General features: G+C 70.5%; 59 protein-coding genes and 2 pseudogenes (1 of these 61 cut by a window edge). 35 read left to right on the forward strand and 26 right to left on the reverse strand.

Annotated features, from left to right (window positions below):
• The 10 genes from ACI2L1_RS04465 to ACI2L1_RS04510 all read left to right on the forward strand — a co-directional run.
• A protein-coding gene (locus ACI2L1_RS04465) for an FAD-dependent oxidoreductase (RefSeq protein WP_404737810.1) crosses the window boundary here: on the forward strand, positions 1-416 show its 3' portion. It extends 1,249 nt beyond the left edge of the window; 416 of the gene's 1,665 nt are visible here — the last part of the coding sequence; its start codon lies beyond the left edge, outside the window; the stop codon is at positions 414-416.
• 236 nt (positions 417-652) lie between these two features.
• Positions 653-1,195 (forward strand): hypothetical protein, encoded by a 543-nt coding sequence (locus ACI2L1_RS04470; RefSeq protein WP_404737811.1) that lies wholly within the window; start codon positions 653-655, stop codon positions 1,193-1,195.
• A 122-nt stretch (positions 1,196-1,317) separates the two neighbouring features.
• Positions 1,318-2,061 carry a class F sortase gene (locus ACI2L1_RS04475; protein ID WP_404737812.1) on the forward strand — a complete coding sequence of 248 codons (744 nt, stop codon included), beginning with the start codon at positions 1,318-1,320 and terminating at the stop codon, positions 2,059-2,061.
• A gap of 202 nt (positions 2,062-2,263) precedes the next feature.
• Positions 2,264-3,340 (forward strand): SchA/CurD-like domain-containing protein, encoded by a 1,077-nt coding sequence (locus ACI2L1_RS04480; protein ID WP_404737813.1) that lies wholly within the window; start codon positions 2,264-2,266, stop codon positions 3,338-3,340.
• Positions 3,341-3,437: 97 nt separating this feature from the next.
• Positions 3,438-3,893, forward strand: coding sequence for a cupin domain-containing protein (locus tag ACI2L1_RS04485; protein WP_404737814.1), 456 nt, complete (start codon positions 3,438-3,440; stop codon positions 3,891-3,893).
• Entirely contained in the window at positions 3,890-5,158 is a 1,269-nt protein-coding gene (locus tag ACI2L1_RS04490; protein WP_404737815.1) for a beta-ketoacyl-[acyl-carrier-protein] synthase family protein, read from the forward strand. Before ACI2L1_RS04485 ends, ACI2L1_RS04490 begins: the two co-directional genes overlap by 4 nt.
• Entirely contained in the window at positions 5,155-6,405 is a 1,251-nt protein-coding gene (locus ACI2L1_RS04495; protein WP_404737816.1) for a beta-ketoacyl synthase N-terminal-like domain-containing protein, read from the forward strand. The genes ACI2L1_RS04490 and ACI2L1_RS04495 overlap by 4 nt, the downstream gene beginning before the upstream one ends.
• A gap of 45 nt (positions 6,406-6,450) precedes the next feature.
• A complete protein-coding gene (locus ACI2L1_RS04500; RefSeq protein WP_404737817.1) occupies positions 6,451-6,708 on the forward strand; it encodes an acyl carrier protein in 258 nt (85 codons plus the stop codon).
• A 1-nt stretch (position 6,709) separates the two neighbouring features.
• Positions 6,710-7,189 carry an SRPBCC family protein gene (locus tag ACI2L1_RS04505; protein ID WP_404737818.1) on the forward strand — a complete coding sequence of 160 codons (480 nt, stop codon included), beginning with the start codon at positions 6,710-6,712 and terminating at the stop codon, positions 7,187-7,189.
• A gap of 20 nt (positions 7,190-7,209) precedes the next feature.
• Complete coding sequence (locus ACI2L1_RS04510) at positions 7,210-7,542, forward strand: TcmI family type II polyketide cyclase (protein WP_404737819.1); 333 nt, start codon at positions 7,210-7,212, stop codon at positions 7,540-7,542.
• 77 nt (positions 7,543-7,619) lie between these two features.
• Here the strand turns inward: ACI2L1_RS04510 and ACI2L1_RS04515 are convergent, their stop codons facing one another.
• Positions 7,620-8,684: a methyltransferase gene (locus ACI2L1_RS04515; RefSeq protein WP_404737820.1), complete on the reverse strand. Its 1,065-nt coding sequence runs from the start codon at positions 8,682-8,684 to the stop codon at positions 7,620-7,622.
• Between the two features lie 41 nt (positions 8,685-8,725).
• The gene (locus ACI2L1_RS04520; protein WP_404737821.1) at positions 8,726-9,790 is read right to left on the reverse strand and encodes a nitrous oxide reductase family maturation protein NosD; all 1,065 of its coding nucleotides are present in this window, start codon (positions 9,788-9,790) and stop codon (positions 8,726-8,728) included.
• Between the two features lie 206 nt (positions 9,791-9,996).
• On the opposite strand from ACI2L1_RS04520, the gene ACI2L1_RS04525 reads away from it, so the two are divergent.
• On the forward strand, positions 9,997-10,770 hold the full coding sequence (locus ACI2L1_RS04525; RefSeq protein ID WP_404737822.1) for a polysaccharide deacetylase family protein: 774 nt from the start codon (positions 9,997-9,999) through the stop codon (positions 10,768-10,770).
• A 72-nt stretch (positions 10,771-10,842) separates the two neighbouring features.
• Here the strand turns inward: ACI2L1_RS04525 and ACI2L1_RS04530 are convergent, their stop codons facing one another.
• Positions 10,843-12,195, reverse strand: a complete 1,353-nt coding sequence (locus ACI2L1_RS04530; protein WP_404737823.1) for a phosphatase PAP2 family protein — start codon at positions 12,193-12,195, stop codon at positions 10,843-10,845.
• 156 nt (positions 12,196-12,351) lie between these two features.
• Between ACI2L1_RS04530 and ACI2L1_RS04535 the strand changes: the two genes are divergently transcribed.
• The 6 genes from ACI2L1_RS04535 to ACI2L1_RS04560 all read left to right on the forward strand — a co-directional run bounded on the left by ACI2L1_RS04535 (position 12,352) and on the right by ACI2L1_RS04560 (position 17,169).
• Positions 12,352-12,522: a hypothetical protein gene (locus tag ACI2L1_RS04535; RefSeq protein WP_404738131.1), complete on the forward strand. Its 171-nt coding sequence runs from the start codon at positions 12,352-12,354 to the stop codon at positions 12,520-12,522.
• Positions 12,523-12,674: 152 nt separating this feature from the next.
• A complete protein-coding gene (locus ACI2L1_RS04540; RefSeq protein WP_404737824.1) occupies positions 12,675-13,028 on the forward strand; it encodes a MerR family transcriptional regulator in 354 nt (117 codons plus the stop codon).
• A 248-nt stretch (positions 13,029-13,276) separates the two neighbouring features.
• Positions 13,277-13,480 (forward strand): cold-shock protein, encoded by a 204-nt coding sequence (locus ACI2L1_RS04545; protein ID WP_007383480.1) that lies wholly within the window; start codon positions 13,277-13,279, stop codon positions 13,478-13,480.
• 170 nt (positions 13,481-13,650) lie between these two features.
• Entirely contained in the window at positions 13,651-13,953 is a 303-nt protein-coding gene (locus ACI2L1_RS04550) for an SCO5918 family protein (RefSeq protein WP_404737825.1), read from the forward strand.
• Positions 13,954-14,092: 139 nt separating this feature from the next.
• Positions 14,093-16,534 (forward strand): SpoIIE family protein phosphatase, encoded by a 2,442-nt coding sequence (locus ACI2L1_RS04555; RefSeq protein ID WP_404737826.1) that lies wholly within the window; start codon positions 14,093-14,095, stop codon positions 16,532-16,534.
• 329 nt (positions 16,535-16,863) lie between these two features.
• On the forward strand, positions 16,864-17,169 hold the full coding sequence (locus ACI2L1_RS04560) for an NUDIX domain-containing protein (protein ID WP_404737827.1): 306 nt from the start codon (positions 16,864-16,866) through the stop codon (positions 17,167-17,169).
• Between the two features lie 31 nt (positions 17,170-17,200).
• On the opposite strand, the pseudogene ACI2L1_RS04565 reads toward ACI2L1_RS04560, so the two are convergent.
• Both ACI2L1_RS04565 and ACI2L1_RS04570 read right to left on the reverse strand, forming a co-directional pair.
• A pseudogene (locus ACI2L1_RS04565) lies at positions 17,201-17,353 on the reverse strand (alpha/beta hydrolase); the annotation flags it as partial.
• Positions 17,354-17,569: 216 nt separating this feature from the next.
• The gene (locus tag ACI2L1_RS04570) at positions 17,570-18,115 is read right to left on the reverse strand and encodes a DUF4232 domain-containing protein (protein WP_404737828.1); all 546 of its coding nucleotides are present in this window, start codon (positions 18,113-18,115) and stop codon (positions 17,570-17,572) included.
• A gap of 609 nt (positions 18,116-18,724) precedes the next feature.
• On the opposite strand from ACI2L1_RS04570, the gene ACI2L1_RS04575 reads away from it, so the two are divergent.
• Positions 18,725-19,429: a hypothetical protein gene (locus tag ACI2L1_RS04575; protein WP_404737829.1), complete on the forward strand. Its 705-nt coding sequence runs from the start codon at positions 18,725-18,727 to the stop codon at positions 19,427-19,429.
• Between the two features lie 49 nt (positions 19,430-19,478).
• Here ACI2L1_RS04575 and ACI2L1_RS04580 read toward each other — a convergent pair whose 3' ends face one another.
• From ACI2L1_RS04580 to ACI2L1_RS04590, 3 genes are all read right to left on the reverse strand, one after another.
• Entirely contained in the window at positions 19,479-20,030 is a 552-nt protein-coding gene (locus tag ACI2L1_RS04580; RefSeq protein ID WP_404737830.1) for an AAA family ATPase, read from the reverse strand.
• A 70-nt stretch (positions 20,031-20,100) separates the two neighbouring features.
• Positions 20,101-20,325 (reverse strand): hypothetical protein, encoded by a 225-nt coding sequence (locus ACI2L1_RS04585; RefSeq protein WP_404737831.1) that lies wholly within the window; start codon positions 20,323-20,325, stop codon positions 20,101-20,103.
• 149 nt (positions 20,326-20,474) lie between these two features.
• Positions 20,475-21,710: an acyltransferase family protein gene (locus ACI2L1_RS04590; RefSeq protein WP_404737832.1), complete on the reverse strand. Its 1,236-nt coding sequence runs from the start codon at positions 21,708-21,710 to the stop codon at positions 20,475-20,477.
• Positions 21,711-21,870: 160 nt separating this feature from the next.
• Here ACI2L1_RS04590 and ACI2L1_RS04595 point away from each other — a divergent pair, with 160 nt between their 5' ends.
• From ACI2L1_RS04595 to ACI2L1_RS04605, 3 genes are all read left to right on the forward strand, one after another.
• Positions 21,871-22,596 (forward strand): response regulator transcription factor, encoded by a 726-nt coding sequence (locus tag ACI2L1_RS04595; protein WP_404737833.1) that lies wholly within the window; start codon positions 21,871-21,873, stop codon positions 22,594-22,596.
• A complete protein-coding gene (locus ACI2L1_RS04600; protein WP_404737834.1) occupies positions 22,593-24,035 on the forward strand; it encodes a sensor histidine kinase in 1,443 nt (480 codons plus the stop codon). Before ACI2L1_RS04595 ends, ACI2L1_RS04600 begins: the two co-directional genes overlap by 4 nt.
• Positions 24,036-24,098: 63 nt before the next feature.
• On the forward strand, positions 24,099-24,299 hold the full coding sequence (locus ACI2L1_RS04605) for a hypothetical protein (RefSeq protein WP_404737835.1): 201 nt from the start codon (positions 24,099-24,101) through the stop codon (positions 24,297-24,299).
• Positions 24,300-24,604: 305 nt separating this feature from the next.
• Here the strand turns inward: ACI2L1_RS04605 and ACI2L1_RS04610 are convergent, their stop codons facing one another.
• Positions 24,605-24,826 (reverse strand): hypothetical protein, encoded by a 222-nt coding sequence (locus ACI2L1_RS04610; RefSeq protein ID WP_404737836.1) that lies wholly within the window; start codon positions 24,824-24,826, stop codon positions 24,605-24,607.
• A gap of 286 nt (positions 24,827-25,112) precedes the next feature.
• Here ACI2L1_RS04610 and ACI2L1_RS04615 point away from each other — a divergent pair, with 286 nt between their 5' ends.
• Positions 25,113-26,453, forward strand: coding sequence for a hypothetical protein (locus ACI2L1_RS04615; RefSeq protein ID WP_404737837.1), 1,341 nt, complete (start codon positions 25,113-25,115; stop codon positions 26,451-26,453).
• A gap of 35 nt (positions 26,454-26,488) precedes the next feature.
• On the opposite strand, the gene ACI2L1_RS04620 is transcribed toward ACI2L1_RS04615, so the two are convergent.
• From ACI2L1_RS04620 to ACI2L1_RS04635, 4 genes are all read right to left on the reverse strand, one after another.
• Positions 26,489-27,019 (reverse strand): TerD family protein, encoded by a 531-nt coding sequence (locus ACI2L1_RS04620; protein WP_404737838.1) that lies wholly within the window; start codon positions 27,017-27,019, stop codon positions 26,489-26,491.
• Between the two features lie 119 nt (positions 27,020-27,138).
• Positions 27,139-27,942, reverse strand: coding sequence for an inositol monophosphatase family protein (locus tag ACI2L1_RS04625; RefSeq protein WP_404737839.1), 804 nt, complete (start codon positions 27,940-27,942; stop codon positions 27,139-27,141).
• A 67-nt stretch (positions 27,943-28,009) separates the two neighbouring features.
• On the reverse strand, positions 28,010-29,239 hold the full coding sequence (locus ACI2L1_RS04630) for a sensor histidine kinase (protein ID WP_404737840.1): 1,230 nt from the start codon (positions 29,237-29,239) through the stop codon (positions 28,010-28,012).
• Positions 29,240-29,332: 93 nt separating this feature from the next.
• Positions 29,333-31,537, reverse strand: coding sequence for an MMPL family transporter (locus tag ACI2L1_RS04635; RefSeq protein WP_404737841.1), 2,205 nt, complete (start codon positions 31,535-31,537; stop codon positions 29,333-29,335).
• A 208-nt stretch (positions 31,538-31,745) separates the two neighbouring features.
• Between ACI2L1_RS04635 and ACI2L1_RS04640 the strand changes: the two genes are divergently transcribed.
• From ACI2L1_RS04640 to ACI2L1_RS04655, 4 genes are all read left to right on the forward strand, one after another.
• Entirely contained in the window at positions 31,746-33,392 is a 1,647-nt protein-coding gene (locus ACI2L1_RS04640) for an alpha/beta hydrolase (RefSeq protein ID WP_404737842.1), read from the forward strand.
• 356 nt (positions 33,393-33,748) lie between these two features.
• Positions 33,749-34,600, forward strand: coding sequence for a helix-turn-helix domain-containing protein (locus ACI2L1_RS04645; RefSeq protein ID WP_404737843.1), 852 nt, complete (start codon positions 33,749-33,751; stop codon positions 34,598-34,600).
• A gap of 10 nt (positions 34,601-34,610) precedes the next feature.
• Entirely contained in the window at positions 34,611-34,793 is a 183-nt protein-coding gene (locus ACI2L1_RS04650) for a DUF397 domain-containing protein (RefSeq protein WP_404737844.1), read from the forward strand.
• A 140-nt stretch (positions 34,794-34,933) separates the two neighbouring features.
• Positions 34,934-35,281, forward strand: a complete 348-nt coding sequence (locus ACI2L1_RS04655; RefSeq protein WP_404737845.1) for a hypothetical protein — start codon at positions 34,934-34,936, stop codon at positions 35,279-35,281.
• Positions 35,282-35,352: 71 nt separating this feature from the next.
• On the opposite strand, the gene ACI2L1_RS04660 is transcribed toward ACI2L1_RS04655, so the two are convergent.
• The gene (locus ACI2L1_RS04660) at positions 35,353-36,207 is read right to left on the reverse strand and encodes a helix-turn-helix domain-containing protein (protein ID WP_404737846.1); all 855 of its coding nucleotides are present in this window, start codon (positions 36,205-36,207) and stop codon (positions 35,353-35,355) included.
• Positions 36,208-36,217: 10 nt separating this feature from the next.
• Positions 36,218-36,967, reverse strand: a complete 750-nt coding sequence (locus tag ACI2L1_RS04665; protein ID WP_404737847.1) for a DUF6879 family protein — start codon at positions 36,965-36,967, stop codon at positions 36,218-36,220.
• A gap of 174 nt (positions 36,968-37,141) precedes the next feature.
• Between ACI2L1_RS04665 and ACI2L1_RS04670 the strand changes: the two genes are divergently transcribed.
• Positions 37,142-37,642, forward strand: a complete 501-nt coding sequence (locus tag ACI2L1_RS04670; RefSeq protein WP_404737848.1) for a DUF6415 family natural product biosynthesis protein — start codon at positions 37,142-37,144, stop codon at positions 37,640-37,642.
• A 241-nt stretch (positions 37,643-37,883) separates the two neighbouring features.
• Here the strand turns inward: ACI2L1_RS04670 and ACI2L1_RS04675 are convergent, their stop codons facing one another.
• Entirely contained in the window at positions 37,884-38,498 is a 615-nt protein-coding gene (locus ACI2L1_RS04675) for a phosphoribosylanthranilate isomerase (RefSeq protein WP_404737849.1), read from the reverse strand.
• A 126-nt stretch (positions 38,499-38,624) separates the two neighbouring features.
• On the opposite strand from ACI2L1_RS04675, the gene ACI2L1_RS04680 reads away from it, so the two are divergent.
• Positions 38,625-40,193 carry a carbohydrate-binding protein gene (locus ACI2L1_RS04680; protein WP_404737850.1) on the forward strand — a complete coding sequence of 523 codons (1,569 nt, stop codon included), beginning with the start codon at positions 38,625-38,627 and terminating at the stop codon, positions 40,191-40,193.
• A gap of 44 nt (positions 40,194-40,237) precedes the next feature.
• Here the strand turns inward: ACI2L1_RS04680 and ACI2L1_RS04685 are convergent, their stop codons facing one another.
• A complete protein-coding gene (locus tag ACI2L1_RS04685; protein ID WP_404737851.1) occupies positions 40,238-40,558 on the reverse strand; it encodes an antibiotic biosynthesis monooxygenase family protein in 321 nt (106 codons plus the stop codon).
• 434 nt (positions 40,559-40,992) lie between these two features.
• Between ACI2L1_RS04685 and ACI2L1_RS04690 the strand changes: the two genes are divergently transcribed.
• Positions 40,993-41,343 carry a hypothetical protein gene (locus ACI2L1_RS04690; RefSeq protein ID WP_404737852.1) on the forward strand — a complete coding sequence of 117 codons (351 nt, stop codon included), beginning with the start codon at positions 40,993-40,995 and terminating at the stop codon, positions 41,341-41,343.
• Between the two features lie 208 nt (positions 41,344-41,551).
• On the opposite strand, the gene ACI2L1_RS04695 is transcribed toward ACI2L1_RS04690, so the two are convergent.
• Together ACI2L1_RS04695 and ACI2L1_RS04700 are read right to left on the reverse strand one after the other, a co-directional pair.
• Positions 41,552-42,646 (reverse strand): sugar ABC transporter substrate-binding protein, encoded by a 1,095-nt coding sequence (locus tag ACI2L1_RS04695; protein ID WP_404737853.1) that lies wholly within the window; start codon positions 42,644-42,646, stop codon positions 41,552-41,554.
• A 98-nt stretch (positions 42,647-42,744) separates the two neighbouring features.
• The gene (locus ACI2L1_RS04700) at positions 42,745-43,416 is read right to left on the reverse strand and encodes a DUF4328 domain-containing protein (RefSeq protein WP_404737854.1); all 672 of its coding nucleotides are present in this window, start codon (positions 43,414-43,416) and stop codon (positions 42,745-42,747) included.
• A gap of 245 nt (positions 43,417-43,661) precedes the next feature.
• On the opposite strand from ACI2L1_RS04700, the gene ACI2L1_RS04705 reads away from it, so the two are divergent.
• The 3 genes from ACI2L1_RS04705 (at position 43,662) to ACI2L1_RS04715 (ending at position 45,335) form a co-directional block, all read left to right on the forward strand.
• The gene (locus ACI2L1_RS04705) at positions 43,662-44,441 is read left to right on the forward strand and encodes a class I SAM-dependent methyltransferase (protein WP_404737855.1); all 780 of its coding nucleotides are present in this window, start codon (positions 43,662-43,664) and stop codon (positions 44,439-44,441) included.
• Positions 44,442-44,557: 116 nt separating this feature from the next.
• Positions 44,558-44,956, forward strand: coding sequence for a luciferase family protein (locus ACI2L1_RS04710; protein ID WP_404737856.1), 399 nt, complete (start codon positions 44,558-44,560; stop codon positions 44,954-44,956).
• Between the two features lie 7 nt (positions 44,957-44,963).
• The gene (locus ACI2L1_RS04715) at positions 44,964-45,335 is read left to right on the forward strand and encodes a DUF6479 family protein (RefSeq protein ID WP_404737857.1); all 372 of its coding nucleotides are present in this window, start codon (positions 44,964-44,966) and stop codon (positions 45,333-45,335) included.
• Positions 45,336-45,795: 460 nt separating this feature from the next.
• On the opposite strand, the pseudogene ACI2L1_RS04720 reads toward ACI2L1_RS04715, so the two are convergent.
• Together ACI2L1_RS04720 and ACI2L1_RS04725 are read right to left on the reverse strand one after the other, a co-directional pair.
• A pseudogene (locus ACI2L1_RS04720) lies at positions 45,796-45,897 on the reverse strand (LuxR C-terminal-related transcriptional regulator); the annotation flags it as partial.
• A gap of 21 nt (positions 45,898-45,918) precedes the next feature.
• The gene (locus ACI2L1_RS04725; RefSeq protein WP_404737858.1) at positions 45,919-46,434 is read right to left on the reverse strand and encodes a hypothetical protein; all 516 of its coding nucleotides are present in this window, start codon (positions 46,432-46,434) and stop codon (positions 45,919-45,921) included.
• A 149-nt stretch (positions 46,435-46,583) separates the two neighbouring features.
• Between ACI2L1_RS04725 and ACI2L1_RS04730 the strand changes: the two genes are divergently transcribed.
• Positions 46,584-47,042 (forward strand): hypothetical protein, encoded by a 459-nt coding sequence (locus ACI2L1_RS04730; RefSeq protein ID WP_404737859.1) that lies wholly within the window; start codon positions 46,584-46,586, stop codon positions 47,040-47,042.
• Between the two features lie 16 nt (positions 47,043-47,058).
• On the opposite strand, the gene ACI2L1_RS04735 is transcribed toward ACI2L1_RS04730, so the two are convergent.
• Positions 47,059-47,739: a DUF6445 family protein gene (locus ACI2L1_RS04735; RefSeq protein ID WP_404737860.1), complete on the reverse strand. Its 681-nt coding sequence runs from the start codon at positions 47,737-47,739 to the stop codon at positions 47,059-47,061.
• A gap of 260 nt (positions 47,740-47,999) precedes the next feature.
• Between ACI2L1_RS04735 and ACI2L1_RS04740 the strand changes: the two genes are divergently transcribed.
• Positions 48,000-48,767, forward strand: a complete 768-nt coding sequence (locus ACI2L1_RS04740; RefSeq protein WP_404738115.1) for a DUF4142 domain-containing protein — start codon at positions 48,000-48,002, stop codon at positions 48,765-48,767.
• A 2-nt stretch (positions 48,768-48,769) separates the two neighbouring features.
• On the opposite strand, the gene ACI2L1_RS04745 is transcribed toward ACI2L1_RS04740, so the two are convergent.
• A complete protein-coding gene (locus ACI2L1_RS04745) occupies positions 48,770-50,398 on the reverse strand; it encodes an alpha-amylase family glycosyl hydrolase (RefSeq protein ID WP_404737861.1) in 1,629 nt (542 codons plus the stop codon).
• A gap of 282 nt (positions 50,399-50,680) precedes the next feature.
• Between ACI2L1_RS04745 and ACI2L1_RS04750 the strand changes: the two genes are divergently transcribed.
• Positions 50,681-51,619, forward strand: coding sequence for an LAETG motif-containing sortase-dependent surface protein (locus ACI2L1_RS04750; protein ID WP_404737862.1), 939 nt, complete (start codon positions 50,681-50,683; stop codon positions 51,617-51,619).
• Between the two features lie 79 nt (positions 51,620-51,698).
• On the opposite strand, the gene ACI2L1_RS04755 is transcribed toward ACI2L1_RS04750, so the two are convergent.
• The 3 genes from ACI2L1_RS04755 to ACI2L1_RS04765 form a co-directional block, all read right to left on the reverse strand.
• Positions 51,699-52,070, reverse strand: coding sequence for an iron chaperone (locus ACI2L1_RS04755; protein WP_404737863.1), 372 nt, complete (start codon positions 52,068-52,070; stop codon positions 51,699-51,701).
• A 39-nt stretch (positions 52,071-52,109) separates the two neighbouring features.
• The gene (locus tag ACI2L1_RS04760) at positions 52,110-52,685 is read right to left on the reverse strand and encodes a dihydrofolate reductase family protein (RefSeq protein ID WP_404737864.1); all 576 of its coding nucleotides are present in this window, start codon (positions 52,683-52,685) and stop codon (positions 52,110-52,112) included.
• 91 nt (positions 52,686-52,776) lie between these two features.
• A complete protein-coding gene (locus tag ACI2L1_RS04765) occupies positions 52,777-52,941 on the reverse strand; it encodes a hypothetical protein (protein ID WP_404737865.1) in 165 nt (54 codons plus the stop codon).
• Between the last annotated feature and the right edge of the window lie 100 nt (positions 52,942-53,041).

A 53,041-nucleotide genomic window follows, 5' to 3' on the forward strand; every position in this document is an offset into this window, starting at 1 on the left:
CCGACCCCACGGCCCCGGTCGTCCCCGAACGCCTCGACCTGTCCGGCGAACCGGGCAGCAGAGCGCCCCACATGGCGGTACGTCACCGAGGTGAACAGATCTCCACCCTGGACCTCTACGAGCGGTCGTTCGTCCTGCTCAGCGACGCCGACGACCCTAGTGGCTGGCACCGGGCCGCCGTCCGCCTCAGCGAGGAGACGTCCATCCCCCTGACCTCGTACCGGATGGGTGCGGGACCCGATGCCGAGCTGACTCCCGAGGGCGACACGGACTGGTCGGCCGCCCACGGTACGACGCCCGCAGGCGCCGTACTCGTCCGGCCCGACGGGTTCGTGGCCTGGCGGTCGTCGGAGCCGGTCCAGGATGCCGAGTCGACGCTGCGGCACGTCCTCACCACGCTGCTGTCACTGGGCTGACCTCCCCGTATTCGCTGACCAGACGCCACGTCGGGTACCGCACCTGACGTGGCGTCAGACGTTTGTCAGATCCGCCGAGCCGGCTTCGGGACCGACGCGAGCCCGCGCGGGTTCACCCGTGTGATCGTCTTGAGTGGTGGGGGAAGGTCATGTGGCTGACGGTGGATCACGTCGGGGGCGGGCCACATCAGCTGACGAAGCAACAGCTGCCCGGCCACCGACGGAAGGAACCTCAGATGCGCTCTGCTCGCATGATTCTGGCCACTGCGGCCGCTTCGACCGTCCTCGCTCTGGGCGCCCCCGGCGCCTGGGCGGCCGGAGACGACTGGGACCAGGCGGACTCCTCCCACAGCAAGGAGCACGGCAAGGAGCACGGCAAGGGCAGCGACCACGACTCGCCGCACGGTGGCATGCACACCGGTGGCGGCGCGCTGACCGCGGTGAACGGGAAGGAGAAGGACGACGGCTGGAGCGGCCACCACGACAAGCCCAGCGGCGGCATGCACACCGGCGGCGGCGCGCTGACCGCGGTGAACGCGGACGACTGGGGCACCGCGAAGGACCCCAAGGCCGACCCGGAGACCTACAAGGACCACAGCGGGAAGCAGAAGGACGGCGGCTGGAGCGGCCACCACGACAAGCCCAGCGGCGGCATGCACACCGGTGGCGGCGCGCTGGCCTCTCCGGGCATGACCACGGGCGGACTCGCCGTCCTGGCGGTCGCCGGAACCGGGCTGTACGCGGCGCGTCGTAAGAAGACCGCCGTAAGCGTGGCCTGACCCATGCCGGATGCGATAGCCGCTGAGGCCGCCACGCGCGTGCCGCGTGGCGGCCCCGCCGGTTCTCCCCGAGCCCCGTCTCCCGTCCGATTCGCCGCCGTGCCCCGGTGAGGTTGATTCCGTTGGCAGTTCGTCCCTCTCCCCCCGTAGACAACCCCGGCAGCCGCCGTCCCCTCAACAGCCTCGGCGGCGATGAACCGGCCCGGAACGGGCGGGGATCCAACACCAAGCCCGTACTGGCCGCCGTGGCGATCCTGGCGCTGGCCGTGAGCCTGTTCGGCGGTAACGACTCACCGCCCGACGACGCCGCCCCCCCACCGCGGGCCGCACCCGCACCCCCACCCGCCTCCGCGTCGTCCCCGGCGGCGGGGAATCCGGCGCAGCGACCGACGGCGAACGCGCCGGGCAGGCATCTGCCGCGATCGAGGCCCGTGCGCCTGCTCATTCCGAAGATCTCGGTCGACGCCCCCTTCACGGAGCTCGCGATCGGCAGCACGGGACAGCTCCAGCCCCCTCCCGCCGCCGACACGAACCTCGTCGGCTGGTACGCCAAGGGCGCCTCCCCCGGTGAGGCGGGCACGTCGATCATCGCCGGGCATGTCGACACGGCGACGTCGGCGGCCGTCTTCGCGAACCTTCGGGAACTGGAGAAGGGGGACGTCTTCCACGTCGTACGGGCCGACGGGCGGCGGGCGTCCTTCGTGGTCGACAGCGCGGAGACCTTCGAGAAGGACAACTTCCCCAGCCGGCGCGTGTACGGCGACACGGCCCAGGCCCAGGTCCGGCTCATCACCTGTGCGGGCGACTACGACCATACGGCCAAGGACTACACGGACAACCTGGTGGTGTTCGCCCACCTCACCTGAGCCGGTACCGCTCCTGAGCCAGCACCGCTCCTGAGCCGGTCCCGCTCTCCTGAGCCCGTTCCTGCTGTTCGACCGGTCGATCACCCGCACGGCGCATACGAGTCGCGCACTTCACAGGACGGGCACAGGATCGAGAGCACGCCGGCGTCACCCCCCGTGCGGCCGACGTCTGTCCGCCCCCCACCAAGGAGTTGTGCGCAGGATGACCACCACCTCCGAACGTGTCACGAAACCACTTGCCCAACAGGCGTCGCAGCGTGTCTCCCAGTCCGTGTTCGACGGCTCCAGGCTCCGTGTCGTCCTGCTGGTCGACGTCTACGACGGGGCCCAGCAGCAGTTCCTGGAGGCCTACGAGCAGCTGTGCAACCAGGTCGCCTCCGTTCCCGGGCATGTCAGCGACCAGCTGTGCCAGTCCATCGAGAACCCCTCCCAATGGCTGATCACGAGCGAGTGGGAGAGCGCCCCGCCCTTCCTGACCTGGGTGAACAGCGAGGAACACGTGCGGATGGTGGAGCCCCTGCACAGCTGTGTCCGGGACACCAGGTCGCTGCGCTTCCACATCGTCCGCGAGACCGGCGGTCCCGCGGTGGACACCAAGGCCGGAGAGCGCCGGCTCCAGGCGTCCCCCAGGATCGGTGACGGCCTGATCCGGCACGCGCTCACCTTCACCGTCAAGCCGGGCAGCGAGGAGACCGTGGCGAAGATCCTCGCCGACTACGCCTCCCCCGAGCCGCGCGTCGACGACACCACCCGGCTGTGCCGCACCTCCCTGTTCATGCACGGCAACCGGGTGGTGCGGGCCATCGAGGTGCGGGGCGACCTGCTCGCCGCACTGCGCCACGTCGCCCGGCAGCCCGCGGTACGGGCCGTCGAGGAGGCCATCAACCCCTATCTGGAGCAGGACCGGGACCTCGACGATCCCGAGTCCGCCCGGGTCTTCTTCACCCGCGCCGCCCTGCCCGCCGTACACCATGTGACAGCGGGTCAGGAGAGTCCGGACGCGGTGCGGCACGCGTTGTACTACCCGGCCCGCGAGGGTCAGGGCATGCGGCTGGCCGAACTGCTCGCCCGGCAGGACGAGGCGGCGGCGGACGATCCGCACGCACCGGTGCTGCGCAGCACGATCTTCCAGCGCGACGACATCGTGGTGCGGCTGGTGGACGTGCGCGGCGGGCTCGACACCGATGCGAGTCACGCCGCCGAGCTGACCGCGCTCCTGGACGGCGAGGCGGTCTCCGGCATGGAACTCGTGACCGACCGTCGCTCACCTGACGCCTGATTCACCGTCACCCGGGTCGTGTCGGCCACGCCCTCATGTAGGTGCAGCACATGTAGGTGCAGCACATGTCGATGCAGCACATGTTCGGAGGAACGTCGTGATCAACCGTCATCCCGGAATCGTGGATCTCAGCGATGTCGAGCCCAACACCCGGCGCGGTGGCGACCTGCGCGCCATGCTCACCCCCACCACGGTCGGCTCCACCAGCGGTTTCATGGGCGTGGCCATCGTGCAGCCCGGCGACCGCATCGCCGAGCACTACCACCCGTACTCCGAGGAGTTCATCTACGTCGTCTGCGGGCAGCTGGAGGTGGACCTCGACGGTGAGCCCCACCCGCTCCAGCCCGAGCAGGGGCTCCTGATCCCCGCCCACATGCGGCACCGCTTCCGCAATGTCGGCAAGGTGGAGGCCCGCCTGGTCTTCCACCTCGGCCCGCTGGCCCCGAGCCCGCCGCTCGGACACGTCGACACCGAGGACGCGAACGGCGTACCGATCACGGCGGAGCCGGCCCAGGTGGCCACCGCGGCCGAGCGATCACGGGTCCGCTCATGACCAGGCGCGTGGCGGTCACCGGACTGGGTGTCGTCGCCCCGGGCAGCATCGGTGTCCCGGCGTTCTGGGACCTTCTGTCGGACGGCCGTACGGCGACGCGGGGCATCACCTTCTTCGACCCGTCCGGGCTGCGGTCGCGGATCGCCGCCGAGTGCGACTTCGACCCGGCGGCGCACGGGCTGGACGCGGAGCAGATCGCCCGGTGCGACCGGTACATCCAGTTCGCGCTGGTCGCGGGCGAGGAGGCGATACGCGACTCCGGCCTCGACCTCGCCGCGGAGAACCCCTGGCGGGTCGGGGTCTCCATGGGCACCGCGGTCGGCGGAACCACCCGGCTGGAGCACGACTACGTCCTCGTCAGCCACCACGGGCAGCGCTGGGACGTGGACCACCAGGAGGCGGGCCCGCACCTGCACCGGGCGTTCTCGCCCAGCACGCTCGCCTCGACGGTCGCGGAACGCTTCGAGGCGCGCGGGCCGGTGCAGACCGTCTCCACCGGCTGCACCTCGGGACTCGACGCCGTCGGGTACGCCTTCCACGCGATCGAGGAGGGCCGGGCCGACGTGTGCATAGCCGGCGCCTCGGACTCGCCGATCTCCCCGATCACCATGGCCTGCTTCGACGCGATCAAGGCCACCTCCCCCAACAACGACGACCCGGCCCACGCCTCCCGCCCCTTCGACGCCGACCGCAACGGGTTCGTCATGGGCGAGGGCGGCGCCGTACTCGTCCTGGAGGAGCTGGAGCACGCCCTGGCCCGCGGCGCGCACGTGTACTGCCAGCTCGGCGGCTACGCCACCTTCGGCAACGCCTACCACATGACCGGTCTGACCACCGAGGGCCTGGAGATGGCCCGGGCCGTCGAGGACGCCCTCGACCAGGCCCGGCTCGACCCCACGGCGATCGACTACGTCAACGCGCACGGGTCGGGCACCCAGCAGAACGACCGGCACGAGACAGCCGCCGTCAAACGGGTCCTGGGCGCGCACGCCTACGACACGCCCATGAGCTCCATCAAGTCCATGGTGGGCCACTCCCTCGGCGCGATCGGGGCGATCGAGGTCGTCGCCTGCGCGCTGGCCCTGGTCCACCAGGTCGTCCCGCCCACCGCGAACTACCAGACCCCGGATCCCGAGTGCGACCTGGACTACGTCCCGCGCGTCGCCCGCGAGCGGCGGCTGCGGAACGTGCTCTCGGTGGGCAGCGGGTTCGGCGGTTTCCAGTCCGCGGTGATCCTGACCCTGCCGAGGGAGAAGACACGATGAGCGAGCCGCATCCTCGGCGCGCGGCCATCACCGGAATCGGTGTGATCGCGCCCAACGGAACCAGCACCAAGACCTTCTGGAAGTCCGCCAGGGAGGGTATCTGCGTCCTGGACCGGATCACCCGGGAAGGCTGCGGGGACCTGCCGCTGCGAGTGGCCGGCGAGGTCCGGGACTTCGACCCGCCGTCGGCCGTCGAGGAGCGCTACCTCGTGCAGACCGACCGGTTCACGCACTTCGCGATGGCCGCGGCCGACCAGGCCCTCGACGACGCGGGCCTCGACCGGTCCGACACCGACGAGGCGCCGTTCTCCGTGGGAGTGGTCACCGCGGCGGGTTCGGGCGGCGGCGAGTTCGGGCAGCGGGAGCTCCAGAAGCTGTGGGACAAGGGCAGCCGCTTCGTCGGGCCGTACCAGTCGATCGCCTGGTTCTACGCCGCGAGCACCGGCCAGATCTCCATCCGCCGCGGCTTCAAGGGCCCCTGCGGTGTGGTCGCCTCCGACGAGGCCGGCGGCCTTGACGCCCTGGCACATGCGGCACACGCCGTACGGCGGGGCACCGACGTGATGGTGGCCGGCGCGACCGAGGCGCCGCTGGCCCCCTACTCGATGGTCTGCCAGCTCGGCTACGAGGAGCTGAGCATGGTCGACGAACCGGACCGCGCCTACCGCCCGTTCACCGCCACGGCCTGCGGGTTCGTGCCCGCCGAGGGCGGTGCCATGCTCGTCGTGGAGGCGGAGACCTCGGCCCGGGAACGGGGCGTGCCGGTGCGGGCCACCCTGGCGGGCCACGCGGCGACGTTCACGGGCGCCTCCCGTTGGGAGCAGTCCCGCCAGGGGCTGGCCCAGGCGATCAGCGGCGCCCTGGACCAGGCCGGCTGCGCCCCCGAGGAGATCGACGTGGTCTTCGCCGACGCGCTCGGCGTACCGGCGGCGGACCGTGCCGAGGCACTGGCGATCGCGGACGCCCTGGGCACGCGGGCCGGCCGGGTTCCGGTCACGGCGCCGAAGACCGCCTTCGGCCGCGGCTACAGCGCGGCGCCCGTCCTGGACGTCGCCGCGGCGGTGCTCGCGATGGAGCACGGCCTGATCCCGCCCACCCCCAACGTCTTCGACATCTGCCACGACCTGGACCTCGTCACCACCCGGGCGCGTGCCGTCGAACTGCGCACGGCGCTGGTCCTCAGCCGAGGAGTCATGGGGTCGAACTCGGCGCTGGTGCTGCGGCTCGGCGCCGGCGACGCCTCGTAGCGGGGCGTTCGCGAGCACCCGTCACCAAGCAAGGAGAGGAACCGTATGAGTGACCGCATCACCGTGGAAGAGCTGTCCGAGCTGATGAAGAAGGCGGCTGGAGTCGCCGTCTCCCCGGAGGAACTCCAGCAGGGGTACGACTCCGGCTTCGACACCTTCGGCATCGACTCGCTCGCTCTGCTCGGCATCGTGGGCGAACTGGAGAACCGGTACGGCGCGGCGATGCCTCCCGACGCGGAGAAGAGCAAGACGCCCCGGATGTTCCTCGACCTTGTCAACAGCGCACTTCTGGCGGGAGCCTGACATGGCCGGACACACAGAGAACGAGATCACCATCGCCGCGCCGCTCGACCTGGTCTGGGAGATCACCAACGATGTCGCGGGCTGGCCTGGGCTGTTCAGCGAGTACGCCGCCGCCGAGATCCTCTCCCAGGAGGGCAACCGGACCACGTTCCGGCTGACCATGCACCCGGATGAGAACGGCAAGGTGTGGAGCTGGGTCTCGGAACGCGAGCCGGACCGCGACACGCTCACCGTGCGGGCCCGCCGCGTCGAGACCGGGCCCTTCGCCCACATGAACATCGTGTGGCGGTACGAGGAGGTGCCCGAGGGCACCCGGATGGTGTGGACCCAGGACTTCGCGATGAAGCCGGACGCCCCGGTCGACGACGCCTGGATGACCGACAACATCAACCGGAACTCCAAGGTTCAGATGGAGCTGATCCGGGACCGTATCGAGCAGGCCGCCCGGGAACGCCGGCCCGCGCCGGTGCTGTCCGACTGACCACGAGGGAGGACAGGACGATGCACCAGTCCCTGATCGTCGCCCGTATGGCCCCGGAATCGGCCCTCGACATCGCCAAGGTGTTCGAGGAGTCGGACCGAGGAGAGCTGCCGCACCTCGTGGGCGTCGCCCGCCGCAGTCTCTTCCAGTTCGACGACGTGTACCTGCACCTCATCGAGTCCGAGCGGGACCCCGGTCCGGCCATCGCGAAGGTGGCCGGACACCCCGAGTTCCGCGACATCAGTGAACGGCTGTCGGCGTACGTCAGCGCGTACGACCCGGAAACCTGGCGTTCGCCGAAGGACGCGATGGCGCGACGCTTCTACCTCTGGGAGCGGGACGCCGGCTCCTGAGCCGATCGCCGGACGGACGCCCGCTGTTCGACCGACTTCCGCCGGACACGCACCTCTCGCGTGTCCGGCGGACGCGGTCACGCCGGGACCGTGCAGTCGAACGCGTGCAGGTAGGGATTGACCGGGCTGACGTCACCGATGACCAGGCCCGCGGCCGTCAGCCTGCCGACCATGCTCTCGGTGGTGTGCTTGGCCCCTCCGACATTGAGGAGCAGCAGCAGGTCCATCGCGGTGCTGAACCGCATCGACGGTGTGTCGTCGACGAGGTTCTCGATGACCACGATCCGCGCTCCCGGGCCGCCCGCCTCGATGACGTTGCGCAGGGTGCGGGTCGTGCTGTCGTCGTCCCACTCCAGGATGTTCTTGATGATGTACACGTCGGCCCGGACGGGGACGGCCTCGCGGCAGTCGCCGGGCATCAGACGCACCCGGTCCGCGAGCGCGCCGCCCGTCCGTAGTCGGGGGTCGGCGTTGTCCACCACGCGCGGCAGGTCGAGCAGGGTGCCGTGCAGCGACGGGTACTTCTCAAGGAGGCTCGCCACCACATGCCCCTGGCCACCGCCGATGTCGGCGACCGACGCGCTCCCCGTCAGATCGAGGAACTGCGCGACGTCCCGCGCGGACTGCACGCTGGAGGTCGTCATGGCGCGGTTGAAGACGTCGGCCGACTCGGGGGCGTCCTCGTTGAGGTACTGGAAGAACTCCTTCCCGTACAGCTCCTCGACGACGTTCCGGCCGGAGCGCACCGCTTCGTCCAGCTTCGGCCAGGCGTCCCACGTCCACGGCTCGGTGCACCACAGCGAGATGGCGCGCAGGCTGTTGGGATCGTCCTCGCGCAGCAGCCGGGACATGTCGGTGTGCGTGAACGTGCCGTCCGGACGCTCGGCGAAGATGCCGTAGCAGGCCAGGGCCCGCAGCAGCCGTCGTAGCGGCTTCGGCTCGGTCTTCACCGCCGCCGCGAGGTCCTCCACGGAAAGCGGGGTGTCGCCCAGGGCGTCGGCGACCCCGAGCCGGGCGGCGGCGCGGAGGGCGGCCGCGCACGCCGCGCCGAACACGAGCTCCCTCAGCCGCATGGCGGGCGGCGGGGCGGCCTGGGTGACCGGTGCCGGCTGTGCGGCCTGTGCCGTCTGTGCGGTCGTCATGTGTCGCCTTCCTGCTTCGCGTTCAGGGTGACCACGGCCGGTCAGCACAGTCCCGCGGGCTTCGATGCCCGGCAGGTGTTGCCTTCGAAGGTGTTGCCGTTGCCGATGTCCGCGTTGATGAGGTCGGCCGGGGAGTTGCCCTTCAGCGTGTTGTCGGTGATCCGGTTCCGCTCGTTGGTGGCGCCCACGAAGCTCTTGAACAGGACGATGCCGCCCGACAGCGAGGAGGTGCCGACGTTGTCCATGACCCGGTTTCCGGTCACCAGGCTGTCCTCGGCACCGGTCAGCACGATGCCGGAGCCCTGCAGGGCCTCCAGCCGTGCGGTCTTCGGACAGGACTTGTTGTTCTGGGTGACGTGGTTGTCGCGCACGGTCACGGCGCCGGCCTTCGGCTCGTTCTCGTCGCCGACGACGAACATGCCCGCGCAGTTTCCGGTGACGTGGTTCTCCGCGACCGTGAGGTTCCTGAGGCGCCGGACGGTGATGCCGATGCGGTTGCCCTCCAGGCGGTTGTGTTCGACCACCGTTCCGCCGGTGTCCGTGGCGCCCGCGTCGGTCTTGATGCTGTTGGCGAGGAGCAGCCCGGCGTCACCGTTGTCGCGGGCGATGTTCCTGCGGAAGACCCCGCGGACGGAGTGCTCCTGGGCGATTCCCCACACCCCGTTCTTCACCGCGGTCACGTTGCGCACGGTCAGCCCGTCGGTCGCCATGGCGAACACTCCGGTGCTGGTGAAGCCGGTCACGGTCAGGGAGGCGACGGTGACTCCCTCGACGTCGCGGTCCTTCGCCCCGATCACGCAGATGCCGTTGCCTTCCGCGGCGCAGCTGTTGGCCGCCTTCGTCGTGGCCGGCTCGATGACGGTGCTGCGGCCCATGCCGCGCAGGGTGATCCCGGGCGTGGTCACCTTGACGCTCTCGTGATAGGTGCCGGAGGTCAGCAGGACGGTGTCTCCGGGTGCGGCGGCGTCCACCGCTGTCTGGATCGACTCTCCTGGGGCGACCACATGGGTCATGTGACCGACGGCACCGACCGGTGGGGCGGCCCCGAGCCCCGCCCCGATGAGCGCCGCGACACACGCCAGGTAAGCCATATGCATTTTCGTCATATTCGTCACGTTATGACGTGAACGTTCCGGAACCGGTCGTTATAGACCATCCGGTGGCGTGTCCTTGATTCCCGTTGTCCGGGAACCAGCCCGGGATTGTCCTTGATCGGTAACGGGCGCATCCTCGGGCCGCCGTTCCTCGTCCTGCCAGGTGGTCGCAGGTTGACCAAGGAATCGGCGAGCAACTGCGGGAAAGCGGGACGGACATGACACGGCACGGCGGCGGGCGTAGCTGGTACGGCAAGGTGCTCGGCGCGGCGCTCGGGGTGACGTTGCTCGCCGCCGGGGCCTCGATGTGGACCGCGCAGGCCGGTTCCCTGGGCGGCTCGTCGCCGAAGGCAAGCGCGTCGACCACGGCGGGCAGTGCCGTGAAGCCGGTGGACGTGACCATCGTGCACGCGTCGGACGCGGGGGCGCACGGCGTCAACGTCACCATCGACGACGGGCCCGACCCGGTGTGGACCCCCCAAGTCCTGGACGTACTGCGGGAGTACGGGGTGAAGGCCACGTTCTGCATGGTGGGGACGCAGGCGCAGGCCCACCCGGACCTCGTGAAGAAGGTGGTCGCGGCCGGGCACCGGCTGTGCGACCACTCGGTGTCGCACGACACCACCATGGACAAGAAGCCCGAGGCCTACCAGTCGGCACAGATCCTCGACGCCGAACGCATGATCACCGAGGCGTCCGGTGGTGTACGGCCGATGTACTACCGGGCGCCGGGCGGGGCCTTCACCCCGTACAGCCGCAAGCTCGCCGCCTCCCACGGCATGCGCCCGCTGGGGTGGAACGTGGACACCAAGGACTTCGAGCAGCCGGGCACGGACGCCATCGTCGCCACGGTCGAACGGGAACTCCCCAGCGGCCCGACGCTCCTCTTCCATGACGCGGGCGGCGACCGCTCCCAGACCGTCGAGGCCCTGCGCGTGATCCTCCCCCGGCTCAAGGAGCAGGGCTACTCCTTCGGCTTCCCGGTGCGCTGAGGGAAGGTTCCTGGAACGCGCTTCCGGGATGCCGGGGCGGCAGCGTCTGAGCCGGGCGTACGGCCCGGGTGGTCACAGCAGTTCGGGCTGCGGTCGCCGCTGCCGCGCCGGGGCGGTCACCGGTTCCCAGCCGCCCACGGTCCGGACGTAGCCGTAGATCACCGAGGCCATCACCAGCAGGAGCAGCGGGCCGGCGGCCCACGGGTACTCGGCCATCTCCCAGGGCAGCCAGCGGTACGACACCAGGAGTGCGGCGAAGACCGCGGCGCTGTAGGCGGTCAGCCGGAGCCCGGAGCGGTCCCAGCCGCGGTCGTACGAGCGCAGTGCCGCCTCGACCGTGAGGGTGAACACCACACCGGCGATCAGGTCCACGCCGTAGTGGTAGCCGAATCCCAGCGTCGCGCAGAGGGTGGCGACCAGCCAGAACGTGCCCGCCCAGCGCAGGACGCGCGGGCCCTTGCGGGAGTGGACGAAGATCGCGGTGGCCCACGCCGTGTGCAGGCTGGGCATGCAGTTGCGCGGGGTGATCTCGTCGAACGGGACGGAGTGCGGGACGGTGAGCGGCGGCGGGGTCCGCGGCCACAGGTCGGCCACCGCCCAGTGCGCGCTGGGCGGCATCCGCGGCGCCCACAGGCTGACCGACGCCCAGTGCTCGGTCCCGGTGCCGTAGGCGAAGACCGGGCCGACCACCGGGAAGACCAGGTAGACGGCCGGTCCGAGCAGGCCTATCACCAGGAACGTGCGGACCAGGTGGTGGCGCGGGAATTGGCGCTCGGACGCCACATCGCGCAGTTGGTACAGCGCGACGACGACCGCGGCCAGCGCGAGCTGGCCGTAGACGACGTCGAGGAAGTTGAAGCCGATCGCGCCGGTGGCCGTGACGATCCGGCCCATCACCCACGACGGATCGCCCAGCGCGCGGTCGGCCAACGCCAGGTACGGGTCGAGTACGGCGGGACGGGTCTTGGAGGTGAGGAGCAGCCAGGTATCACCGGTCTTGCGGCCGGCCACCAGCAGCAGTCCCAGGCCGACGCCCTTCAGCAGCAGGACGCGTTCCGCTCCGGTGCGGCGGGTGAGGGCGACGACCGCGCAGCCCAGGATCACCCACAGCGCGCCGTTGCCGAAGGGATGGCCGTGGGTCACCACGATGCCGCACACCGAGCGGACCACGAAGAAGGCGATGTCGATGCCGATCGCGGCACCGAGCGCGAGGAACCGCTGCCGCCAGGTGAGGACCACCATCGTCAGGGAGAGACCGGCGTACAACAGCGGGCCCGACTTGGGCGGGCACACGAACTCCCGCAGCTGGGTGGTCACCGGCCCCGGCAGGCCGTAGTGACGCGCGGCGAACTCCATCGCCAGAAAGCAACCGAGCACCACGGCACCCGCTGCGGCCCAGAATCTGGGTATTCGTCTCAATTTCATCTCTCCCGAAGAGCCGCCCGTCCGTCTGGAGAAGATGGACGGATCGCGCTCCGGGTTGCGGAGGGGTGCTCAGTTGGTGAACGTGCGGTGCAGCGTATGACATGTCGAAGACAACGCACAGCGGGTATACAGCGGCCCCCTGGCTAGTCTTCGGATGTGACGACCGAGCTGGTCCTGCTGTCCCGGGTCACCCTGCGCGGGCGGGAGATCACCGCGCCCCGGCTGCGCGGACTGCTCGCCCTGCTCGCGGAGAACCTGCGGACCGGCTGCAGCACGGGCCGGCTGGTCCGTCCAGGTCCGCGCCAAGGCCGATCCGGACGTGGATGACGACACCCGCGACGGTGGGAAATCTGTTGGAGCAGCGCCACATTTGCGGAGGCACCGACGTTAGGGTTGTGACCACCTGGGCGCTGCCCGGCACCGCTCGGGCAGCGCGGTGCCGGGGCCCCGGCCCCTCGCACCCCCGAAACGAAGGTGCCATGCCCGCCGAGACCTCCCCCGCCGACCACCTCGATGACGACGACTACCCCGCGTACACGATGGGGCGGGCCGCCGACATCCTGGGCACCACCCCTGCCTTCCTCCGGGCCATCGGCGAGGCGAAGCTGATCACGCCGCTGCGCTCGGAGGGCGGTCACCGCAGGTACTCCCGCGGCCAGTTGCGCATCGCCGCCCGGGCCCGCGAACTCGTCGGCCAGGGCACCCCCATCGAGGCGGTTTGCCGCATCATCGTCCTGGAGGACCGGCTCGAAGCGGCCCTGCGCCTCAACGAGGAAATGCGCCGGGAACTGGGCGACCGGCCCGGCGGGGAGCGGACCGGGCGCGACAGATAACTGTCACGGCCGCGACAGAATCACGCACGGGGCGCAGCGAGATTTTCGGACTGATCGACACGGGAATTGCGGACCACGTGGATCGGCCCACCTACGGTGTGTTACCGTGATAAAGGTTGCAGTTTTGGTTTCCGGAGATTCTGTATTTCCTCCGGCGTCTTTCCGGGTCTTCCGGAGGGGTGATCATCGCGGCGACTCGGAGACCGCACAGGGCGGCCTCCCGGCACTGCCCCTAAGGGAGATTCAATATGGCATCTGGCACCGTGAAGTGGTTCAACGCGGAAAAGGGCTTCGGCTTCATTGAGCAGGACGGCGGCGGCGCCGACGTGTTCGCGCACTACTCGAACATCGCCACCTCCGGCTTCCGCGAGCTTCAGGAAGGCCAGAAGGTGACCTTCGACGTCACGCAGGGCCAGAAGGGCCCGCAGGCCGAGAACATCGTTCCCGCCTGACGCTTGACGCGTTCTTAACGGTCGGGGCCCGCACTCCTGGGTGTGGGCCCCGACCTATTGCCTGAACCCTTTATTTCCGCGCTTTTTCCCGACTCATTCCCGGGAATTTCCAAGCGGTTTCCCCCACCGGCACTTTCCGTCTCCGTTCGACCGCTCCCCGTGGAGGCACCATGCGCATCGTCATCGCACGTTTTCCCTTCGACCTGACCATGGGCGAGGTCGAAAGGTCGATGGAGGGCGTCGAGCCCGAACCCGCCACCGGCATGTGTGTGACCGTCGGCCCCCACGTCTACCCGGTCAAGCAGGTCGGCCAGGTGATCACCCGGCAGGACCGCCGCGACTTCACCGCGAACGAGGTGGCCAGGGCCCTCACCCGGCTCGGCTTCACCTGCCACGAGAACCACCCGCCCCGCCCTGAGGCCTTCAACGACCCGTCGGCGTCCCTCCCCTGGGCGGACACCCCGCTGGGCTGACGTTGCCGAACGGCTCATCGCTCCCCTTCCGTTCCCCGTCCCCGCCACCCCGTGCAAGACTGCGGCTCCTCACGGCAGCGCCGCCGTGTTCCTCCTGTCATCGCTTGAGCGGGAACCTTCGCGGCGGGACGCTGGGAGCATGGACAGCAGGGGCGGCACTTCCGGAGGCACCGTGGCGGGACGCGTACCCGAGGACCTGGCGGTCGTCGTCGACGGCGACGGGACGGTCACGGTGTGGAGCGCGGGTGCCCAGCAGCTGGTCGGGTACGAGGCCGCCGAGGTCGTGGGACGTCCGGCGGCCGGACTGCTCGCCGCCGAGCTGCCCGAGTCCGCGCGACGCCATGTGGCCGCCGGCCGGCGGTGGTCCACCGAGGTGGCGCTGCGGCACCGCGACGGCGCCCGTGTGGTCGTACGGCTGAAGGCGACACCGCTCGCGGACGGCGACGGCGCGCGGCCCTGGCTGGTGACCGCCGCAGCCCCGGAGCATTTCGCCGGGCCCGCCGAGCCGGCCGCCGAGGCCCTGTGGGACCTCACCCTCGCGCAGCTCCCCGTGCCGGTTGCCATCTACGACCGCGAGGCCCGGCTGGTGTCGGCCAACGAGGTCATGACCCAGGTGATGGGCCGGACCGTGGCCGAGATGCGCGGTCTGACCCTGTGGGAGATCGAGCCGAACCCGCCCTTCGACGAGTACCACCGTCTCCAGCGGCAGGTCCTGCGCACGGGCGAGACGGTGCTCCACGAGAACTACGGGCAGGCCCCCGGCGAGGTGCGCGGGCACGCCTGGTCGATGTTCCTGTCGCCGCTGAAGGACGCGAGCGGCACGGTCCAGGGCCTGTCCGCGGCCGTCTTCGACACCACCGAGCAGTACTGGGCGCGCCGCCGCCTGGCCGTCCTCAACGACGCCAGCCTCCGCATCGGCAGCGCCCTGGACGTGACCCGGACCGCCGAGGAGCTGGCCGAGGTGGCCGTCACGGGCTTCGCGGACTTCGTCACCGTGGATCTGCTGGAGTCGGTGGCTCTCGGCGACGAACCGGAACCGGTGCAGCCGACCTGTCCGGTCACCCTACGGCGCACCGCGCAGCGGTCCGTCCTCGACGGCTGCCCGGAGTCGGTGGTCCCGTCCGGTGAGACCACGTTCTACCCGGTGGACACGCCCCCGATGCGGGCCCTGATCGCCGGCCGCGGCACCCTGCCGAAGCCCGGGGACCCTGGGATGCGGAGGTGGATCGAGTCGTCCCGGGGCCGTGCCGAGTCCGTCGCCAAGTACATGATCCACTCGACGATGATGGTGCCGCTGCGGGCCCGCGGGGTCACCCTGGGCCTGGTGCACTTCCTTCGCCACCGTACGACGGAGCCCTTCAGCGAGGACGACCTGCTGCTCGCGGAGGAGATCGCCGCGAGAGCGGCGGTGAGCGTGGACAACGCCCGCCGCTACACCCACGAGCGCCGCACCGCGCTCACCCTCCAGCGCAGCCTGCTCCCCGACCGCCCGCCGGACCTCGCGGCGATGGAGGTGGCGTACCGCTACCTCCCCGCGGGCTCCGGGGCGGACATCGGCGGCGACTGGTTCGACGTCATCCCTCTCTCCGGCACCCGGGTCGCCCTGGTCGTCGGCGACGTGGTCGGCCACGGCATCCACGCCTCGGCGACGATGGGCCGCCTGCGCACGGCCGTACGCACGCTGGCGGACGTGGACCTGGCCCCCGACGAACTGCTCACCCAGCTGGACGACCTGGTCGTACGGCTGGACCGGGAGGAGGGGCCGGAGGCTCGGGGGCGGGGCGCGGAGGTCGCCGCCACGTCCGGTGAGGTGGGGGCCACCTGCGTGTACGCCGTCTACGACCCGGTGTCGCGCCGCTGCACCATGGCCCGCGCCGGCCACCCGCCGCCCGCCGTGGTCACCCCCGACGGCGACGTCCGTTTCCTGGACCTGCCGTCCGGCCCGCCCCTCGGCCTCGGGGGCCTGCCGTTCGAGTCCGTCGAGATGGAACTGGAGGAGGGCAGCCTGCTCGCCCTCTACACCGACGGCCTTGTCGAGGCCGCCGACCGCGACATCGAGGTCGGCCTGGACCTGCTGCGCGGGGCACTCGCCGACAAGGCGGGCCCACTGGAGGAGACCTGCGACGACGTCCTGCGTACCGTCCTGCCGGTCCGCCCGGCCGACGACATCGTCCTGATGCTGGCCCGCACCTCCGCCCTGGACCGGGCAAAGGTCCGCACCTGGCAGCTCCCCCGCGACCCGGCGGCGGTGGCGCGGGCCCGGAAGTCGGCGAGTGAGCAGGTCACGGCGTGGGGCCTGGGCGAAGCGGCCTTCGCGGCGGAACTGATCGTCAGCGAACTGGTCACCAACGCGGTCCGCTACGGCGCCGACCCGGTCGTCCTGCGCCTGATCCGCGACTCGACCCTGATCTGCGAGGTCTCGGACGGCAGCAGCACGGCTCCGCATCTGCGGCGGGCACGGGTGTTCGACGAGGGCGGGCGGGGGCTGCTGCTGGTCGCCCAGATGGCGGAGAGGTGGGGGAGCCGGCAGACGGCGACCGGGAAGACGATTTGGGCGGAGCTGGGGTTGCCCGGGGAGTGAGGGTGCGGGGGAGCAGATCGCGGGTCTTGTCGGAGTCGTAACCGGCGTCCAGGTGGAGCGGGATGTTGTCGGTACCGGTCTGAGGTCGTCCAGGCGGTCCAGGGCCGGTGCGAGCAGCGGGGAGTCGTGGCGGTTGGCGCCAGCCAGAACACGGCAAGCCTCCACCGATCCCGGAGCGGTTCACACTTCCGCCTGGAGCAGTACCTGCGCGAGGTCGAGCGAGCGTACGCGACGCTGGAAGGCTGCGTTGGATCGACAACGAGCCGCCATCAGTGGCAGCTTCGCCGCTGTACTGACCCGGACGATGCGCTCCGATACGGTCCTGGGCCATGGCACATGGCGGCGGCGTGCCGGAGAAGGTGGCGTGGGTTCTGGTTCGGGACGAGCGGGTGCTGGTGACACGTAGTCACGGCAGAGATCGCTTCTACTTCCCGGGCGGTCATCGTGAGCCGGGCGAGTCCGACAGCGAGACCCTGGTGCGGGAGATCGACGAGGAACTGCGGGCGGTGATCGACCCGGGTCTCGGCCGTCGACGAGATGGTCTTCGACGCGCTGTACGAGGCCGGGCGGCTCACTTGATGCCACGGCCTGCACAGCACGAAACAAAGAAGTCAGTCCGTCAGATCCGTCCATGAACGCAGGTGAAAGAGGCAGGTTCGACGGGTGTCAGTCGTCGTCAGCGAGGAGGTCAGCTATCGCGCCAGCGATAGCTTCGGGCTGCTCGTCGGGGATGAAGCGGCCGGCGTCGGGCACGACGATTGGGGTGGTGTTGTCGGCCCATGGACTGATGGAGGCGGCCATGTCCGGAACGGAGCCGTGGGGTTGAGTTCGAGGCGTGCGCGGTGCTGGTGCCAACGGGCTCGGCCCCGGTGGCTTCGTCGCCCATCGGACCAGGCCAGGTAGATCGACGCCGGCTGTCATGTCATGGCTTCGCGTCGAAGGACCCGTGAGTGCCGAGAACGTGCCCCGGGCCGAGGTGAACGGCGCGGACGAACACCTTCGTGTCCGCGCCGTTCCCCCAAGCCGCGCCCAGGCTCAGTTCAGGGCGTCCTCCACACTGTTCTGCCAGTACGTGACGGAGGCGGCGCTGTTGAAGTAGACCCCGCCGTGCGGCAGCTTCAGGGTCTTCTCCGCACCGACCGAGCCGTTCATCGCCCGGTTGGAGAAGAAGACGCCGAGTGTCTTGGCCTTGTAGGTGTGGACACCGTCGGGCGTGTACGTCCCGATGCCCGCGTAGGCGGACTCCCCCGGTGCGAGGGTGACCACCGCCTGCGGGATGGAGTTCCTGTCCCACACCAGGGAGGACTGGGCGCCGGCGCCGGCCCGCAGATAGGGAGCACCGTAGGCGTAGCACGGCTTGCTGCTGGTGTTGGTGGCCTTCAGCAGCAGGTGGTTGATGGGCCGGGTCACCGGGGTGACGGTCACCTTGGTCTTGGCCGTGGTGCAGGCGGTGATCGCGGTGGCCTTCTTGGGCGCGGCGTCGGCGGACTGGGCCGCCGCCTGTACACCGGCCAGTGCGAGCACGGCGACGAGGACGGACGGGGCGGCCGCACGGGCGGCGCGGCGGTGGGAGATACGCATGGAAGGACCACTTTCTGTGAACGTGCCATGGAGTACTGCCTGAGGTGAGGTCGTCCGGCGGCGCGCGGCGCCGACTGCTCGGACGGACATGTCGAGCGAGGCGGCACCGCGGTCGGCGGTGTGCGGCCTGCTCCGACGGCTCAAGACTGTGCCCCAGGTCGTCCCAGGCACCAGCTCAGCCGATGATCATGGGACGCTGGAACGCCCAAACAAGTCCTGACCTGCGGCATCCCAGTCCGCTTGGAACGCCGAACGGAACGTTCGAACCGTGGCGGGAGCGGCAAATGGTCCACGAAATGAGCGGTTTCGGCGGAGATACTCGTCCTCCAGTGACGCCTGAGGGCTCGTTGATGCAAGGCAGCCGGACTCGCTGACATCTCTCGCACGCGTAGGAGGCGGAGGGACTCGGCGACGGCGATACCGCGCCCGGCCCCCATCCCGGTCCCGGTCCCGTGAACCCCTCGTGATCATGTCACCAAGCTGTGACGACGCTGTCCGCAAACGATGGCGTCGGGATCCCTTCGGCTCGTAGGCCCCTCATATTGATCGAGCAGCACAGAGACGCCGGAAACGATCCGGCCTCCACCAACCTATGAGCAGGGGAATTTCATGTCCGGTAACCGTCGTAAGGCCTTCCTCGTCGCCGCGGCCGTGGGTGGCGCCATGCTGATGACCGCGTGCCAGGGCGGGGGCGGGGGCACGGACGCCGGCTCCAGCACCGTGCAGGAGTCTTCGTCCACCACGCCCGTCAGCCAGAAGGTCACCCCGACCAGCTCGTCCGGCTCATCCGGCTCGTCCGGTTCATCCGGTTCCTCCGGTTCGTCCACCACGGGCGGCGGCCAGAGCAGCGGCGAGGACACCCAGTCCGACAACGGCTCCGGCGTCGACACCGGTAACGGCCAGCGGGAGCAGGTCGAGCAGGGCTGTGGGGCCAATGACATCTCCTGGAGCACCAGGGACGAGACCCAGGCCGGTGGATACATTCTGGTCATGGCGAAGGCGAACCCGGGGATCAGTTGCTACCTGCCCGCCGCGCTGCCGACCGTGGCGTTCGGGTCCGACGGCACCGAGGCCGGTCCCGCCGAGCAGTCCGTCGGGGAGCAGATCAAGCTGAGCGGGAACACCGTCGCCTACGCCGGGGTCAACCCCAAGACCACCAACAACAACGACGGCAAGGAGCTCGACAGCATCATCGTCGCCATCGGAGACGACGACCCCAACCCCGTCTCCCTGAAGACCGGCGCCATCACCGTCGACAAGCCCATCGTCACCAACTGGCACACCGACCCGGCCGACGCCGTTCCGTTCAGCTGAACAGGCCACGACCGCACCGCGGACGGACCGGACGGCCTTCGGAGTACGGTCAGTTCACCAGGGCCCGGTCACGGGCCTCGTGGACGATGCGGTCGGCTGTTTCGGCCGGGGTGAGGCTCGCGGTGTCGAACCACCAGCCGGTGTCGCCGAGTTCGTGCTTCATGCCGGCGTCGAGGGCGTCGTACCCGTCGAAGTCGAAGCGTTCCCGTGGGGCTCGCAGGGAGTTGCGGGACCGGCAGGCCTCGATGCCCGGCGTGAGGACAACGAACAGGACCTCGCGCGGCGTGAGGAGGTCCAGGAAGAAGTCCAGTTCCTCGCGGGAGGGGATCACCGCATCGATCAGTGGCGTGAAGCCGGCCTCGGCGAAGTTGTTCGCCAGCGCGCACAGGTTGCGGTGCAACAGCTCCACCTGGCGCGCTGCTTCGTCGGCGGGCTCGCCCAGGGCCCAGACGAAACCGTTGACGATCATTCGGTTGAGCTCGTCACCGTCGAGCCGGGCGGAACGTGCCAGCCGCTCGGCGACGAGCCTGGTCACGGTCGACTTTCCGGCCCCCGGCATCCCCGTCACGATCAGGCAGCTGGACACCCCGGTGGCATTCACGCTCGCGATGGTCCCAGCGGGGCCATCTGGCGGCAAACGTATTTCGAGGCGCTCTCCGTCGGCTGGGGTACTACACCACCTCGGTGGCGAACAGTTCAAGGTGCCCGCACTTGGGGCAGCGGAACGCCACCACCTGTCGCCGAGGCCGGCCCATCCGCTTGGCTCCCCCGAACATCCCCCGCTCCAACGCGCCCTCGATCCACCGCGCGTACCCGCGCGCGCCCTCGCCGGAGTCCTCGATGAATCCCTCCACCAGGCCGACGGTGCCGCAATGAGTGCACGTGTAGTCGTTCATCCCGCGAGTGTAGGAAACGGTGACGGTCCGTTCTGCGGCCGCCTACCCATTGGCAGTGCCGCCGCGGTACGCCGACCCGGGCGGCCGCACGGCGGTCTGCCGAGGCGGGGGCGGCCTCCGGATGGTGGTCGCCCCCGTGACCGCCCGCCCTATGCCGTCGCCGCCGCGAGCACCGGCTGTGGTGCCCTCGCCACGTGTGCCCTGCGCAGGAAGGGTTTCTCGATGGCGTAGTAGGAGAGCAGCGCCATCAGCAGGGTGAGGACCGCCGTGGCGGCCAGCCGTCCCTCCTTGACGCCGAGGGAGGCGAGCAGCCGTACGACCGGGTAGTGCCACAGATAGATGCCGTAGCTCAGATTGCGGCCCACCCAGGCGAGCGGGGTCATGGCCAGCAGCCGGGACAGCCATCCCTCGGGGCGCAGTTCGAGCGCCGCGACCAGCGTGGCGGACAGGGCCGCCACCGCCAGGAAGCCGACCGTGTACCAGGCGGCCGTCCAGATGCCGAGGTCCTCGGTCACCGGCACCTGCCAGGCCACGAGCCCCAGCAGCCCGAGCGCCGGCCAGGCGAGCCGCCCGGCCCAGGTGCGCAGAAGCGCGAGGCGCGGGTCGTCGGCCCGTAGCCGTGCCAGGACGACGGCGACCAGGGCGCCGGCCAGCAGCTGGTCGGCGCGGGTGTCGGTGCCGTTGTAGATGCGGTGGGCCGCGTCGGGGTTCCACAGGACGCAGCGCCACAGCAGCGGCAGCACGCACAGGGCCGCCGTGCAGAGGAGGACCGTACGGGCCCGGCACCGTCGCAGGAGGAAGAGCAGGGCGAGCGGCCACAGCAGGTAGAACTGCTCCTCGACGCCCAGCGACCAGGTGTGCGCGAGCGGGCTGGTGAGGTCGGAGTAGGGGCCCGACTCCATGGCCCGTACGACATTGGTGAGGAAGGCCGCCGACAGGCCCGCGGCCTGCAGCGAACCGTCGAAGCCCCACAGCGAGGTGGTCAGGGACAGCACCGCGCAGACCGCGCACAGGGCCAGCAGCGCGGGGACAAGCCGCAGCCAGCGGCGCCGGTAGAAGGACATCAGGGAGATGCCGCCGCGGCGGACGTACTCGGCGAGCAGCAGGCGGGTGATGACGAAACCGCTGATGGTGAAGAAGACGTCCACGGCGACCGCGCCGCCGGGCAGCACGTCGGGCTCCACGTGATGGACGATGACCAGCGCGACCGCGAGGGTCCGCAGTCCGTCCAGACCGCTCACCCGGCCGCTGCGGGCCACCGCGGACGGAAAACCCCGGCTCGCACGTGGTGCGACCGGGGCCGCGGGTCTACGGACGCCGACCGCCGTATCCGCTCCTTCCCGCTCCGCTTCCGCCACGTCCGTCGAGTCCGGTGCCTTCGCCATGAAAGAGATCGCTTCTCACCTGCCGCTGATTCGAGTAATCCCGGAGCGCCTAACCGGAAAACACGCTCGCATGCCTCTCTGGGCATGGGCTGTGCCGAATCACGGCAGGATCACAGCACGCACACAGGGTGCCCTTAGGCGCACGCGACACCGTCCCCGTATGCCTGCCGCCCGTGGAATCCGCCAGGGCACGCTGCGCGTGCTGATCGTCGACGACGAGCCCGAACTCACCGAGCTGCTGTCGTGGGCCGTCACCGACGCGGGCTGGCAGCCCTTCCTGGCCGGGAACGGCCGCAGCGCCGTCACCCTCGCCCGCAGCTGCGCGCCGCACGCCGTCGTCCTGGACGGGATGCTGCCCGACCTGGACGGCCTGCACGTGCTGCGCCGACTGCGCTACGAGAACGCCCGCCTGCCCGTCCTCATGCTCACCGCCCGTGACGCTCTGGAACACCGCCTCGACGGACTGTCGGCGGGCGCGGACGACTACGTCACCAAGCCCTTCTCCCTGGAGGAGGTCATGCTGCGGCTGCGCGCCCTGCTGCGCCGCGCCGGTGCCGAGCAGGAGGCCGCCGACGAGGCGGTACGGGTGCTCGGCGATCTCGTGCTGGCGGAGAGGACCCGCCAGGTGCAGCGGGACGGGGTGCCGGTCGCGCTCACCGCGAAGGAGTTCGACCTGCTGCACTACCTGATGCGGCACCCGCACCAGGTGCTCAGCAAGGCGCAGATCCTGGCCGAGGTCTGGAACAGCTCCTTCGACAGCGAGGGAAACCTGGTCGAGGTGTACATCTACGGCCTGCGCGCGAAGATCGACAAGGGGCGGGCGCCGATGATCCACACGGTGCGCGGTGCCGGATACGTCCTCAGGGCGGCGGACGGCGCGACATGAGGCTCCTGGGACGCGGCGGTATGTCGCTGCGGGCGCGGCTGGTGCTGTTCACCACGGCCGCGCTGGCTGTCGTCTGCGTGACGATGGCCCTCACCACGGTCCTCGTGCAGCGGGCCCATCTGCTGGACGACCTGGACCAGCGGGTACGGGACGCCGCCGCGCGCAGTCAGGGCGGGGCCCGCTTCCGGGGCGGGGCCGCCACCGACCTGAGCTTCCTGGAGGAGCAGGGGCAGCCCGCCGGCACCGTCGCCGCGCGCGTCGAGGGCGGAGAGGTCACCGTCGCCCAGGTGGTCGCGAAGGGCGGCGCCCGCCGGAGCCTCACCGCCGCCCAGCGCACCGCCCTGGCCGGGATCCCCGCGGACGGCACCCTGCGCACCCGGACCGTCCCCGGCCTCGGCACCTACCGCGTGGCCTCCGTGAGCGCCGACGACGCCGCCGTCCTGGCCGCGCTCCCCATGGACGCCGTACAGGACACGGTGCACCATCTGATCGTCACCGAGACGGTGATCGCCGCGGTCGGCCTCGCGGTCGCGGGCTGCGTCTGCGCGGTGGTCATACGGCGGCAGCTGCGCCCCCTCGGCAGGGTGGCCGCCACCGCCGCCGAGGTCGCGCGGGCCCCGCTGGACCGCGGCGAGGTCACGGGCCTCACCCGGGTCCCGGCGGGCGACACCGACTCCGGCACCGAGGCCGGTCAGGTGGGCGCCGCGTTGAACCACCTGATCGACAGGGTGGAGTCGGCGATGGCCCAGCGGCAGCACAGCGAGGACCGCATGCGCCGCTTCCTCGCCGACGCCAGCCACGAACTGCGCACCCCGCTCGCCTCCATCGCCGGGTACGCCGAGCTGATGCACCGGGGCGCGGCCCGTATCGAGCCCGACGTCGCCTGGCGCCGGGTCTCCGCGCAGTCGGCCCGGATGACCGGGCTCGTCGAGGACCTGCTGCTGCTCGCCCGGCTCGACGAGGGACGGCCCCTTGAGGCGGTGGAGGTCAACCTCGCGACGCTGGTCGCGGAGGCGGTGTGGGACGGGCGGGCGGCGGGCGACGACCACGACTGGCGGCTCGCCCTGCACCTCGACGTACCGGCCACGGTGACGGGCGACCCGGCCCGGCTCACCCAGGTCGTGGCGAACCTGCTGGCCAACGCGCGCCAGCACACCCCGCCGGGCACCCGGATCACGGTCGCGCTGGAGGCCACGCGCGCGTGCTGCGCGATCCGGGTCCGCGACGACGGCCCCGGCATCCCGCCGGCCGTGCTGCCGTCCGTCTTCGAACGCTTCACCCGCGCGGACGCCTCCCGCAGCCGCGGGCAGGGTGGCGGGGGCGCCGGTCTCGGTCTCGCCATCGCGGCGGCCATCGCGCAGGCGCACGGCGGCCGGATCGACGTGACGAGCGAGCCGGGGCGTACGGAGTTCACGGTGACGCTGCCGACGGCGGGCTGAGCCTTCCCTGGGCAGGCACAGGTGCGCGGATCAGCTGTGCCGTACGCGTTCCCGAGGGGAGAAGTGGTTCGGGGCACCATCGTCGAGGCCTTCACGGGCCGGGTGAAGGCGGACGTGGCGAAGGTACGGCCGGCGGAGGTCCGCTCCCACCTCTCGGACACCTGTGTCACCTGGGTCGGCGGCACGGACGACGGTGGTGTGGGGCGCGGTCGACTGCCGGGGCACGGGGCCGCCGGCCGGCGCGTAGGGCGCGAGCCAGGGTGACGGGCCGACGCAGAAGCACGTCAGGCAGCACTGCATGGCCTCGCCGCACCACAGGTGAGGCGGGTTCCCGTCATGGCGGAGGGTCGTACCCAGGTGGGTGCGGCCCTTTCGTCTTCGCTGAGCGGTGCGCTGAGCTAAGCCGCTTCTGGCCGGGGGAAGGTCTCGTCCTGGTCCTCTTCCTCCCCGAAGTCCGGGGCCTGGAAGGGGTTGGTGGTCGGACGCGGAAGGTCGGCCGGGGAGCGGTGGGGCTGTCCTTCCGGGGCGGAGAACAGCGAGGTGGGGTCGATGAGAGGGGGTCCTTTCTCCTACAGCTTGGTCATCTTGGAGTACGGGCTCAGGATCCGCATCTGCGTCGAGCCGAAATCCACGAGCACCGCGATTCCGTCCTCGACGCCGATCACTCGGCCGAGACCGTACATGTCGTGCGTGACCTGGTCGCCCATGGCGAAGTGCTTGGGAGCGGGGGCGACCGGGGCCTTGAAGGGACTGGTGGGCAAATGACGCTTCGGTGCAGCAGGTTTAGTCATCCTCCTCAGTATGCGCCTACGGCGGTCCGGTCCGCGCCGCCTGTCCACGACTCAGTGCCGAGACCGGGGCGCTGACTCGTGTAGCGGTGATGCTGTGGGGCGCGGGTGTGATGTGTCACACACGGCACCCCAGCACGGTCCGTGCCCTCCCGACCGATCAAGAAGTCGGTAAGAACCGCCCTCCACGCGCTCCCCGACCACAACCTTCCGCCCAGCCGTCTCGTCCAACTCGCGCCCGGCACCGGATCACCGTGCCGGGGTCCTTCTGTCCCAGCTGGGGGATGTAATGAGTTCTGTCTCCGTAGGGCGTGCAATGCGTCGCGGGGCGTGTGTCGGGGTCGTGGGGGCGTTGGTCGTCGCCGGGGCCGCGTTCGCCGACGACTCGGCGCCGAGTGACGGCCTGGAGATCCAGGCGCCGTACGAGCAGGCGGTCACCGCCGCGCCCGCCGACGGCGGTGCGGCGCAGTACCGGTCGATCGCACTCGGGCTTCAGCACTACAACAGCGACTTCACCGTGACCGACGGCAAGCTGACCGTCGACGTCTCCGGGCTCACCGGGGTCGCCGAGGTGGAGTGGCCCGACAACTGCGTGCCCGATGACGCCGGTACCATCGCCGTCTGCGACACCGGTGACGTGCCGGTCCGCTACAGCCCCCAGGTGCAGCTGAGGCTGCGGGCCGCCGCCGGCGCCGCCGTGGGCGCGCAGGGCGCGATCGAGTACTCCGCCACGGCCACCGGCGGCCCCGACGGCACCCTCACCGCCCCGGAGTACTCCGCGGAGACCTTCGTGACCGTGGCATCCGGCCCCGACCTCGGCGTCACCGCCCCGCAGGACGTCACCGGCGTCGCGCCCGGCACCGACCTCACCGTGCCGTTCTCCGTCACCAACACCGGCAACGAGACCGCCCACGGCTTCAGCGTGAAGCTGTGGGCGACGTACGGCCTCGACGTCGCCACCCGCTACCCGGAGTGCGCCTACACCGGGCCGGACGACGACAGCCAGTACGCGCAGATGACGTACGTGACCTGTTCCTTCGACACCGATGTCGCGCCCGGTGCCACCGTGGAGCTGCCCGAGCCGCTGCGGCTCGCCGTGACCGGCCACGCGCTGTACGAGCGGTTCGACTACGAGGTCGAGCCTGGTGGCGACGTCGCCGACCTCGACACCTCGGACAACGGGCGCGCCTGGCACATCGACGCCGACAACACCGCCGACTTCGCCGTGCACGGCACCGAGGTGGGCGGTGCGGCCGGCGACACCGTCGCGGCCGGATTCCGCTTCGTCAACCGAGGGCCGGCCTGGGTCGCCGACGTCGCCTCCGGAGACCCGGTCCCCGCGATCGACTACTACCTCCCGCCGGGCACCACCGCCACCTCGGTGCCCAGCACCTGCCGCACCGCCTCGCCGTCCGCCGACGACCCGGCGGTCCCCCACTACGTCTGCACCCTGCCGACCTGGACCAGGCCCGACCTGAAGGTCGACTTCCCGTTCGAGCTGCGCGTCGACCAGGTCGTCCCCGACGCCACGGGCCGGGTCACCGTCCGTCCCTACGACGGCAGTTCGTCGTTCGCCTTCGACCCGCGCGAGAAGAACAACTCGGCCCGCGTCGTCGTCAACCCGACGTGACCTCGGTGACGGGGGCGGGCCCGCGGCCGGCCCCCTCACCCCCGTACGCTGCCCATCTCCGCCATGAACCCCGTCGGGTTGCTGTCGAAGCCCCGGATCAGCTCTCTGAGGTGCCACGCCCCGGACGCGTCCCTGGTGAACTCCGCGATCGTCGCGGCCGTGGCGTCGGCGACGCCCGCGAAGTCGTCGGCCAGCAACCGGCGGTAGCCCTCGACGACGAGCACCCCCGCGTGGGAGAGATCGCCGAAGGTGCGGGAGCCGCCGTTCTGGTGGATGGCGACGCCGACCACCACCCGCCCGTAGGCGGACGACAGGCGCTCGAACTCCAGCTCCATCACCTCGACGAAGCCGAGGCCGAGGCCGGTCTCGCTGTGCCGGGTCATGTTGATGGTGCCGTCCGGTGAGCGGCTCTCGGTGTGCACGACGTACTCCGGCCGCCCGTACGGGTCGCCCGCCGCGTAGGTCGCGGCGACGATGTCGAGATGCCGGGCCGGTTCCCCGTAGGGACTCGGATCCCACTTGAGCCGCACTTCGACCTTGCCAAGACCCGCACCAACCGCATGCATCAAGCCGCTCCCCGTCACCGCGCCCCGGGACCCTCCCGCATGCTGAAGTATGTGCTCTGATCAGCCTCTTGATACCTCACTGACGGTTATCTCCTGGTCAGATCTCGGCCAGGAAGCCGTCAGCCGTCCGCCGCTCCCGACCTGCGCCAGAGGTCGAGCATCTCCTCCGCGGCAGCGGGGGCCACGAGCAGCAACGGCTCGTTGTGGGCGGGGAGTTCGGGCAGCGCCACCGCTCCCGCCTCCTGTGCGATCAGCAGCGCCGGGAGGCCGTCCACCGCGTGGAACCCGCCGATCGCCGCCGCGGTCGCCCGGCCCGCCGCGACCTGGGCCAGCGAGAGCGCGGTGGAGCCCATCACCCGCACCGTGCAGTGCCGGTCGGCGAGTTCGGCGAGGAGGGCGTCCATGCCGGGCCAGTGGGCGTGCGCCGCCCACTCGGTGAGGAAGACATGGCCGGTGAGGGTGGTGTGGGCGGCCGCGTGTGTGCGGGTGCCGTTCAGATACGCCCCGCGGTCCCGGACCGCGGTGAACGTCTCGCCGCGCCACGGGTCCGCCACTACGCCGAGCAGCGGGGTGCCGTCGGGGGCGGCCAGGCCCAGTGAGAAGGAGCACCAGCCAAGGCCGTGGGCGTAGTTGGTGGTGCCGTCGACCGGGTCGACCACCCAGTGCGGGGCCCCGCCCGCGCCCTCGGTCGTGCCGTACTCCTCGCCCACGATCCCGTGGCCGGGGAAGGCCCGCCCGAGCACCTCGCGGACGTGTGTCTCCACCGCCTCGTCGGTGGCGGTCACGATGTCCGCGGGCCCGTCCTTCTCCCGCACCCCGGCTCCGGGGTCGCGCGGGCGCCTGATCGCCTCCGACGCCCAGGCCGCGAGCTCCGTCGCGACCTCCAGTGCCCGGTCGAGATCCACGTCAGCCATGCCGGTCACCCTACGGGCCCGGGACGCCGCGGCCGGTGACCTCCCGGTGAACCCCGGATGGACCCTGCCCCACCCTTCACGGCGTTTCCTCTCCGCTCACCGACGGCTGCAACGGCAACGCGGTGCGCACCTCGAAGCCGCCCTCCGGACGCGGCCCGGCACGGAGTTCGCCGCCGATGGAGTGGGCGCGTTCGCGCATGCCCATGACGCCGAAGCCCTTCGAGGGCTCAGAGGCGGCTTCGGTGTGCGGGCCCTCGTCGGTGACCGTGATGAGGAGGCGGGGGCCGGCGTAGACGAAGGTGACGTGCGCGGTCTGGGTGGCGGCGTGCTTGGTGACGTTGGTGAGCGCCTCCTGCACGATCCGGAAGGCCGTGAGGTCCACGCCCGGGGAGAGGGGCTGCGGCTCGCCCTCCGTGGTGACGGTGACGGTGATCCCCGCGGAGGCGCACGCGGAGACCAGTTCGGGAAGGCGGGCGAGGCCGGGGGCCGGTTCCAGCGGGGCGGAGCCGTCGTCGTCGGTCTGCCGCAGCAGACCCAGGGTGGCCTTGAGCTCGCGCAGTGCGGAGGAGGTCGTGCCGGTCAGGTCGTGCAGGATCTGCTTGGTCTGCTGCGGGTTGGTGAGCGCGAGGTGTTCGGCGGTGCCGGCCTGGGCGTTGGCGAGGGCCAGGTGGTGGGCGACGACGTCGTGCAACTCCCGGGCGATCCGCATGCGTTCCTCGGTGACCCGCAGCCGTGCCTCCTCCTCTCGGGTGCGCTCGGCGTGCTCGGCGCGGGCCTGCGTGGCCTGGAGGTAGGCGCGTCGGAGCCGGGTCATGGTGCCGGCGGCCAGCGGCAGCAGCAGCCAGAAGAAGGGGCCGATCGTCCGCAGCAGCAGCGAGATGTGGTCCATGGAGTCCGAGACGGCCGCCGCGATCGTCAGCGCCGCCATGGTGGCGAAGCCGTAGGGGCGGACGGTCTCGCGTTCGGTGCGGGTGGCCAGCCAGTAGAGGGACGCCATGACCGGGGCGAGGAGGAGGGGGGTGAGCAGATAGCCCTGGGCGATGATGATCGTGGCGCAGACCGCGTTCACCACGACGGTGACGCGTGGGTGGCTGCGGTGCAGGAACAGGGCGAGGCAGGAGACTCCCAGGAGGACGACGGCGGTCCTGTCGTCGCCCGGCGGCTGGGCGTTGGGCAGGGTGAGCGAGGCTCCGAGGGTCGCGGAGCCCATCAGCGCCATGATCAGCGCCAGGTCGACGAGGAACGGACGGCGGTCCGCGAACTCCTCCAGGCGGTCCGTGTAGCGCCGCTCCAGGCTGGTGGTCATCGGGTTCTCCGGTCGGTGGGCTCGGTACCCATGGTGAGCGAACAGGGCCGCCCGTGTCGTACGACGACACGGGCGGCCCCTGGTGGGGGTGGGTCAGGCGTGGGTGGTCTCCAGGTCGGCGGGCGCCTCGGCCGGGGACTCGGTCCCCCGGGTCAGCGCCTCGCCCTCCACGTCCACCCGGGGCAGGATCCGGTCCAGCCACTTCGGCAGCCACCAGGCCCTGTCGCCGAGCAGGGCGAGCACGGCCGGCACGATGGCCATCCGGACCGCGAAGGCGTCGAGCAGGACGGCGGTCGCCAGGCCGAACCCGATCATCTTGATCATGGACTCGCTCTCGCCGATGAACCCGGCGAACACCGCGATCATGATCAGCGCGGCGGCCACGACCACCCGGGCGCTGTGCCGGAATCCGGAGGTCACCGCCTGGGCGGGCGTCTCGCCGTGGACGTACGCCTCCCGCATCCGGGAGACGAGGAAGACCTCGTAGTCCATGGCGAGGCCGAAGACGATGCCCACCAGGAAGATCGGCATCAGGCTCATGATCGGCCCGGTGGTCTCCACGCCGAACAGTCCGGCGCCGTGCCCCTCCTGGAAGACCACGACGACCGCGCCGAGGGAGGCCAGGACGGAGAGCAGGAAGCCGAGGGCCGCCTTCAGCGGGACGAGCAGGGACCGGAAGACCACGAGGAGCAGCATGATCGCGAGGCCCACCACGACGATCAGATACGGGACGAGGGCGCCCTGCACCTTCTCGGAGATGTCGATGTTCAGCGCGGTGGTGCCGGTGACCTCGTAGGTCGCACCGGTCTCGGACGCGATGCCGGGGCGCTCGCCGCGGATCGACGTCACCAGGTCCTTGGTCTTCTCGTCGGTCGGCGCGGTGGACGGCACGACGGAGAAGACCGCGGTGTCACCGGCCTCGTTGAAGCGGGCCGGGGACACGGACACGATCCCCTTCGTCGCCCCTATCTCCTTCGCGACGGTCGCCGCGGCCCCCTTGGCGTCGTCGTCGCCCTTGGCGTCCACGACGACGGTCAGCGGACCGTTGAAGCCGGGCCCGAAGCCCTCGGCGAGCGCGTCGTAGGCGCGGCGCTCGGTGGTGGAGGTCGGCTTGGCCTCGTCACCGGGCATGCCCAACTGGAGGGAGGTCATGGGCAGGGCGAGGGCGCCCAGGCCGACCACACCGAGGATCAGCACGGGCAGCGGGCGGCGCAGCACGAACCGGGCCCAGCGGGTGCCGCCGTTGTCCTTGGTCTCCTCCTCGATACGGCCGCTCTTGCGGGTCTTGCGCTTGAGGACCGCGTTCGGCCAGAAGCCGAGGAAGGCCGGGACGAGGGTCAGCGCGATCAGTACGGCGACGACGACCGCGCCCGCCGCGGCCAGGCCCATCTTGGTGAGCATCGGGATGCCGACCACCGCGAGCCCGGCGAGGGCGATGACGACGGTGAGGCCGGCGAAGACGACCGCGGACCCCGCCGTACCGACCGCGAGGGCCGTCGCCTCCTGGGGTGCCCGGCCCTTGGCGCGTTCCTCCCGGTAGCGGGAGACCACGAACAGGGCGTAGTCGATGCCGACGGCAAGGCCCAGCATCATCGCCAGGGTGCCGGTCGTGGTGGACAGGCCGAGCGCGTCGGCGAGGGTGAGGATCGTGGCCATGCTGACGCCGACGCCGATGACCGCGGTCAGCAACGGCAGTCCGGCCGCAGCGAGCGAGCCGAAGGTGATGAGCAGGACGACCGCCGCGATCGCGACACCGATCACCTCGGCCGCGCCGCCCGCGCCACCGCCGTCGTCCATCGCGGTGCCGCCGGCGTCGACGGTCAGCCCGGTGTCGCGGGCCTCGTCGAGGGCCTTGTCCAGCTGGGTCCTGCTGGTGTCGGTGAGGCCGTTGGAGGCGACCTTGTAGGTGACGGTCGCGTACGCCGTCGTGCCGTCCTTGCTGACGGCCTTCGCCTGGAAGGGGTTCACGGCGGACGCGACCTGCGAGCCGTCGGCCAGATCGGCCACGGCGCTCTCAACGGCCTTCCTGTTCTCGTCGGCGGTGACCTTCTCGCCCTTCGGCGCGACGAAGACGACCCGTGCGGTGGCACCGTCGGCGGTGGCCCCCGGGAAGCGCTGTTCCATCAGGTCGAACGCCTTCTGGGACTCGATACCCGGCATCGAGAACCCCTCGTCGGGCGCGCTGGGCGCCTTCAGGGCTCCCAGCCCGACGGCGGCCAGGACGGCCGCCCAGACCAGGGCGACGTACCAGCGTCGTCGGAAGGCCAGGCGGCCCATGCGGTACAGGAAAGCAGCCACGGCGGGGTCTCCACATCTGGTGCCGAACGGTCCACCCAGGCTGTCGGGACGAGGGCCGCGATGTCGTCGTGCGCCTGCCGACAATCGCCGGTACTCAGAACGCAGTACGCGGCGGCGGGTTCATGCGCCCTCGGGACTACCGCCCCGCGGCGAGAGGTCCGGCCGGAAGGGAACCGGCCCGCTCGTTTTCCTGTGTGTCCTTTGTGACATGACCAGTTCTTTGTGGCTTGACCAGCCCAAGGGGGAACAAGCAGTGACCTTCAGACGACTGAGACTCACCGGGGCCGCGGTGACCGCGCTGGCCGTGGCCTGGACCGGGCCGCAGGTGTGGGCCTCCGAGCAGCACGACTCCGCCCCGGTACCGACCCTGACCTGGTCGGACTGCCAGGACGGCTTCGAGTGCGCGAACGCCCAAGTGCCCCTGGACTACCGGGAACCGCAGGGGAAGACCATCACCCTGGCCGTCATACGCAAGCCGGCGGCCGACCCCTCGAAGCGCAAGGGCACCCTCTTCCTGCAGCCCGGCGGCCCCGGCAACTCCGGCGTCGACTTCGTGCGCGGCAACTACGCAGACCTGCCGGCCGAACTACGCGACGACTTCGACGTCTTCGGGTACGACGTGCGGGGCGTCGGCCGCAGCTCCCAGGTGCAGTGCTGGGACGACGCGACCTACACGAAGGCCGTCACCGCGGCCAAGGGCGTCCCGGGCCCGGACGCCTACACGCCCGCCGTCCAGCAGGCCGCCGACTTCGACCAGGCCTGCCAGGACAACGCGGGCGACCTGCTGCCGTACGTCGGCACCCAGTACGTCGCCCGGGACATCGACCTGCTGCGCCAGGCCCTCGGCGAGCAGCAACTGACGTACTACGGCCGCTCGTTCGGCTCCTACATCGGTACGGTCTACGCGGCGATGTTCCCGAAGCGGGTCCGCGCGCTCGCGCTCGACGGGGCCTATGACCCGGAGCACTACACCAACCAGCCGTACGCCTACGACCGGCCTCAGTACCTCGCCCTGGACGGCGCCATGGGCCGCTTCCTCGACTGGTGCAAGGCGAACCAGTCGACCTGCGGCTTCGGCGACGGCGACCCGCGCGGGGCGTTCGAGAAGCTGAAGGCCGACCTGGACGCCAACCCGGTGCCGACCGCCAACGGCGGCCAGGCGAACGGCTACACCCTGGTGTACCGGCTGATGTTCAACATCAACGAGGGCAAGGTCATCTGGCCCTCGTTCGGCGAGGCCCTGCGCAAGGCACAGTTGCGCGACAACACGTCGTTCCTGCTGCGGCCGCCGTCCCCGGCCAGCTACGACTTCCTCAACCCGAACGTCGTCGTCGAGTGCGTCGACAAGAAGTACCCGACCGACCGGGCCCTGCTGAAGCGCCAGGTCACCACCAACGCCAGGCTCGCCCCGTTGCTGGGCCCGGCCATGGCCTACGGCCCGCCCACCTACGACCACCAGCACGCCACCGCGTGCGTCCAGTGGAAGGGCGAGCACACCAGCCGCTACTCCGGCTCCTTCCACGCGAAGGGCTCCGCACCGATCCTCGTCATCGGCAACACCGGTGACCCGGACACCCCGTACCAGGACGCGGTGGCCCTCTCCCGTGAGCTCGACAACGGCCGTCTGCTCACCTTCAAGGCCGAGGGGCACACCGCCTTCGGCCGCAGCGTCTGCGCGTCGGACGCGATCACGAACTACCTGGTGGACCTGAAGGTCCCGGCCCGCGGCACGAGTTGCGCGGACGAGACCCAGCCGCCGTCCGCCGAACCCACGGTGGCCCCGCCCGGCACGACGCTCACGGAACTCCGCAACGGCGTGAGCGAACGGATCGACCGCATCGGCTCGCTGCGCTGACCGCTGCCTTCGAGAACGACCGCCCCTGTCCGCCTGGTTGCGGGCGGGGGCGGTCGCCGTCCCGGGAGAACGGCTTGCCTACGTCGCCTCACCGACGACCACGACTTCGCCACCCGACTGAACGGGGGCGAGCGGCGTCACCCGCCCACCTCGAACCACAGCAGCTTCCCGGCCCCCCGATGCAGCGGTGCGTCCCCGAGGGACCATCCGGCGGCGTGAGCGGGACACGGTCCCGGGGCGGCGCTGTCATGCGTGCGACGCGTGCCGCGTGAAGGTTTTGCAGAATCCAGCAAAACCTTCAGCATTACCCTCGTGTGGGCGACCGCCACGCCGGGTGTACGAAACGGAGTGAGGACATGGCACCGAGGCCCGCGCCCACGGCACGCCGCCTCCGAATCGGCGTAGAACTACGCCGCCTCCGTGAACGCGCCGGCATGACCGCCGCCGAAGCCGCGCGGCAACTGGGCACGACGCAGGCACAGATCAGCAACATCGAAGCCAACCGCTTCGGCGTCAGCGCGGACCGCGTGCACACGCTCGCCCAGATCTACGGCTGCACGGACCAGCCCCTGGTCGACGCCCTCGCGGCCATGGCCGCCGACCGAACGCGCGGCTGGTGGGAGGAGTACCGCGACACCCTGCCGTCCCGCCTCCTCGACCTGGCCGAGATGGAACACCACGCCACGGCACTGCGCGTGACCCAGGTCATCAACATTCCCGGCCTGCTCCAGACGCCGGAGCACGCCCGCGCGCTGTTCCGCGAAGCGGTTCCGGCGCTGCGCCCGCACGAGATCGAGTACCGCATCTCCCACCGCATCAAGCGCCAGGCCGTCCTCCACCGCGAGCAGCCGCCGCCGTACGCGGCGATCGTCCACGAGGCCGCCTTGCGTATGCAGTTCGGCGGTCGGGATGTGGCCAGGGCTCAGCTGCGCCATCTCACCGAGATGAGCGAACACCCCGCCGTCAGCCTCCGCGTGATCCCGTTCGACGGCACCTCATTTCCCACGACCGGTCACGCCATCGACTACTTCCACGGCCCGGTACCCACCCTCGACACCGTCGAGGTGGACACCGCCCACGGCAGCGAACTCGCCGACGCGGCAGGACAGCTGGAGAAGTACCGGCTCGTCCTCGACCGCATGGAGGCCGTCGCCCTGAAGCCCGGCCCCTCACGCGACCTCGTCCACCGCGTCATCCAAGACATCTGAGAGGCGAACCATGACCGAACCGACCTGGCAGAAGTCGACCTACAGCGAAGAAGGTTCCGCCTGCGTAGAGATAGCCACGACCCCTACCTCCATCCGCATACGCGACTCCAAGACCCCCACCGGCCCCCACCTCACCCTCCGACCCACCGCCTGGGCGGACTTCGTGTCGTATGCGGCGAGGGTGGGGCGCTGAGTACGAAAACCCCGGCATTCCGCCTGCACGTCGGTGGGCACCGACGAGAAGGCCGACGTCACAACACGGACGCACAGACCACACTCACGACTTGCGGCCAGCATGATGCCCACCTCGACACGCACGACCCTGCGGGCACCATGCGCCGTACGACCACCGCCGTACTCGCGGTCTGCGCGCTCGCGTTGGCTGGCTGCTCGTCGTCCGACCAGGAGCCGGAGAAGAAGACGGTGACCGTCACGGCCACGAAGACCCCGGAGTTGTCAGCGACCGAGCAACGCACGGCGTGTGTGGACGCGTGGGCAGCCGTGATCCAGGCGAACACGGACGCGGGCCCGGAGGACACTCCGACGGAGTGCGGGAGCGTCCCAGAGGACGACCAACTGGACGTGTACACGGAGGGATTGCAGCAGCGGAATGAAGCGAACCGCGCTGAGATCGACGCGTGTGTAGCAGACCCGACATGCACGAGCGTGCCGATCCCTTAGGAGGCGGCCCGCCGGGTTTTTACCTAGGTCAGGGCAGCGTGTCCACGCCCCGCAGGGCCCGGCACCCGTCGTCACGGCTGCGGGCGCACCGTCCGCTGCGCCCTGCTGATCACGTTCTGTGCGTCGGCTCCGTACACCGCGGACTCGCGCAGGGTGTTCCACACCTTCGAGTAGGTGGCGACGCTGTCGGCGTCGTCCAGCCAGATCTCCGCGTGCCAGTCCTCGGCGATCACCAGCCGGTCGTCGAGGATCCAGAACCCGTTCGCCGTCGGGATCTTGAGCGGCGCCCCGAGCGGGATGATGCCGAGCTCCATGGTGTCCATCCCGACCATGCCCGCAAGTCGATCGAGTTGAGCAGCCAGGACCGAGGGAGGACAGATCAGGGCGTGAAGGGCTGCCTCCCACACCAGAGCGTGGAACGTGTGGCCGCCCTGGTGCAGCCACTGCTGGCGCAGGATGCGGGTGCGCACGGCTTCCTCGGTGTCCCGTACGGAGCCGTACAGGTCGGCGTACCGCAGGAACACCGCGCGGGCGTAGTCGGCGGTCTGGAGCATGCCGGGGATCACGGACTCTTCCCAGGCGTAGATGGTGCGCGAGCGGTCGACCTCAAGGTTCCACACGTCCTGAACGGGGCGGTGGCCGGCAGCGAGCTGGCGGCGCCATGAGCGGATGTGGGACTCGAAGCCCTTGAGGCGGGCGTCCAGTTCGGCGAAGACGTCGGGCTGGCCGACGGCTTCGGCCCATGCTCGAAGGTCGTCCGAGGTGGCGGTCTGGCGGCCGTTCTCCAGTTTGTAGACCTTCGAGTGGGGCCACCCGAGCCGTTCGGCGAGCTGGGGGCCGGTGAGCCGTCCTGCGGGCCCGGTCAGCCTCAGGTCACGCAAGCGCGCGCCGAGGACTTCCCGGGCCTGCTGGTAGTCCGTGCTCACCGGCGGCTCGTCAGGTCGTGCGCAGGCCGACGGCGAACTCGCCGCAGGGGATGACGTCGTGCATCGCGACGTCCCGGAGCTGGCAGTACCGCAGGACTTCCGTCGGCTCGGTGATGATCTCGACGTCGTGGAACACATCCTGGTCGTCGAAGTTGAGGCGGGCGACCATACGGCTGTCGAAGATCCAGAAGTCCTCTGCGGGCAGCAGGCGCGCGTCGGCTTCGCTGCGAGGCAGGCAGCGGATGTCCTCGCCGGCCGCGGTGTTGCGGGGCGAGTCGGCGAGGAGGAACAGCTGGCCCTCGGTCGGCGGCTCGTCGACGATGCGGACGCGGCCGATGGTCTTCCCGGCGAGGACCTGGCGGCGGATGTTCTGCGACCAGTCGTCGTCGTAGTCGAGGGTGATGGAGCCCGTCTCGACGAACTCGGAGTACGTCGGGTCCTCCCGGTCGGAGGCGTAGCCGCCGCGAGTCTCCAGCCGCCACGCGGTGTGCTCGAAGGTATGGAAGAGCCGGCCGAACTCGTCCAGGTCGATGGTCTTCGCCACGCGGTGCAACTCCTTGGGGCCGTGGTTGACGAGCAGTTCGGCAGGTACGACGACAGCTACGTCGTCGGGTCCGAAGTGCTTGAGGCGGCCGAGGTCGTCGGGGTCGGTGAGGGGCGGTCCCTGAACGATGACCTCGTCGGTGTCGGGGGCGGTGTGGAGTGCTGGACAGCCGCCGTTCCTGCTGTCCGTGCCGGTGAAGATGAGCCGTCGTGCCACGGTGCCTCCCTCGGTGTGGGACTGGTGGTCGCCATCAGCATCGCCACAGCGCCCGGGCCGATCTACGGTTTCCTCGCTCCCGTTTGCGACCATCCGAGAACATCTCAGCAGGATCGAGAACATTCGAGAACAGCGGGTGGCTGCTGTCAACAGACGCTTCCTACCGTCCCGTTCATGACCCCTGCACCCGAGATGCCCCACGCGGCCGACGTCGACCCGGAGGACACCCCTCGGGTTCGCCTCGTCGAGCTCGGCCGTGTTCGCAGCCGAGCCAGGAGGGAGACCCGCACCGGCACCCCCAGCACCCTGTCCTGCGAACAGAGCCGGACTCCGCCGGACATCGAGACGATGCGCGAGGTCGTGGACCGCCTCCTCGCTCCGGACGCTGTACCCGAGGCGCTCCCGCCCACCGCCGACGAGCTGGACACGCTCACCCGCCAGCTCCGCGGACACCTCGAACTCCTCCTGCCCGAAGTCGAGGAAACCGCCAAGCGGCTCCCGCGCCAGAGCATCCCCCGCTACTGCGCACTCGCCTGCGCCGGGGAGGCTCGCGAGCGGCTCCGCGCCGAGCCGACCCGCAGATTCGGCGGACCTGCCGGCCACGCACGGCGCCTCGCCCGCACGTTGAACGCGCTGTGCGACCACTGGGAGACTCTCGCAGAGACCGCCCCGTAGATCCCCTGCCGCTGTCGTTCGGTCGCGGCGGCAGGGGAAGGCGGCCGCCTTCGTCTCCCCGGGTTCGGTGGGCACTCCTGGCTCACCCGCACCCGGGTGGTCATGGTGCACTGCCGTACCGGTGAAGGCGTAACCGGGAAGGGTTCGTGAGTGCCACGACGGTCGTCTCCCGACTGGAGCATCGTCGTGGCTGGTCGCGCCCGCGCGGTGGTAGCCGCAGATCGATACAGCCCCGCGCGCCCTAAAGGGCGGGCGCTCCCGCGCGGGCCGCCTCGACGAATGCCGTGATCAGGGCCGGGTCCTTGACGCCCCGGCTCGCCTCCACGCCGCTGGACACGTCGACGCCCCAGGGGCGGGTGACATCCACGGCTTCGCGGACGTTCTCCGGGGTGAGTCCCCCGGCCAGGAGCCACTTCTCGCCCGCCCCGGCGACCTGCTTCCTCGACCAGTCCCACGCGATGCCGGAGCCCGGCACGGGCGCGTCGAGGAGCAGCATGTCCTCGCCGTACTCCCCGCAGCGCGGCACGGAGTCGCCGAAGGCGGCCGCGCGGATCAACGTCCAGTCGCCGCCGGAGAGTTCGGAGTAGTAGGCGCGGTCCTCCGGGCCGTGCAGCTGGACGGCCCCGATGCCGGACTCGACGGCGACCGAGCGTACGTGGTCGAGGGGTTCGCGGCGGAACACGCCCACCGTCAGGACGCTGTCCGGGACCCTGGCGGCCAGCCGCGCCGCCGTGGCGGGGTCGATGCGGCGCGGGCTGTCGGAGAAGACGAACCCGATGGCGTCGGCGCCGGCCTCCACGGCCGTGTCGACGTCCTGCTCGGTCCTCAGGCCGCAGATCTTCACGAAGAGCGTCATGACGCCTACCGTATCCAATTCGTATGTGTGAACAGCGATCACATACACAACCGTTGACGCGATCACGGCAAGCGCTTACCGTCCGAAGGATACGTGCCCCGTCACCACACACCATGGAGACGAACGATGCACCTGCGACCCGTCATCGCATCCGTCGGCCTGATCGCCGGCACGCTCGTCGCACTGTCCGGCACCACCGCGCAAGCCGCCACCACCCGGTACGAGGCCGAGGCCTCCCCCGCCATCTGCACCGGAGCCGTCGAGACCGAGTACGCCGGCTACTCCGGCAGCGGATTCTGCAACGGCACCAACACCACCGGCGCCTACGCCCAGTTCACCGTGTCCGCACCCGCATCGGGCACGGCGACCCTGAGTGTCCGCTTCGCCAACGGCACCACCACCGCCCGCGCCGCGGACATCATCGTGAACGGCTCCACGGTGTCCTCGGTGTCCTTCGAGTCCACCGGCGTCTGGACCGGCTGGACCACGAAGACGCTCACCGTGCCGGTGACCGCGGGCGGCAACACGGTCCGGCTCAACCCGACCAGCGCGAACGGCCTGCCCAACGTCGACTACCTGGACGCCGAGACGTCCGGCGGCACGGAGACCCCCTCGGCCACCGCCCTGTACGTGTCACCGAGCGGCACCGACAGCGCGGCCGGCACGGTGACCGCCCCGACCACCCTCACCTCGGCGATCAGCCGCATCACGTCCGGCGGCACCATCTACATGCGTGGCGGGACGTACGCCTACACCTCGACGGTAACCATCCCCGCCGGCAGCAACGGCACCTCCGGCGCCCGCACCACGCTCTCCGCCTACCCGGGCGAGACACCTGTGCTCAACTTCTCGGCACAGAGCGAGAGTTCGTCCAACCGCGGCATCCAGCTCAACGCCGACTACTGGAAGATCCACGGCCTGGTCGTCGAACGCGCCGGTGACAACGGCATCTACGTCGGCGGCAGCAACAACGTCGTCGAGCACACGGTGACCCGCTTCAACCGCGACACCGGGCTCCAGCTGGGCCGGATCTCCTCCTCGACCCCGTCGAGCCAGTGGCCGTCCAACAACCTGATCCTCAGCGCCGAGTCGCACGACAACGCCGACTCCGACGGCGAGGACGCCGACGGCTTCGCCGCGAAACTGACCACCGGCACCGGCAACGTCTTCCGGTACGCCGTCTCCCACAACAACATCGACGACGGCTGGGATCTCTACACCAAGACCGACACCGGCGCGATCGGCCCGGTGACCATCGAGTACTCCCTGTCGTACGGCAACGGCACCCTCAGCGACGGCTCACAGGCCGGCAACGGCGACCGCAACGGCTACAAGCTCGGCGGCGACGACATCGCGGTCAACCACGTCGTCCAGCACAGCATCGCCGTCGGCAACGGCCATCACGGGTTCACCTACAACAGCAACCCCGGCTCGATGACCATCACCAGCAACGTCTCCGTCGACAACACGGAACGCAACTTCAACTTCGAGACCGGCACCTCGGTCTTCCGCTCCAACACCTCGTGCGACAGCGGTGCGACCGACCGCTACGTCGGCGACGCCGACAGCTCGAACCAGTTCTGGTCCGGCACCAACGGGTCGCGCTGCTCCTCGTACTCCGGCGCGCTGGACTGGTCGTTCGCCTCGAACGGCAGCCTGGTGGTGACCTTCGGCGGCAAACAGGTCACGCTGTAGAACACGGGACCCCGAGCGCCACGCCCGGGGTCCCCTCACCGTCCCTACTGCTTGGGCGCGGCCTGCTGGACCACCTCGAAGCTCCACAGCGTCGAGCCGGAGGCGGCGGGCTTGGGGCGCTCCCCCTCGCCCCCGCCCCCGTGCGCGGCCTGCGCCATCCCGGACATCCACTTCTGGAAGTCCTCCTCGCCACGCCAGCGCGTGTAGACGAGGTAGGTGTCGGTGCCCTCGACGGGCCGCAGCAGCTCGAACCACTCGAATCCGTCCGAGCTCTCCACCGTCCCCGCGCGGGAGGCGAACCGCTTCTCCAGCGTCTCGCGCTGCTCCTCGGGGACCGTGAGTACGTTGATCTTGACGATGCTCATGCCGCAATTGTGCGGCAAGGGGCATCAGAGGGACGTCAACGGGACACGGCCCGTCCGGGCACCTCGCCCTTCCTGTCGACGACCGCGGTCTCCATGACGGCGCTGGTGCCGGCCGGCGCCCCTCGATCCGGCCCGCGGTCTCCTCGGCGAAGTCCTCGACCGGCCGCGGACTGCGGGCCAGGAAGGCCGGCCGCCTGCGCAGAACGCGGCCGCGGGGGCCCAGTTCCCGGTCAGCCGCAGGGCGTGGTTGTGGACGGCCCGCATACAGGTCGTACAACTCCCCGAAGGCCGCCCGGTCGCCCGCGCGTATCCGCGCCCGCTCAGGTTCAGCCGTCTCTGTTTCCCTCACACCGGTGACGCTCCGCTCCCCTGCGCCAAGATCCTGTGCGCTGGGTCACATGACGCGCCCCGCAGAGCGCATACGCTGCGGAACCATGGAACAGCGAGAGGTCATGCAGAACGTCGTCGGCATCCTCACCGAGGCCCTGGAGATGCGCCGCCAGGTCCGTGAACACCCCGACCGTCAGGCCTCGTTGACCGGCGCCATCTCCGCGCTGCTCGTGGAGACCCTGCCACAGATCCACCTCCCCGCGGACGCCAGTGGCCACGCGGCCGCGGACGCCGTCGTCGAGGAGCTGGGCCCGGCCATCGCGAGCATCGCCAACTGCTTCGCATTCGCCTTCGTACAACTGGCCGAGGTCCACGACGAGGGCCGCACCGACACCTCCGCCGCGGACGTCCTGCGGCGCATCTCGCTCCAGTTCGCGAACGGCGCGGGGAAGTAGATGAGCGAGACCCGCTGAAATTCCTGAGTCGGAACGACATCCGATCCGCCGCGAGCGACGAACAGTCCCCGGGGATGCACCGGAACGGGTTCCCGGGGTGACGAGGGAGGCACCGGGAGCCCGTTCGTGTGTCGCACAGCCACGGTCACCGCACTGACGGCCACCGCCCTCGTCGTACGGCGGCTGCGCACCGGCCCCTGAGATACGCCTACTTGAGCCCGATGGCGTTACAGTCCGCCGCGTACTGGGCGGTGCAGATCTGCTTCACGGTGTAGACGTCGTCCTTGATCACCGTCTGCTCGATGTTGTCCTTGGTGAGGGCGACCACCGGCACCAGCAGGGACGGGATGTCTTTCTGGGTGGGGCTGTTGACCGTGTCGCGGATCAGCGCGTCGAACTGGAGATCGCGGCCCTGGATCTTGTACACCGCGATCTGCGCCGCGTTGGTGGCCTCCAGCAGGAACGACTTGTACACGGTCATGTACTGCTCGCCCGACACGACCCGCTGCACGGCGGCCAGGCTCGCGTCCTGCCCGGTCACCGGCGGGATCTTCGTGGCGCCGGCCTCCTTGAGCTCGTCGATGACCGCGCCCGCCATGTCGTCGTTGGCCGAGTAGACGGCTGCGATGTTGTTCAGCCCGATCGAGGCGATCGCCGCCTTCATGTTGGCCTTGGCGACCGAGGGCAGCCACTCCCGGGTGTCGTACTGCTTGGCGATGACGACCTTGCCGTTGAGCTCGCTCAGCGCGCCCTTCTTGAAGAGAGCCGTGTTGGGGTCGGCGAGGGAGCCGTTCATCATGACGATCTTGCTGGTCGCGGCCTTGTCGCCGAGCGCCCCGACGACGGCCCGGCCCTGCACCTCGCCGACGAGTTCGTTGTCGTGCGAGACATAGGCGTCGATCGGGCCCTGGGCGAGACGGTCGTAGGCGATGACGGGGATGCCCGCGTCCTTCGCCTTCTGCACGGCGGGCCCGATCGCCTTGGCGTCGACCGCGTCCACCAGGATCACGTCCACCTTGTCGGCGACCATCTGCTGGAACTGCTGGCTCTGCCGCTTCGCGCTCGCCTCGGCGTTGGCGTAACTGACCTTGCCCTTGCCGTGGGTGAGGGTCGCCACCTCCTTCTTGATGAGGGGGTAGTCGAACCTGTCGAAGCGGCTGGTGTCCCGGTCGGGCAGCAGCAGGCCCAGCGTGATGTCGTCGCCCTTCTTGGGACTCACCGCGGTGTTGCTGCCGCCGACTCCGCAGGAGCTGAGCAGAAGGGCCGACGCGCAGACGGCCATGACGGAGGGGATGGGACGCATGGCGATCCTGTGGGTGGAGGGTGGGGAGGCTGTCACGTAGGCGCAACAGTAAGTGCCCTCAATCCCGATCAAACGCCCTGACGATTTCCTTCAACGGATCACCACTCGGCATCCGCAACCGATCGTCGATGCGACACAAGTTGCGTGGCGGTGAGCGTGCGCACCATGAGGATTGCGGCGACGGCCGCGCCGACCACGGCGAGATCGGCGACCAGCAGGGGGGTCACGCCGTGATAGGCGCGGGCGATGATCTCGTCGGTGCTGTCGTCGTACGTCAGACCGAGTCCGGTGACCATGCCGACCAGCCACAGCGCCCACCACACGTTCACGACGACGGGCAGTTTGCGGTCCGGGGCGCTCTTGTGGTGGATGTCGGCGACGATGCCGCGCGGGAACCACAGGTTGACGATCGGCACGATCCAGGAGGCGTAGACCCAGATACCGGCGTAGCGCGGGCGCTCGCCGGACAGGGCTCGCGCGTTGTCCCGCATCCGCCACAGCCAGCCGATGAACAGGGCCGCGCACAGCAGCACGAGGAGGTCTCCGGCGGTGCTGACCAGGTGATACGAGTCCTCAAGCGCGGTCAGCGGCCGGTGCCGTCCCTCACCCTGGTCCGGCAGCCCGGAGGCGGGCTCCCCCGCCATCGCCAGCCGTATGTGCCACACGGCCCGCAGCGCCCAGGCGGCACCGGCCAGCCCCAGCCCTGCCACGGCGAGGTGGGCGGAGCCACGCACGGTGCGTACGACGGGCCGGGCTTCGTTCTCCCTCACGGGGTCCCCCTTCGAAAAGATCGGTTCACCCCCTCATCGTCGCGAACCCCGCGAGCGGTTCACGCCGCAAACCCCCTCCGGGCCGCAGCGGGCCGCCGCAGGCATTCAGGGGCGCGGGGAACTGTGCAAAACGCCCGCCCCCACGACGGACCCCGACACCCCGACGAGCCCCACCCCCAACAAACCCCCGACGGGCCCGGTGGGAAGTCGAGAAGAAAAGCGGTCGGGCGAGGATCGTGGGGGCCATGGAGGAACAGCGATACGACGTGTGGGCGTCCGGCGCCGCCTACGACCGTTACATGGGCCGCTGGAGCCGGGCGGTCGCGCGGGAGTTCACGGCCTGGCTCGGGCGTCCGGACGCGCTCGCGTGGCTGGACGTGGGATGCGGCACCGGTGTGCTGTCGGGGGTGGTGAGAGAGCGCTGCCGACCCCGGCTGATCGTGGGCTGCGACCGCTCCGAGGGCTTCGTACGGGTGGCCAGGGCCGCGGTCGTGGCGGACGCCATGGCGCTTCCCGTACGGGACGGCGCCTTTGACGTGGCGGTCAGCGGACTGACCCTGAACTTCCTGCCCCAGCCTGCGGCGGCCGTCGCCGGGATGGCCCGCGCGGTCCACCGGGACGGCGGTCTGGTGGCCGCGTACGTGTGGGACTACGCGGAACGGATGGGCCTGCTGCGCCACTTCTGGGACACGGCCGCCGAACTCGACCCGGCCGCCGTGGAGTTGGACGAGGCCCGCCGGTTCCCCTACTGCCGTCCACAGCCGTTGCACGACCTGTGGACGGACGCGGGACTCACCGACGTGGTCGTGCGGGCGATCGAGATCCCCACCGTCTTCGCCGACTTCGCCGACCTGTGGGGGCCCTTCCTGGCCGGCCAGGGCCCCGCCCCGGGCTATGTCGCCGCCCTCACCCTCGCCGACCGCGACCGCCTGCGGGAAGCCCTGCGCGCGGCCGTACCCACCGAGCACGACGGCTCGATCCCCCTCTCGGCACGCGCCTGGGCGGTGCGCGGCAGAACCGGGTGAGGACGGGAGCCGGTCCCGGGCACCGTGGGCACCTGTGGCGCACGCGACACCTCACGCCCCGGTTACGTTTCGCTCAACCTCTGGTTGCGAAGCGGTGATCGGGCGACGATGGGCCCATGACTCTGGCCGAGCGTGCCCTGGAGCGCCTGGAAGCGTGGTCCGACCTCAGCGCGGGCATGCCCAGCTGCGGAGCCGGGTTGGCATTGTGCTCCGCACACAGCGAGATCGTGCACTTCCACCCGGGGCGGGACGTGGACCTGCATCTCACGGAATCGGCCATCCGAAGATTCCACGACGACCTCCAGGACTCGACCGCGGTCCGGCTCGTGCCGGGCTCCCGCTGGGTCACCGTCCACCTCGACTGCGAGACCGACGTCGACCTGCTGATGAGCCTGGTGAGCATGGCCCTCAACGCCCACCAGGCCGGTCACCGGCCCGTCGGGGAGGCCGAGTGCAACTTCCACCGCGTCACGGTGGTCCCCCGGGACTCCCCTTTCGCCCCGATTCGGCGATAATCGGACTATGAGTACGGCGACGTTTGTCCTGGCGGCCACGTCGAGCGAAGTACTCAACGTGATCGCCGCCTTTGCCGGTGGGCTGTTCATCGCCGGCGCGCTGGTGTGGGCCGTGCAGTTCGGCATGCGGGTCCAGGACCGGGAGCTTCCACGGCCGCTCAGCGAGGAGCAGCCGCATCTTCCGGAGACCGGGCCGATCCATGAGATCCGGGAGATGCGGGAGCCGGACGAGCTCCCGGCCCCCACGGACGAGCGGGAACGGCTGATGCCGTACCAGCTCCATCACTCGGGAAGCAGGCGAGGAGAGGACCAGCACCGCAAACGCTGGCTGCCCGGCTCCAGCGGCGGCTTCGGCAGCGGCGGCCTCGGCCACGTGTGACCGGGCCCGGGACACAGGGCGGCGCTGAACGGGGCTGCCCGCCGTACCAGGGCGGCGCTGAACGTTCGGCTGCCCGCCGTACCAGGGCAGTCACCACGCCGGGGCCCCCGCGTGGTGCCGCCGGGGAGGCACGGCAGGTACCGGGCGCCTCGCCCTGACAGCCGTGGGGTCGACCAGCACTGCCGGCACCCGACGGCACATCGCGCTCCCGGCGGATCCAGCATGTCGCAGCACGGGAACCCGGCCCGACCGCCCGACCTCCCGACCTCCCGACCTCCCGACCTCCCGACCTCCCGACCTCCCGACCTCCCGACCTCCCGACCGGGGAGGATCCGCCCCCCCGGCCCGACAGATCGGCGTACCTGGCAGCCGCATACCCACGGCGGGCGCGTTCCGGCCGCATGCATACGGCCGGGCCGCGTCCTCGCCGCCTGTCCACGGCTCCGCCCCCGCCCCCGCCCGCCGGGATTTCCGTCCGCGAGGCGACCCCCGGCTCGGCGAGGATGTGCTCGACGTGGGCATCCACCGTGCGCTTGGAGATGACCAGGCGTTCAGCGATGTCCGCGTGGATGCCGTTCCGGGATCAGACCGCCGCCTTGCCCGGCTGGTACACCGCCAGCGCCCAGATCACGAAGAAGTTGATGCCGATCATGATGACCGACCAGACCGGCTCGTAGGGCAGGAAGAGGAACTGGGCGAGCATGTTCAGCGAGGCCAGGAAGATGCCGGTCATCCGGGCCCAGCCCGCGCCCCTGAGGATGAACGCGCCGACGCCGGCGGCGAGGGCGCCCAGGCAGAGCAGGATCACGCCCCAGCCGGTGCGGTTGATCTTGTAGACGTAGTCGCCGATGCTGGCCCAGACGTCGTCGTCCGCGAGCAGGGAGATGCCCTGGAGGATCGCCAGGATGCCGTGCACCAGCATCAGCACACCGGCGAAGACGACCCCGCCGGCGGCCCAGGAGTTCTCGGCGGGCGTCGGGCCGAGTCCCGGCGTCGGGGCCGGGGTCATACCGGCCGGCCGCTGGGACTCGCTCCAGCCCTGCTGGGCCTGGTGCGGCCCGCCTGCGGACGGCTCTGTGGCGTGCGGCTGCTGGGTCATGGCCGTTTCCCACCTTTCGTGGTCGATGTGCTTCGACCATCGGGCGAGCTGAGGGCGGCCACCACGGGAGTGAGCCATTCGGGTGACGTCGGGCGTGCGGACGTACCGCGACGGACCTTCACTGGAGGGACCTGCACCCAGGAGGCGAGATGACCCGCTGGACGACGGCCGCGCTGCTGACGGCCCTGGCTCTCACCGGCCTGACCGCCTGCTCCGACGACGACACCCCGTCCTCCGTGGCGAGCAAGGTCGCCTCGGCCGCCTCCCGTGCCGGGGAGGCTGTGTCGTCGGCGACGGCGGAGGCGGGCAGACGGTTCGACGACATCAAGAACGGCGTCGACGCCAGGGACGACGTACGGCTCGGCACCCCCGCGACCGCCTCCGACGGCCGTACGACGGTGGAGGTCACCGCGACCAACAGCGCGGACTCGGCCAAGTCCTTCGCCGTCCAGGTCGACTTCACCGACCAGGACGGCACGCTGCGGGACGCGGTGGTGGTGACGGTCTCGAACGTGGCGGCGGGTGGCTCCGGGAAGGCGACCGCCCGCAGCACGCACGACCTGTCGGGGGACGTGAAGGCGAAGGTGTCGAGGGCGGTCCGCTACTGAGCGGTGGGGGCGGGGGTCACGCCATCCAGAAGAAGACGGCCGTCATCCGCTTCTCCTCCAGCGTGCCGCCGGAGTAACCGGTGGCGCTGTGCACGAGGTTGGCGTTGTAGAGGAGCAGCCGGTTGTACTTGTGCGGCACCCGTACGTCCTCCTCGAAGGCGTCGGGCGCGACGAACCGGGTACCGAGGGCCTCGACGAGGTTGTTGTGCGGGGCCTGCACGACGTTGCCGCCGAGCCGCCCGCCGGGCATGGACTGCCGGTAGAAGCTGGTACCGCAGTCCTTGGGAACACCGGGGTTGAGGTACAGCACGGCGGCGTACCGGCACAGCGCCCGGGAGTCGGTGTGCGGACGGGGCTCGCTCTCGCCCTCGCCCACGACCTGCACGCAGTTGTGGTTGAGGGTGCCCCCGCCGGGTGCCCGCTGCACCCACAGTTCCCTGGCACCGGTGGCCTGCTTCACCAGCCGCTCCACCCGCCCGAGTTCGGCGGGTTCGAGCCCCGGCATGGTCCGCAGCCCCGGCCAGGTCTCCGAGGTGTACGGATACCCCTTGACCCAGTCGTCCTTGGCGAGACAGCGTTCCCGTACGGCGTCGATGTCCGGGAGCACATCGTCGATCACCCAGTAGTCGCGGCCCTTGGTGGGCTTGCGGTAGGGGAGGACGGGGAGGGGCCGCTGGGACCGCTGTGGCATGGACATGCGGCGAATCTAGGTCCGGGGGCCGTCAGGACTCTCCCACGTTTCCCTCCGGATTCACCCGCGTACCGGTCAACCGTCGGTCAAGCACGGGCGCCGTCCCCGAAGACGCCCTCGGCGTTCTCGACGCGAACGGCGCGGGCGAACCAGCGAACCCCCGTTGAACACCCGCACCCCCGCGTCCGTACTCCTGTGCGTCCGACCCGCCTCCCGGCGGGGACCCCGACCGGGCAGGAGGCACGGTGCCACTCTCGCGCAACGCGATGGGAACGCTGTTCGTTGGCGGAGCCCTCACATTGACCCTGGGCGCACTCGCCTATCCGTCGATGCTCGGAGTGAGCACCGTATCCAGCGCACAGGACAGAGTGATCGCCCAGACGCAGTGGGGGCCGCTGACGGAGGGCGACCGCGACTTCGTCGTCAAGGTGCGGGCGGCCGGTCTGTGGGAGTACCCGCTGGGCCAGGTCGCTCTCCAGAAGGGGACGACCCCGGCGGTGAAGGAGGCCGGAAGGCACCTCATCGACGGACACGCGGCCCTGGACGCCGCCTGCCGCAAGATCGCCCCGATGCTCAACATCACCATCCCGAACGTGGCGAGCCCGCAACAGGTCGGCTTCGTGAACACGATCGAGTCGAGCAACGGCCAGCAGTTCGACACGAACTTCGCCAACATCCTGCGGGTGACGCACGGTTCGATCTTCAACACGATCGCGAAGATCCGCTCCACCACCAAGAACTCACTGGTGCGGTCGCTGGCCGACATGGCCAACGACACGGTGCTGGACCACATCACCGTCATGGAGAAGACCGGCTTCGTCAACTTCGACCAGGCCCTGTTCATGCAGACCACCCCGCCCAAGCTGCCCGACACCGACCTCACCCCGCCGGCCCCGCAGCCCGGCGCGCCGATGGTCGTGCTCTCCCCGCCGGCGAACCCGACGTCCACCCCGCTCGCGGTCCCGGGCGAGAACGCGAACGGCACCACCCCGGCGGCGGGCGCCACCCCCACCCCGACTCCCGCCGTCGGGTAGCCCTAGCCGAGCCAGACCGTCGTGTCCGGACCCAGCAGCCCGTTCTCCAACGGGCTGCTGGTGAGCAGCACTTCCCCCTCCGGGAACGGGACTGCCGTGTCCGACAGATTGGTGACGCACCGCCAGCCCTCGTGCCGGGTGAAGTCCAGCACGTCGGCCCGCCCCGCGTCCGCCCAGGTGAGGTCCTCCCCCTGGAGGAGCTTGCGGCGCAGCCGCAGTGCGGCGCGGTAGAGCTCCAGCGTGGAGCCCTCGGCACCGTCCTGGGCCGCGACGGCGTACCGCGCGAACCACTCCGGCTGCGGCAGCCAGGCACCGCCCGCGCCGAAGCCGTACGACGGCCCCGTCGTCGTCCAGGGCAGCGGCACCCGGCACCCGTCGCGCCCCTTGCGGACCCGTCCCGTCTGCTCCCAGATCGGGTCCTGGAGCACCTCCACGGGCAGGTCGGCGACCTCGGGCAGACCGAGTTCCTCGCCTTGGTAGACGTACGACGATCCCGGCAGCGCGAGCATGAGCAGCGTGGCCGCGCGAGCGCGCCGCAGGCCCTCGGAGAGGTCGATCGCGGGCGCGTGGCCGCCGGACAGCAGCCAGGCGTTCTCGTCGGTGCCCGGCGGGAGCACGAGGCGTGAGGCGTGCCGTACGACGTCGTGGTTGGAGAGCACCCAGGTCGCCGAGGCACGGGCCGCGTGCGCGGTGACGAGGGAGTCGGTGATGACCTGGCGCAGCTCGGCGGCGTCCCAAGTGGTCTGGAGGTACTCGAAGTTGAAGGCCTGGCCGAGTTCGTCGGCGCGGGCGTACAGCGCGCGCCGCGGACCCGGCACCCAGGCCTCGGCGACGGCCGTACGGGGCGGGCTGTAGGAGTCGAGGATGGTGCGCCAGTCGCGGTAGATCTCGTGGACCTCGTCGCGGTCCCAGTAGGGGTGGCTGCCCGGCGGCAGGAGCTGCAGGGCCTCCTCGGCGACGCCGGGAAGGCCGCCGAGATCGCGCAGCGGCTCGGTCAGGTCCTTGACCAGCGCATGCGCCACATCCACCCGGAAACCGTCGACCCCGCGGTCGGACCAGAAGCGCAGGGTGGTGCGGAAGTCCTCGCGGACCTCGTCGTCCGACCAGTCGAGGTCGGGCTGCTCGGGGGCGAACAGGTGCAGATACCACTGCCCGTCCGGCACCCGCCGCCAGGCGCTGCCGCCGAACACGGACTGCCAGTCGGTGGGCGGCAGTTCGCCGTGCGGGCCGCGGCCGTCGCGGAAGACATAGCGCTCGCGGGCCCGGGACCCGGGACCGGCGGCGAGGGCCTCCTGGAACCAGACGTGCTGGTGGGAGGTGTGGTTGGGGACGAGGTCGACGATCACCTTCAGGCCGAGCCGGTGCGCCTCGGCGACCATGGCGTCGAAGTCGTCGAGGGTGCCGAGGCGCGGGTCGACGTCCCGGTGGTCGGCGACGTCATAGCCGCCGTCGGCGAGTTCGGAGGGATAGAAGGGGCTCAGCCACAGGGCGTCGGCGCCGAGGGCGGCCACATGGTTGAGGCGCCGGGTGACACCCCTGATGTCTCCGAGGCCGTCTCCGTCGGCGTCGGCGAAGCTGCGGGGATAGACCTGGTAGACGACGGCCTGACGCCACCAGTTGGGGTCGTTCACGTGGGCTCCTCCGCAATACGTGTGCAATGTGCGCGGTCCATGCAGGCGACAAAGGGGATATCTGTCCACGTCATCGGAAAAGTGAACCTGCGGGTTATGCGGAGCAGATCGTTCCTGGTGTGTCGAAATTGTGATGACCTTTGAACGGGCCTTGTATCACCGCAGGTTGACACCGTTCCGCAAGGAGATCCACGATGTGCAAACACTGTGGCGCATGTGACCAATGGGCCCAGTGTTCCTGATGCTTTCCATGACCACTCACTTCATCCTGACGGGATACGTATGTCCATAGCGAGACGTGTCACCATGCGGCGCCTGCTGGGGACGGGCGCCGCGACGCTCGCCTTCTCCGCTGCACTCGCCTCCGTCGCCTCGGCCTCCGACTGCCCCGGCGGCAAGGGCTGGGAGGACGGCGGAAGCTACAAGCCCGGTACGGGCGCCGGCTCGAAGACCGAGACCGACCGCTGCGAGTTCTCCCTCGACGGCAAGAACTTCTTCGCCTCGGTCAAGGTCGACGACCAGAACCTGAAGCCGGCCGACGACGGCAAGGTACACGTCAAGGTCCGCGCCGCGGGCGACGCGTCCACCTGCACCGCCTCTCTCGCCTCCTACCTCGCGCACGGCCCGACGTTCGCCACCTCCGGCGAGCAGGTCTTCCACGACTTCGACACCGTGTCCGTCAAGGCCGGCTCCGTCGACACCCTCGACGTCGCGATCCCCGACGCGGGCTGCTACGGCCAGGTCGACCTCTACCGCGGCAACACGAAGTTCGACGGCAAGCTCGACGCCAACGACGGTTTCACGCACGGCGACCTCCCCAAGGGCCCGGACCACCCGGTCATCAAGGACAAGCTGATCGCGGCCTGGAACGGCGGCACGAAGGACTGCACGACCACGCAGACCACGCCTCCGGCGACTCCGCCGGCCGAGTCGACCCCGCCGGCTTCGGAGTCCACCCCGCCGGCCTCCGAGTCGACGCCTCCGGCCTCCGAGAGCACGCCTCCGGCCTCGGAGACCCCCTCGACCGAGTCCCCGACCCCGTCGGCCTCGGAATCCACGACGTCCCCCGCCGCCCCCACCCCGAACGGTGGCGGCGACGACCTCGCGGAGACCGGCGCCAGCAGCAACACCCCGCTGATCGCGGGCGGTGCGGCGGTGCTCCTGGCGGGCGGCGCGGGCATCGTCCTGGCGACGCGTCGTCGTAAGGCTTCGCGCGCCTGACCCTCTCCGACAGGGCCGTCCCACCGTTCGCGGTGCGGGCGGCCCTTTCGGTGCGGCCGCTCCGTGTGCCCTGAGCCCGTCACATCCACAGCACGCCGTCGTCCTCGTGTTCGCGCACACGGAACGCGATCATCCGGCGCAGCAGGTCGCCCGGCACGGGCCCGCCGTACGGGAGCCTGACTGAGCCCTTGCCCGTGGCGAAGCCGGTGAGGTCGGTGGCGAAGGCCTCGCGGGTGCTGGGGGTGAACACGACGTTCGCGTGCCTCGCGTGCCCGCTGACCATGAACAGGATCGTCCCGGACGGGTGGACCCACGCGGGATGCCCCCACTTGATCGCCTCGCCGGCCGTGGGAACCGCCTCAAGGGCCAGCGCCCGCACCCGCTCAAGCAGCTCGCGGCCCGCACCCTCGAAGCCCTCGATGTACGCGTCGACCGTCTGCGGCTTTCCCATGAAGCCAGTGTGGCACCGGCTCCCTCACGTCCGAGCGGGTCAGTGCAGGGTGGGCCGGTAGACGAGCTCCTGGATGTTTCCGTCGAGCGTCCGGCTCTCCAGCAGCTCCAGGTCGAAGTCGGGAGCGCCCTGGAAGATCGGGGCGAGCCCGGTCCGGCCGGTGATGACGGGGAACAGCGTCACCTGGAGTCGGTCGACCAGCCCGGCCGCCATCAGCGCCCGGTTCATCGCAAGGCTGCCGTGCGAGCGCAACGGCACCTCGGACTCCTCCCTGAGCCGGGCGACCACGTCGAGGGCGTCCCCGCTCACGACGGTCGCGTCCGGCCAGCCGAGGGAGTCCTCCAGGGTCGTGGACACCACGGTCGTCGGCAGATTCCGCATCCGGGTGACCCAGGGGTCCCGCACGTCATCCCCTTCACTGCTCTCGGCCAGCATCTGCGCGAAGGCCCGGAACGTGGCGGCCCCGAAGACCATCCGCTGCTCCGCGCCGTACAGGTCGAGACGACGGTCGAGCAGCTCGGGCCCCTGCTTGCCCCAGTAGCCGGTCCAGTCGCCACCGGCGGCGCCGTAGCCGTCGAGGCTGCAGAAGACGTCGAAGGTGTAGGTGGCGGTCATGTCGCTCTCCTTGAGTCGGTTGTCCCATAGACCCGGTACGCACCCGAAAGTCATCGCCACTGTGACTCGGCCGGCGGCGGCGCCATGTCCGTCAGGCCGAGTCGGCGGTCTCCGCGATGAGCCCCCTGAGGGGGAGCGGGTCGCTCAGTCGCGCGGCGAGCCGGCGGATGCCGTCCCGTGAGGACCTCTTGTAGCTGGTCGCGACGTCGACGGAGATGTTGTGCTCCAGGATCGCGTGTTGCGGCCGTCGAGGCACTCGATGCCGGCGTCGCGGCGCGGCTGACTTGCGGCGGTGGCCGCGCTTCGGGGGCTGAACGACGTCCGGCGCGGGGCCCCGCACTGATCCCGAGCCCGCG

It is taken from the genome of Streptomyces sp. NPDC019531 (genome assembly GCF_044903305.1).
Lineage (GTDB): Bacteria > Actinomycetota > Actinomycetes > Streptomycetales > Streptomycetaceae > Streptomyces.

What these genes read in the sequence shown, in the direction of transcription:
- ACI2L1_RS04470 (WP_404737811.1), top strand. Translation starts at nt 653, where the DNA reads ATGCGCTCTGCTCGCATGATTCTGGCCACTGCGGCCGCTTCGACCGTC.
- ACI2L1_RS04480 (WP_404737813.1), top strand. Translation starts at nt 2,264, where the DNA reads ATGACCACCACCTCCGAACGTGTCACGAAACCACTTGCCCAACAGGCG.
- ACI2L1_RS04490 (WP_404737815.1), top strand. Translation starts at nt 3,890, where the DNA reads ATGACCAGGCGCGTGGCGGTCACCGGACTGGGTGTCGTCGCCCCGGGC.
- ACI2L1_RS04495 (WP_404737816.1), top strand. Translation starts at nt 5,155, where the DNA reads ATGAGCGAGCCGCATCCTCGGCGCGCGGCCATCACCGGAATCGGTGTG.
- ACI2L1_RS04500 (WP_404737817.1), top strand. Translation starts at nt 6,451, where the DNA reads ATGAGTGACCGCATCACCGTGGAAGAGCTGTCCGAGCTGATGAAGAAG.
- ACI2L1_RS04505 (WP_404737818.1), top strand. Translation starts at nt 6,710, where the DNA reads ATGGCCGGACACACAGAGAACGAGATCACCATCGCCGCGCCGCTCGAC.
- ACI2L1_RS04510 (WP_404737819.1), top strand. Translation starts at nt 7,210, where the DNA reads ATGCACCAGTCCCTGATCGTCGCCCGTATGGCCCCGGAATCGGCCCTC.
- ACI2L1_RS04515 (WP_404737820.1), bottom strand. Translation starts at nt 8,684, where the DNA reads ATGACGACCGCACAGACGGCACAGGCCGCACAGCCGGCACCGGTCACC.
- ACI2L1_RS04520 (WP_404737821.1), bottom strand. Translation starts at nt 9,790, where the DNA reads ATGACGAAAATGCATATGGCTTACCTGGCGTGTGTCGCGGCGCTCATC.
- ACI2L1_RS04525 (WP_404737822.1), top strand. Translation starts at nt 9,997, where the DNA reads ATGACACGGCACGGCGGCGGGCGTAGCTGGTACGGCAAGGTGCTCGGC.
- ACI2L1_RS04530 (WP_404737823.1), bottom strand. Translation starts at nt 12,195, where the DNA reads ATGAAATTGAGACGAATACCCAGATTCTGGGCCGCAGCGGGTGCCGTG.
- ACI2L1_RS04540 (WP_404737824.1), top strand. Translation starts at nt 12,675, where the DNA reads ATGCCCGCCGAGACCTCCCCCGCCGACCACCTCGATGACGACGACTAC.
- ACI2L1_RS04545 (WP_007383480.1), top strand. Translation starts at nt 13,277, where the DNA reads ATGGCATCTGGCACCGTGAAGTGGTTCAACGCGGAAAAGGGCTTCGGC.
- ACI2L1_RS04550 (WP_404737825.1), top strand. Translation starts at nt 13,651, where the DNA reads ATGCGCATCGTCATCGCACGTTTTCCCTTCGACCTGACCATGGGCGAG.
- ACI2L1_RS04555 (WP_404737826.1), top strand. Translation starts at nt 14,093, where the DNA reads ATGGACAGCAGGGGCGGCACTTCCGGAGGCACCGTGGCGGGACGCGTA.
- ACI2L1_RS04560 (WP_404737827.1), top strand. Translation starts at nt 16,864, where the DNA reads ATGGCACATGGCGGCGGCGTGCCGGAGAAGGTGGCGTGGGTTCTGGTT.
- ACI2L1_RS04570 (WP_404737828.1), bottom strand. Translation starts at nt 18,115, where the DNA reads ATGCGTATCTCCCACCGCCGCGCCGCCCGTGCGGCCGCCCCGTCCGTC.
- ACI2L1_RS04575 (WP_404737829.1), top strand. Translation starts at nt 18,725, where the DNA reads ATGTCCGGTAACCGTCGTAAGGCCTTCCTCGTCGCCGCGGCCGTGGGT.
- ACI2L1_RS04585 (WP_404737831.1), bottom strand. Translation starts at nt 20,325, where the DNA reads ATGAACGACTACACGTGCACTCATTGCGGCACCGTCGGCCTGGTGGAG.
- ACI2L1_RS04590 (WP_404737832.1), bottom strand. Translation starts at nt 21,710, where the DNA reads ATGGCGAAGGCACCGGACTCGACGGACGTGGCGGAAGCGGAGCGGGAA.
- ACI2L1_RS04595 (WP_404737833.1), top strand. Translation starts at nt 21,871, where the DNA reads ATGCCTGCCGCCCGTGGAATCCGCCAGGGCACGCTGCGCGTGCTGATC.
- ACI2L1_RS04600 (WP_404737834.1), top strand. Translation starts at nt 22,593, where the DNA reads ATGAGGCTCCTGGGACGCGGCGGTATGTCGCTGCGGGCGCGGCTGGTG.
- ACI2L1_RS04610 (WP_404737836.1), bottom strand. Translation starts at nt 24,826, where the DNA reads ATGACTAAACCTGCTGCACCGAAGCGTCATTTGCCCACCAGTCCCTTC.
- ACI2L1_RS04615 (WP_404737837.1), top strand. Translation starts at nt 25,113, where the DNA reads ATGAGTTCTGTCTCCGTAGGGCGTGCAATGCGTCGCGGGGCGTGTGTC.
- ACI2L1_RS04620 (WP_404737838.1), bottom strand. Translation starts at nt 27,019, where the DNA reads ATGCATGCGGTTGGTGCGGGTCTTGGCAAGGTCGAAGTGCGGCTCAAG.
- ACI2L1_RS04630 (WP_404737840.1), bottom strand. Translation starts at nt 29,239, where the DNA reads ATGACCACCAGCCTGGAGCGGCGCTACACGGACCGCCTGGAGGAGTTC.
- ACI2L1_RS04640 (WP_404737842.1), top strand. Translation starts at nt 31,746, where the DNA reads ATGACCAGTTCTTTGTGGCTTGACCAGCCCAAGGGGGAACAAGCAGTG.
- ACI2L1_RS04645 (WP_404737843.1), top strand. Translation starts at nt 33,749, where the DNA reads ATGGCACCGAGGCCCGCGCCCACGGCACGCCGCCTCCGAATCGGCGTA.
- ACI2L1_RS04650 (WP_404737844.1), top strand. Translation starts at nt 34,611, where the DNA reads ATGACCGAACCGACCTGGCAGAAGTCGACCTACAGCGAAGAAGGTTCC.
- ACI2L1_RS04655 (WP_404737845.1), top strand. Translation starts at nt 34,934, where the DNA reads ATGCGCCGTACGACCACCGCCGTACTCGCGGTCTGCGCGCTCGCGTTG.
- ACI2L1_RS04670 (WP_404737848.1), top strand. Translation starts at nt 37,142, where the DNA reads ATGACCCCTGCACCCGAGATGCCCCACGCGGCCGACGTCGACCCGGAG.
- ACI2L1_RS04675 (WP_404737849.1), bottom strand. Translation starts at nt 38,498, where the DNA reads ATGACGCTCTTCGTGAAGATCTGCGGCCTGAGGACCGAGCAGGACGTC.
- ACI2L1_RS04680 (WP_404737850.1), top strand. Translation starts at nt 38,625, where the DNA reads ATGCACCTGCGACCCGTCATCGCATCCGTCGGCCTGATCGCCGGCACG.
- ACI2L1_RS04685 (WP_404737851.1), bottom strand. Translation starts at nt 40,558, where the DNA reads ATGAGCATCGTCAAGATCAACGTACTCACGGTCCCCGAGGAGCAGCGC.
- ACI2L1_RS04690 (WP_404737852.1), top strand. Translation starts at nt 40,993, where the DNA reads ATGGAACAGCGAGAGGTCATGCAGAACGTCGTCGGCATCCTCACCGAG.
- ACI2L1_RS04695 (WP_404737853.1), bottom strand. Translation starts at nt 42,646, where the DNA reads ATGCGTCCCATCCCCTCCGTCATGGCCGTCTGCGCGTCGGCCCTTCTG.
- ACI2L1_RS04705 (WP_404737855.1), top strand. Translation starts at nt 43,662, where the DNA reads ATGGAGGAACAGCGATACGACGTGTGGGCGTCCGGCGCCGCCTACGAC.
- ACI2L1_RS04710 (WP_404737856.1), top strand. Translation starts at nt 44,558, where the DNA reads ATGACTCTGGCCGAGCGTGCCCTGGAGCGCCTGGAAGCGTGGTCCGAC.
- ACI2L1_RS04715 (WP_404737857.1), top strand. Translation starts at nt 44,964, where the DNA reads ATGAGTACGGCGACGTTTGTCCTGGCGGCCACGTCGAGCGAAGTACTC.
- ACI2L1_RS04725 (WP_404737858.1), bottom strand. Translation starts at nt 46,434, where the DNA reads ATGACCCAGCAGCCGCACGCCACAGAGCCGTCCGCAGGCGGGCCGCAC.
- ACI2L1_RS04730 (WP_404737859.1), top strand. Translation starts at nt 46,584, where the DNA reads ATGACCCGCTGGACGACGGCCGCGCTGCTGACGGCCCTGGCTCTCACC.
- ACI2L1_RS04735 (WP_404737860.1), bottom strand. Translation starts at nt 47,739, where the DNA reads ATGTCCATGCCACAGCGGTCCCAGCGGCCCCTCCCCGTCCTCCCCTAC.
- ACI2L1_RS04740 (WP_404738115.1), top strand. Translation starts at nt 48,000, where the DNA reads ATGGGAACGCTGTTCGTTGGCGGAGCCCTCACATTGACCCTGGGCGCA.
- ACI2L1_RS04750 (WP_404737862.1), top strand. Translation starts at nt 50,681, where the DNA reads ATGTCCATAGCGAGACGTGTCACCATGCGGCGCCTGCTGGGGACGGGC.
- ACI2L1_RS04755 (WP_404737863.1), bottom strand. Translation starts at nt 52,070, where the DNA reads ATGGGAAAGCCGCAGACGGTCGACGCGTACATCGAGGGCTTCGAGGGT.
- ACI2L1_RS04760 (WP_404737864.1), bottom strand. Translation starts at nt 52,685, where the DNA reads ATGACCGCCACCTACACCTTCGACGTCTTCTGCAGCCTCGACGGCTAC.